A 49,710-nucleotide genomic window follows, 5' to 3' on the forward strand; every position below is an offset into this window, starting at 1 on the left:
CTGCAACCCGGCGTCGGCAGGCGACTGCACTGCCGACTGGACGATCGCCGCGACTTCCGGATCTACGTCAACGAAACCGAGTGCCGGCGAGTACGCGGCGATCAGCCCGCGCACGTCGCGCCGCACCGCCTCGCGGTACGCGCTGATCGGCGGCGCGAGCCCGGTCGGGTCGCGGTGGTCCGGCAGCGCGAGAACGTCCAGCAGCAGCGCCGTGTCGTCCACGCAGCGCGCCATCGGCCCGGCGTGCGCGAGCGGGCCGAACGGGCTCGCCGGGAACAGCGGGATGCGGCCGTGGGTCGGTTTCATGCCGACGATCCCGCAGAACGACGCGGGAATCCGCACCGAACCGCCGCCGTCGGTGCCGACGGACAGCTCGCCCATCGCCGCCGCGACCGCGGCCGCGCTGCCGCCGCTGGATCCGCCCGCCGTCATCCGCGGGTTCACCGGATTGCGCGTGATGCCCGCGAGCGCGCTGTCGGTGACGCCCTTCCAGGCGATCTCCGGCGTGGTCGTCTTGCCGAGCACGACCAGGCCCGCCTCGCGCATCCGCGCCATCACCGGGCTGTCGACCTCCCACGGCTGGTCGGCCGGGATGCTCGTAGAACCGCGCAGCGTCGGCCAGCCCTGGGTGAGGAAGATGTCCTTGATGGACGCCGGAACGCCGTCGAGCGCGCCGATCGGATTCCCGTCGCGCCAGCGGGCCTCGGCCGCTTTCGCCTGGTCGAGCGCGCGATCCGCGTCGACGAGGCAATAGGCGTTGATCTCGCGGTCGCGGTCCTCGATGTTCTGCAGGGCGCTCTTCGTCGCCTCGACCGGCGACAGTTCGCCGGTGGCGTAGGCGGCGACGAGTTCACTGGCAGTCAATTCCCGGTCGCCCATCCGGCGCCTCCCTGCGATTCGGACGGCACGTAGCCGAGCCGTTTGTCCACGACGTTCCAGAGCGGCTCCCCGCCGACCCAGCGCCGGAAGTTCCCCGCGAAGACCTCGACCAGGGTCCGCCGCCAGCCGATGAAGTCGCCCGACATGTGCGGGGACAACAGGACGTCCGGCATGGTCCACAGTGGACTCTCGGCGGGCAGCGGCTCGGTTTCGAAGACGTCGAGCGCGGCCCCGGCGATCTCCCCCGACTGCAGCGCCGCGACCAGATCGGACGTGACCACCAGTTCGCCGCGGCCCACATTCACGAACCGCGCGGACGGTTTCATCGCGGCGAACGCGGAGGCGTCGAACATGCCCTTGGTCTGGTCGGTGAGCGGCGCGACCGCGACGACGTAGTCGAACTCGGGCAAATACCGCGTCAGTTCGGCGGATTCGCGCACGACGCCGAAATCCGGATCCCCGACGCGGGCTCGCCGGCCCGCCCCGGACACGCGCATTCCGGCCGCGCGCAGCATCCGCGCGATGGCCCGTCCGATCGGTCCGGTGCCGACCACCAGCACCTCCCGCCCGGCGATCCGCTCGGTCTCGCGGTGCTTCCACGTGCCGGCGCGCTGCAGGTCGAGCGAGCGCGCGAAGTCCTTGGCGAACGACAGCACGACGCCGAGCACGTACTCCGCGATGGCGTCGTCGAACACCCCGCGCGAGTTCGTGAGCACGACGTCGCTGTCGCGCAGCCCCGGGAACAGCACCGGATCGACACCGGCGCTCGCGATGTGCAGCCACTTCAACCGGTCCGCGGCGGGCCACGCACCGGGGACGGCTCCGGAGAGGAAATCGTAGACAAAAAGCGCATCGGCTCCGGCAAGCGCACCGGCGAGCCCGCGCTCGTCGGTGTAACGAACTACCGCCGCGTCTTCGATAGCGGCCATGTCCGGTGGTTGGTCTGCGCCGCAGAGCACTGCCAGCACGGGGGTTTCCGGGGCGGTCACGATTGACACGGTAAAAGTGGCTCGTATGATTGTCAACAATCCGAGGACCACCCCCGGAGCACCGGACGGGCATCCGCACAGGCGTATTCCGGAGGCTGAACCTTGGATCTGGACTCTCTCGCGTTCGAGGGCCCGCTAGCCCAGCGCGGCATCGGCGTGATCGCGCCGTTCGACCTCGCGCTCGAGCGCGAACTGTGGCGCTGGGTGCCGATGGAGGTGTCGCTGCATCTCGCCCGCACTCCGTACGAACCGGTCCCGGTGAGCATGGAGATGGCGCAGCTGGTGAGCGACAGCCGACACCTCGCCACGGCCACGCGCGACGTGCTGCACGTCGAGCCCGAGGTGGTCGCGTACCTGTGCACCTCCGGCAGCTTCGTGAACGGCATCGACTACGAACGCTCCCTCACCAAGGCGATCTGCGACGCGGGCGCGCCGGACGCGGTCACCACCTCCGGCGCTCTCGTCGAGGTGCTGCACCAGCTCGACCTGCACCGGGTTTCGGTGCTCACGCCGTACGACGCCGACCTCACCGGAAAACTCCACGACTTCCTCGCCGAGGTCGGCGTGGACACTGTGTCCAGCGATCACCTCGGGCTGGGCGGCGGCATCTGGAAGGTCAGCTACCGCACCATCGCCGAGCGCATCCTGGCCGCGGACCACCGCGAGGCCGAGGCGATCTTCGTCAGCTGCACCAACCTCCCCACGTTCGACCTGATCGAACCGCTGGAGAAGGCGCTCGGCAAACCCGTGCTGACCGCCAACCAGCTGACCATGTGGGCCTGCCTGCGCCGGATGCGGCTGCCCATCGTGGGACCCGGCCAGTGGCTGCGGGAGGTGTCTTGACCCCTCCCGCTAATATTGTCGACAATTTGCGCATCCCGGAGGTTTCGTGACCACGATCGGCTTCATCTACCCCGACCACGCGGCCGAGGACGACTACCCGCTCGCGGAACAGCTTCTCGGCGGCTCCGAAGGCGACATCGGCTTGCCGGTCGCGCACATCTACGGCACCGACCTGCACGCCGTGCCGGAACTGCTCGACCTCGGCAGCGAAGCCCGGCTCGCCGAAGGCGCCCGGCTGCTCGCGAAGCACCAGCCGGAAGCCGTCGTGTGGGCTTGCACGTCCGGCAGCTTCGTGTACGGCTGGGACGGCGCGCGCAACCAGGCCGACCAGCTCGCTGCGGTTGCCGGGGTCCCGGCGTCGAGCACGTCGTTCGCCTTCGTGCACGCGGCGAAAGCCCTTGGCGTGCAACGAGTCGCGGTAGCCGCGAGCTACCCCGACGACGTCGCGCGACTGTTCGTGGACTTCCTCGCCGCCGGAGGTGTCGAGGTGCTCTCGATGTCGAGCGCCGACATCGACACCGCCGCCGAAGTCGGCCAGCTCGCCCCCGAGGCTGTGGTCGACCTGGCGGTAAGCCACGACCACCCGGACGCCGACGCGGTCTTGGTGCCCGACACCGCGATGCGCACGCTCGGCGAGATCACCGCGATCGAGGAGAAACTCGGCAAGCCGGTGCTGACCGCCAACCAGGTGACCATCTGGGAAGGTCTGCGCCTGACCGGCTCGACCCGGCTGGTGCGTTCGCTGGGCGCGTTGTTCCGGACGAGGGGCTGACCCGTGGTCGCACTGCCTGACATAGAACCGGTGAGCCGGGAATCGACCGCCGCCGTGATCGCGCGCCAACTGCGCGACGCCATCATGACCGGCGCGCTTCCGCCGGGCACCCAGCTCGGCGAGACCGACCTGGCCGCCCGCTTCCAGGTCTCGCGAGGCCCGCTGCGCGAGGCAATGCAGCACCTCGTGTCCGAGGGCCTGCTGCGCAGCGAACGCCACCGGGGCCTGTTCGTGATCGACCTCGAACCGGCGGACGTGTTCGATATCTATCTCGCCCGCTCGGCGGTGGAAAGAGCCGCCCTTCTCTGTGCGTTCCGCGGCGACCGCGAGGCGGTGGCCACCACGCTGGAACAGAACGTGGCCGACATGGCTGCCGCCGCGAACGAACCGGCCGCGTTGTCCGAGGCGGACCTCCGGTTTCATGAGGCGCTGATCAATGCGTCCGGAAGCAAACGGCTGATGCGGATGGCCCGGACGTTGCTGATCGAGACGCGGATGTGCCTGACGTTGCTGCAGAACACGTATCAGGGCGTGGAGGATCGGCTGGAGGAGCACACGAGAATCATCGAAGCCCTGCGCTCGGACGACGAGGAGACGGCGCTGCATTTGCTGGACGCGCATATGGAGGACGCGATCAGCCGGTTGCTTCCGGGGCGGAGCTTGAAGGACGGTGTTGCGGCGGCTGGGTGACGGGGTGGCTTTTGGCCAGACGGTCGCTGCCGCCAGCTTTCGCGAGGCAATCACGATTGCGGTGTGGGCACCGCAACCAACCGCCCGGCCCGGGTCGCGCTGCCGAGTGAGCCAGGCGACTTCTCAACCGCCAGGCCGCCGAGCGGCGACACCCGCTTCCGCGCGGGCATGGCGATCGCGCTGCGGATCACCGCACTCAGCCACCCCTCCCAGGCAGCCCTCCGCCGTCTGCCGAGCGAGGCAGGCAGCTTGTCGGACTCGGCATCGCCGAGCAGCGACACCCGCTTCCGCGCGGGCATGGCGATCGCGCTGCGGATCACCGCACTCAGCCACCCCTCCCAGGCAGCCCTCCGCCGTCTGCCGAGCGAAGCAGGCAGCTTGTCGGACTCGGCATCGCCGAGCAGCGACACCCGCTTCCGCGCGGGCATGGCGATCGCGCTGCGGATCACCGCACTCAGCCACCCCTCCCAGGCAGCCCTCCGCCGTCTGCCGAGCGAGGCAGGCAGTTTGTCGGACTCGGCATCGCCGAGCAGCGATGCCAGCTTCCGCGCGGGCATCACGGTTGCACTGCGCAGCAACGCACTCAGTCACCCGGCCCGGATCGAGTTCCCGGCGCCTGCCAAGTAAGCCGGGCGGCAGCTTCTCGGCGCCTGGCGGAACGCACCGCCTGAACTCGCCCCGCACTGCCCGATCTCCGTACGGGCACCTGAAACCCGAGCCGCTTCCCGGTCTGGCCTAGGGCGGCTTGCTCTCCCCTCCACCTCGCCTCGCGTATTGCTCCCCCGGCGGCGGGAACCGCGCGGTGGTCCGCTTTTCGCGGGAGAACTGGCGCACCACCGGCAGGCCGAACGCCACCTGACCTGGTTCAGCGGCTTCACCCCCTACCGCATGCTCGGAATAAGAAGCGCCCTCCCAGAAGAGGACCTCTCTTTCTCCGGACTCGTCTCCTTCCGCGCCGATCCGTACGGCACTCACTTTGCTGCAGGCCACAAACCCAGAGCCGAAAGTGCCGCCGGTCAAAGTGAGCAGCAGCAACGGTATGGCTGAGCTGTCGTCGAGGTCGCCGTGGCTCGACACCGGCGCGATAGCAAGACCGCCGGTAAAGCGGGTGTCGAGTTCCAACCTCTCCACCGCGGTGAACAGAACCTCCACTTGCTTCTCATAGCTGCGCAACCACAACAGCTTGTGCCCGATGACATACCGGATCGGCACGAAATCGCCGTCAGCGAAGAAGGGAAGCCCGCCCATGGTCTCCACTATGCCAGGGACGACCGGCTGTGCTGCCGGTTCGAAAGCGACCCGGGCGATGCGACTCAGCTCGGCTGGGGCTCGAGCGTGATCCAGTACCGCCGCACCGGCCCGCGCTCGGTCTGGCGTACTTCCTCCAGCACGCCGCCCGCGCGTTCGATCGTCTTGGCGGACGCCAGGTTCTCCCCCGCGCACGCCAAGAGCACCCGAGACAAGCCCCGAGCCTCGGTCAGCATCTCGCGCAACGCCCAGGAAGCCAGACCGCGGCCACGCGCCGACGGGCGGATGCCGAAGCCGAGGTGTCCGGCCCACGACACGTACTCCGCCGGGCCGGAGCGCAGGGCGATTCCGCCGAGCACCTGCCCGTCCTCGACTAGCCAGCGGTACAGAGTGTGGTCCCGCGTCAAGGAATCCACCCAGGCGGCGAAGCCAGCGGGAGAATCGACGACATCCGACGCCGACAGACCGAAGCCGTCCTCGTGCAGCCCTGGACCCCATTCGGCGTGTGCTTCCAGCCACGAGCGATGCAGCCGGACGGTGGGGGCCAGAAGTTCGGGCATGATCCGATTCTACCGGGCCAAAGCGCGAAAAAGCCTGGCGCGGCAAGAAGAACTCAGGCATGCCGCACCCCCAGCACGGGCTGTCCGCCGAGGCCGGAGTTGTAGTGCGGCGACCACGGGAACCGGCCCGTTGGATCGGCGTATACCAGCTGCATGGCTTGGATTCCGGTGCCATAACAGCAAACCGCGAGATGCAAATGCGCCGCGGGGGTGCTGAGTTCGACGACTTCCAGCTTCGGCAGCCGGGGCAGCAGCCACTGTTCCCCGGGCACCGGCGGCCCGGTGTGCAGCGAATGTTCAGCTCCGGCGTTCAACACGTATGCCGATTCGTGCAACGACAATCCGGTGACTACCAGCTCCGGCAAGCCTTGCACGGTCAGGCCCGCGGTGTACGCCCAGGGCGGCCGGGAACCTGGCCCCAGCACGCCCTGGACGCACCATCCGTACTCCCTGATCCGGTCCAGCACCTCGATCAGGTACTGCTCCTCGGATCTTTCCGGCTCCTCGCACATCTGGCACATCGGCACCCTCCTCCCCTCGGGGACCCGTCGACCGGGTCAGGGAAGAGTGAACCTCGCGGCACCGACGAAAAATCAGCGGAGCGAATCGGCCACCGCGGCGCCGAGCGCGGTTGTGGTAGCGGTTCCGCCGAGGTCGGGGGTGAGCGTTTCGCCGGCGGTCAGCACCTCGTCGACCGAGGCTCGGATCGCTTGTGCGGCAACGGTTTCCCCGAGGTGGTCGAGCAGCATCGCCCCGGCGAGGATCTGGGCGACCGGGTTCGCGATGCCCTGTCCGGCGATGTCCGGAGCACTGCCGTGGACCGCCTCGAACATCGACGGAAAGTCACCTGATGGGTTGATGTTTCCGGACGGCGCCATGCCCAGTCCGCCGGTGATCGCGGCCGCGAGGTCGCTCAGGATGTCGCCGAACAGGTTCGACGCCACCACCACGTCGAGCCGGTCCGGGGCCTGCACCATCCGCGCGGCGAGAGCGTCCACATGGCACTGTTCCGCGCGGACGTCCGGATACTGCGCGGCGACCTCGGCGAAGATCTCGTCCCAGTACGGCATCGAGTGGATCAGCCCGTTGGACTTGGTCGCCGACGTGACGTGCTGCGAACGCGTGCGCGCGAGATCGAAGGCGTACCGGATGATCCGTTCCACTCCGACCCGCGTGAACACCGACTCCTGCAGCACGAACTCGTCCGGTCGCCCGGCGTTGTGCCGTCCGCCGATCTCCGAGTACTCGCCCTCGGAGTTCTCCCGGACGATCACCATTTCCAGCTCGTCGGCCTTCCGCCCGGCCAGCACCGAGGACGTCCCCGGCAGCAGCCGGACCGGCCGCAGGTTGACGTACTGCTGGAACGCCCGCCGCAAGGGAATCAGCAGACCCCACAAGGAAACGTGGTCAGCGACGCCCGGGAAGCCGACCGCGCCGAGCAGGATGCCGTCGAAGCCCGACAGCTGCGCGACCCCGTCCTCCGGCATCATCGCGCCGGTCTTCGCGTACCGCTCGCAGCTCCAGTCGAATTCGGTCCACTCCAACGAGAATCCGTACTTCGCCGCCGCCGCGTCGAGGACCCGGCGCGCTTCGATGGTGACGTCGACTCCGATCCCGTCGCCCGGGATGCTCGCGATCCGGTGTGTCACAGGCTCACCGCGATGTACTTGGTCTCCAGGAACTCGTCGATGCCGACCGTGCCGCCCTCGCGGCCGAGACCGGACTGCTTGACGCCGCCGAACGGAGCCGCCGGGTTGGACACGATCCCCTGGTTGAGACCGATCATCCCGGCCTCCAAGCGTTCCGACACCCGCAGCGCGCGCTTCAGGTCGCTGGTGAACAGGTAGGACACCAGGCCGAATTCGGTGTCGTTGGCCTTCTCGACCGCCTCGTCCTCGGTGTCGAACGGCGTGATCGGCGCGACCGGGCCGAAGATTTCCTCGCTGGCCAGCCGAGCGTCGACGGGCACGTCGGTGAGCACGGTGGCCGGGTAGAAGTGCCCCGGACCGTCGACTCGCGAGCCGCCGGTGAGCACCCGCGCACCCTTGTCCGTGGCGTCCTTGACCAGTTCGGTCACCTTCTTCACCGCGGCCTCGTCGATCAGCGGACCGACCACGACGCCGTCATCGGTGCCGCGCCCCATCGGCAGCGCCTGCATCCGCTCGGTGAGCCGACGCGAGAACTCCTCCGCGACGCCGCGCTGCACGTAAAAGCGGTTGGCCGCGGTGCACGCCTCGCCGATGTTGCGCATCTTTGCCTGCATCGCACCTTCGACCGCGGCGTCCAGGTCCGCGTCGTCGAACACGACGAACGGCGCGTTGCCGCCCAGCTCCATCGACGTGCGCAGCACCTTCTCCGCGCACTGCTCCAGCAGCTTGCGGCCAACTCCGGTCGAGCCGGTGAAGGACAGCTTGCGCGCGCGTCCGTCGCGGATCAGCGGCTCCATCACGCCGCCCGCGTCCTTGGTGGTGACGACGTTCAGCACACCCTCGGGCAGCCCTGCGTCAGCGAGGATCTGGGTAAGCGCGAGCATCGACAGCGGCGTCTGCGCGGCGGGCTTGATCACCATCGTGCAGCCCGCGGCGACGGCCGGGCCGATCTTGCGCGTGCCCATCGCCATCGGGAAGTTCCACGGCGTGATGAGCAGCGTCGGACCCACCGGCTGGCGCGTGATCAGGAACCGGCCCGAACCGTTCGGGGCCACCGCGTAGCCGCCGTCGATCCGCACCGCCTCCTCGGCGAACCAGCGGAAGAACTCGGCGGCGTAAGTGATTTCCCCGGCGGCCTCGGCCACCGGCTTGCCCATTTCGAGAGTCATCAGCAGCGCCAGTTCGTCCCGGCGTTCGATGAGCTTCTCGTACGCGCGGTGCAGGATCTCGCCGCGCTCCCGGGGCGCCACCGCCGCCCAATCGGCTTGGGCCGCAACCGCCGCGTCGAGCGCCGCGAGACCGTCTTCCGGCCCGGCGTCCGCGACCTGGCACAGCACCTCTCCAGTGGAGGGGTCCTGCACGTCGAAGGTCTTCCCGCTGCGCGCGGAGACCCACTTGCCGCCGATGAAGAGTTCCTTGCCGACCGCGCTCACGACGCCGTTCTCGGTGATCCCGCTCATCCAGCTCGCTCCTGTTCCTGTTGTCCCGAACTCATGCTATGGATATTGTCAACAATCGACAACCGTCTCCACCCGCTCCCAGGAGGGCGCCGCATGGCCCAGCTGTCCCCGCTGCTCAAGCAGGCAACGCCCGTCGTCGTCGACCACGGTGAAGGGGTTTACCTCTACGACGTGGACGGGAAACGTCATCTCGACTTCACCGCGGGCATCGGGGTGACCAGCACCGGCCACTGTCACCCGCGCGTGGTCGAAGCCGCGCGCGAGCAGATCGGCAAGCTCGTGCACGGCCAGTACACGACCGTCATGCACAAACCGCTGCTCGAACTGACCCGCAAGCTCGGCGAGGTGCTGCCGTCCGGGCTCGATTCGCTCTTCTACGCGAACTCCGGCAGCGAGGCCGTCGAGGCCGCGCTGCGGCTGGCGCGGCAGGCGACGAAGCGGCCGAACGTCATCGTGTTCCAGGGCGGTTTCCACGGCCGCACGGTCGCCGCGGCGACCATGACCACCTCCGGCACGCGGTTCAGCGCGGGTATCTCGCCGCTGATGTCCGGCGTGCACGTCGCGCCGTTCCCGTACGCCTACCACTACGGCTGGGACGAGGAAACGGCGACGAAGTTCGCCCTGCGCGAGCTGGACTACCTCTTCCGGACCGTCTCCGCGCCGAACGAAACGGCCGCGTTCTTCATCGAGCCGGTACTCGGCGAGGGCGGCTACGTCCCGGCCAACACCGAGTTCATGGCCGGGCTGCGCGAGCGCGCCGACCGGCACGGCATCCTGCTGGTGCTCGACGAGGTCCAGGCGGGCTTCGGCCGCACCGGCAAGTTCTGGGGCCACGACCACTTCGACGTCCACCCGGACGTCGTGCTGATCGCGAAGGGCCTCGCGAGCGGCTTCCCGCTGTCCGGTATCGCCGCTTCGGAAGAGCTGATGGCGAAGGCGTACCCCGGTTCGCAAGGCGGCACATACGGCGGCAACGCGGTGTCGTGCGCGGCAGCCATCGCGACGCTCGACGTCATTCAGGACGAAGGCTTGGTCGAGAACGCCGCGGAGCGTGGCCGTCAGCTTCTCGAAGGCGCGCGCGTCATCGCGGACAAGACACCGGCTATCGGCGACGTACGCGGTCTCGGGCTCCTCGTGGGCACTGAGTTCACTACTGCGGACGGCGAACCGGACACGGCCACCGCGCAGGCCGCGCAGCAGGCAGCCGCCAAGAGCGGACTGCTGTTGCTCACCTGTGGCGCGTACTCGAACGTCGTGCGCATGGTGCCGCCCCTGGTCGTCAACGCGGAACAGGTCGACGACGCGCTGCGCATCTGGGGCGAGGTCGTCACGTCGGTCACGGGGAGCTGAGGCATGGCGCGCTACATCACCATCAGCCTCGACAAGCGCGGCGTCACCTGCCGTGCCCGGCTGCTCGACGACGAAGCACCGCGCACCTGCAAGGCGGTGTGGGACGCGCTGCCGCAGAGCGGTTCTGCTTACCACGCGAAGTACGCGCGCAACGAGGTCTACACGCTCGTGCCGCCCTTCGCTGAGCCTAAGCCGGGCCGCGAGAATCCGACCATCACGCCGATTCCCGGCGACGTTGTCTACTTCGGATTCGAGGCATGGGAAATCGGCAATCCGGCGTACGGCTACGACGACGGCAGCGAGGCCCACAGCGACCAGGGTGCCACGGATCTCGCGATTTTCTACGGCCGCAACAACCTCCTGATCAACGGCGACGCGGGCTGGGTGCCCGGCAACGTGTTCGCGACGATCGAGGAGGGCCTGTCCGAGATGGCCGCGGCCGCGCAGGATCTGTGGCTGCGCGGCGTGGAGGGCGAGACGCTGTCGTTCGCCCGCGCTGACTGACTGTCGCTTCCGGCAAGAACCAGGGCCGGTTCCTCCACTGCGGAGGGACCGGCCCTTTTCGCTGCTCGTTCGGGCCAGATTGTTCCGCCAGAGTGAAGCCGGGTTAACCCTCCGCGATCATGAATGAGGCCTGGATTTCGCTGCCGGACAAGGGATCCGGCCCCGATGATCACCCGGCGGTGTGAACCTCGGCAACTCACCAATCGTGGCTTCGCGTTCACCGGTTCGAGGGGCGACGCCGCCCGGTTGCCGCAGTGCGCTTCTGCTACCCAGGGTGATCGGAGCGGGCTTCCGCTACGAACCGTGGCGAAGAGTCCACAGTGCACCCCCAGTGTCAAACCCGAAAGCCTTACATGTTTAACATGGGAAGATTCTCCGGCCGCCGATCCCTTGCCAGCACAGGGAAAACCGCGTTTTGACACCGCGAGCGGGCCGGTGGAAATCTGCGTTGGCTCCTCGCGAGAGCACCAAGGAAGAACAATCCGAACAAGGAGCCCCTCAATGCAGATGTTCACCCAGCACGTGCACCACGGCCACGACCTGATCTCGGGTCTGCTCGCGCACCTGGCGCACGTGCTCGGCTGGCTCGTCTGACCGGCACCGAGGATTAACCCAGGGGCCGGCCTGTTGGCGCGGGCCGGTCCCTGCTTGGGTTCTCCCTGGCCACGCTGCGGCGTGGCCTTTTTCGCGTCCGCTGCTCGTCGGCTAACGTGAAAACTATTCATGGCCAGCCCCGCGACAGAACGGCTAGGCTTCGGCCACGACGTACCGCGCGCGCACGAGGGAGTGGCATGAGCGAGATCGCAACACAGCTGGCAGGCGCCGTCGGAGCTGGGAACCTGCTGACCGGTGACGCGATTTCCGACGATTACGCGCACGACGAGGCGCTCAGCACGCCCGGCCAGAAACCGGCGTACGTCGCGAAGCCGGCGACTGCCGAAGAGGTCTCCGCGCTGCTGAAGATCGCCGCCGCCGAGGGCGTCCCGGTGACCGCGCGCGGGTCCGGCAGCGGGCTGTCCGCCGCGGCACGTCCGGTCGAAGGCGGGCTGGTCGTCTCGTTCGAGCGGATGAACTCGGTGCTCGAAATCGATACCGGCAACCACGTCGCCGTGGTCCAGCCGGGCGTCACGCTGGCCGAACTCGACGCGAAGACCGCCGAACACGGCCTCACCTACCCCGTCTATCCCGGCGAACTGAGCGCGAGCGTCGGCGGCACCGTCGGCACCAACGCCGGCGGGATGCGCGCGATCCGCTACGGCATCACCCGCGGCAACGTCTCGGGCCTGCAGGCGGTGCTCGCGACCGGCGAGATCGTCCGCACCGGCGGCCGGATGTCGAAGATTTCCAGCGGTTACGACCTCACTCAGCTGATCATCGGCTCGGAGGGCACCCTCGCGCTGGTGACCGAGGTGATCGTGAAGCTGCAGCCGCGACTGCCGCACGGCGCGACGGTGCTCGCCCCGTTCGACGACTTCGAGCAGGTGATGGCGGCGGTGCCGAAGATCGCCGCGAGCGGTCTCGCCCCGCAGATCCTCGAGTACATCGACAACATGACGATGGCCGCGATGGTCTACAACGACAAGCTCGAACTGGGCGTCCCGGCGGAAATCCGCGACCGGACCCAGGCATATCTGGCCGTGGCGCTGGAAAACCGGGTGGCCGACCGGCTCGGCGAGGACGTCGAGGCGCTCGGCGAACTGCTCACCGAACTCGGCGCGATCGACGCGTACGTGCTCGAAGGCGGAGCCGCCCGCAAGCTCATCGAAGCGCGGGAAAAAGCCTTCTGGAACGCCAAAGCCGCGGGCGCGGACGACGTGATCGACGTGGTGGTGCCGCGGACTGCGATGCCGCAGTTCCTGGCCAAAGCCCGCGAGCTGGCGATGGCGACCGGCGGCGGCGCGATCGGCTGCGGGCACGCCGGCGACGGCAACGTCCACCTGGCGATCTTCTGCAAGGACCCGGACACGCGCTCGCAACTGCTGACCGACATCTTCGGCTGCGCGTACGAACTCGGCGGCGCGATCTCCGGCGAGCACGGCCTCGGCCGCACCAAGACGAAGTACTACGCCAAGCTGGAAGACCCGGTGAAGCTCGATCTGCTGCGCCGGGTCAAGGACAGCTTCGACCCGGCCGGGATCCTGAACCCCGGCGTTCTGTTCGCTCGAACCGGAAAGTGAGCACAGTGAGCACGCTCAACGGCGCCCAGTCCCTGATCCGCACGCTCGTCGACAGCGGCGTCGACGTGTGCTTCTCCAACCCCGGCACGTCGGAGATGCATTTCGTCGCCGCGCTCGATTCGGTGCCGGAGATGCGCGGCGTGCTCGCGCTGTTCGAGGGCGTCGTGACCGGTGCCGCGGACGGGTACGCGCGGGTCGCCGGCAAGCCCGCCGCGACGCTGCTGCACCTCGGCCCGGGGCTGGGGAACGGCCTGGCGAACCTGCACAACGCGCGCCGCGCGCACACGCCGGTGGTCAACGTGATCGGCGACCACGCCACCTATCACAAGCAGTACGACGCTCCCCTGGAGTCGGACATCGACGCCATCGCGGGTTCGCTCGAAGGCTGGGTGCGCCGGTCCGGGCACACGAAGGACGTCGGCGCGGACGCCGCGGCGGCGGTCGCGGCGGCGCAGGACGCACCTGGCCGGGTCGCGACGCTGATCCTTCCCGCCGACGCGTCGTGGGGCGAGGGCGGCGAAACGTGCGAGCCGATTCCGCCGCGTGTGCCGCAGACGGTCGACGCGACGACCGTGCAGAAAATCGCGGACGTGCTTCGCAGCGGTGAGCCGGTGGCACTGCTGGTCGGCGGATCCGCTTGCCACGAAGCCGGTTTGCGCGCGACCAGCCGGATCGCCGCCGCGACCGGGGCGAAGGCACTCGCCGAAACCTTCCCGGCGCGGCTGGAGCGCGGTGCCGGGCTGCCGAACATCGAACGGCTGGGATATCTCGCCGAACAGGCCAAGTACCAGCTGGACGGGATCAAGCACCTGATCGTCGCGGGCACGCGGGCCCCGGTGTCGTTCTTCGCCTACCCCGGCATGCCGAGCGAGCTGACCCCGGAAGGCGCGGACGTCCACGTCCTCGCGACCGTCGGCCAAGACGTCGCGGCCGCGTTGGAAGCCGTCGCCGCTTTGGTCGCCGCGGACACCGAGCCGGTCCTGCAGGAGGCCGGACGGCCGGAGCTGCCGAGCGGTCCGCTCACCGTGCAGAACTGGGTCGACGTGATCGGCGCGCTGCTGCCGGAGAACGCGATCATCGTGGACGAGGCGAACACGTCCGGACTCATGCTCCCCGCCGCGACGGCGGGCGCGCCGCGGCACGACGTGCTGACCCTGACCGGCGGCGCGATCGGCTACGGCATGCCGGTGGCCGTCGGCGCGGCGATCGCGGCCCCGAAGCGGCCGGTGATCAACCTCGAATCCGACGGCAGCGCGATGTACACGATCTCCGCGCTGTGGACGCAAGCGCGCGAGAATCTCGACGTGACCACCGTGGTGCTCAACAACAACGCGTACGCGATCCTGCGGATGGAGCTGCAGCGCGTCGGCGCGTCCGGCGACGGACCGCGCGCGAAGGACCTGCTGGACATCGGCCGTCCGGACCTGGATTTCGTGAAAATCGCCGAGGGCATGGGCGTTCCGGCGACGCGGGCGACGACCGCGGAGGAGCTGGCCGACCAGTTCCGGCGTGCGGTGGCCGAGCCGGGGCCGCACCTGATCGACGCCGCTGTTCCGCCGCTGCTGTGATGCTCGTGAGTGGCAATCCCGGTTAGAACCGGGATTGCCACTCACGAGGCTCTAGACCCGCGCGAGTTCCGGGCTGGCGGCACGGAATCGCGGCACGACCGCGGTCAACGCCAGCCCGGCCACCGCCGCGACGGCGGCCACCGCGAACGTGGCGCGGAAACCCGCGAGCGACGGCACGGTGAACGAGCCGACGGTGATGGTCAGGTGGGCCAGCATCGTGGCCATCACGGCGCTGGACGTCGAGGTGCCGACGGAACGCATGAGCGAGTTGAGCCCGTTCGCCGACGCCGTTTCGGTGACCGGCACCGCGCTCATGATCAGCGCGGGCATTGCGGCGTAAGCGATTCCGACGCCCGCCCCGATGATCACCGACGCGATGATCAGCTCGACCGCGTTGGCCATCAGGAAAATCGCGAAGAGGTAGCCGACCGCGATCACGGTCGCGCCGGTCATGAGCGTGACGCGAGCGCCGTAGCGGTTGGTCAGCCGCGCGGACACCGGGGACAGCGCCATCATCACCAGGCCGTTCGGTGCGAGGCACAGACCGGCTTCCACCATGCTGAGGCCGAGGCCGTAGCCAGTCGCCGACGGCGCCTGCAGCAATTGCGGGAACGACAACGACATCGCGTACATCGCGAAACCGACGAGGACCGACGCGAGGTTCGTGAACAGCACCGGCCGCCGCGCCGAAACGCGCAGATCGACCAGCGGGGCACGACGGCGCAGCTGGTACCAGCCCCAGGCAGCGAGAACGACCACGGCCGTCGCCGCGAACCCGAGCGTCGCCGGGCTGCCCCAACCCCATTCGCCGCCCTTCACGATCGGCAGCAACAGACTGGTGAGGCCGACGATGAGCCCCAGCGCGCCAAGGAAATCGAACGGCGCGGGCGTGCGGAGCGGCGATTCCGGGACGAACCGCAGGATCAGCAACGCACAGCCGAGCCCGAGCCCGGCCGCGCCCCAGAACAGGACGTGCCAGTCCGCGTGCTCGGCCACTATCGCCGCGACCGGCAAGCCGATCGCGCCGCCGACGCCGAGCGTCGCGCTCATCAGCGAAATCGCGCCGCCGACGCGTTCCGGCGGCAGTTCGTCGCGCATGATGCTGATGCCGAGCGGGATGACGCCCATCGCGCAGCCCTGCAGCCCGCGGCCGACGATCATCAGCGCGAGCGAACTGGTGAGCGCCGAGACCACGGATCCGGCGATCAGCACGGCGAGACTCACGAGCAGCACGCGGCGCTTGCCGTAAAGATCGCCGAGCCGCCCGGCGACCGGGGTGCACACCGCCGCCGCGAGCAACGTGACGGTGACGACCCACGACGCGTCCGTCGGCGTGGTGTCGAGCAGCCTCGGGAACGCCGGGATCAACGGGATGACCAGCGTCTGCATGAACGAAGCGACCAGCCCGCACGAGGCGAGCACCACGATGATCGGCCGCGCGCCTGCCCGTGCCACCACGTCCCCCGTTCCGTATGCCGTACCGGATTCGCACGCTACCGGGCGGGATGGCAGGAACGGTCGATTCGTGATCGATCCGACTTAGCGGACTGGTCCGTTTGGCCCAGCGCTTGCTCGGCTCGGCGGGTTCAGAGCCATTGTTTGACGCCGCCGTGGCCGGAGCAGGTGCCGGAACGGTGCTGGCTGTAGCTGTAACTGCCGTCCTTGCACTGCGCGGTCGCGCCGGAGGGGTTCGAGTCCGGGCGGTGGACGCAGTTTCCGGAGGAGTTGCGGTAGTAGTCGGCACCGCAGTCGGCGGGCGCGGGATTCGGTGCTGGCTGCTCCTTGGGCGCGGTGACTCGCGGTGCGGCCTGGGTCTTCGGCGCCGTTTTCGGCTTGGCCACCGTGGTCGGCGGCGCCACCGGCGGGGTGGTCACCGGGACCGCGATCGACGGTGTCGTTGGCGTCGCCGACGTTTCCGGCGCGCTGTAGGTCGTCGGCGGCGGCGAATACTCGCTTGTGACCGCCGACGGTGCGTTCCCGACCGGTGCCGCTCCGCATCCGGCGACCAAAACGCCCGCGGCCAACGCCATCCCCAGTTTCCGCAGCATGCGGTTCCTCCTCGCAATCCAGACAAACGAGGAGGTCGCGAATCCGCGGGAAACTGTTACAGCGGCTCAGCCGTCCGCCGGGCACCAGGAATCCGGCGTTCGGCCGACCGCCTTGCCGCAGAAGCCCTGCAGTTCCGGATCGACCTCGCCGCCCTGGACGTGCAGGACCGCGAGCGGCTTGTCCTGGGGGACGTGCCTGCCGATGTCTCCGCCGTAGTCGATGGTTCCGCTGACGCCCTCGATGTACTTGTTGGTCTGGTCGGCGTCCGGCCGCGAGGTGTGGATCGCGGCGATCTCGCGCCATACCGCGCCGGGCGTCACCGGGATTTTCGACGACGTCTCCCGCAGGTACGCGGTCGCGGTGATCATCACCAGAGCGGCGTCGTAGGACAGCGCGGCGTGGCCGTCGAACGACCGGCCTTTTTCGGTGTGCTCGAAGGAGAACTTGGCGTTGAGCGTGGCGTAGAAGTCGCGGGCGAGACCTTTCGCGGGCGTGGCCGGTGCGTTCGCGAGCGCGAAATAGTAGTACGGCAGCGCGCGATGGTCTTCTCGCGCAACGGAATCAGCGACGAAACGCGCGACATCGTCGTCGCCGATGAGCGTCGCGGTGCTGCCGCACTGCGCGGCCCCGGCCAGGAACGCCCCGAAATCGGGGACGCCTCGGCCGGCGAAGAACGCGTACCCGTCGTAGGAGCAGCTGTCCCGCCCGGCAGCGCCCGCGTTGCCCACGAGCCGGTCGCCGTACCGAAGATGCGCGGACTTCGCCGTTTGCCCTTCGTCCGGGACGAACGCGCGTGCTTCGACCGCGAAACCCTTCTCCTTGAACGCTTTCACCAGATTGTCGCGAAGGTTGGGGCTGTAGAAATCGGTGTCGTCGTCGGAGTAGTAGACGCGGAGCGATCGAGGGCCGGGGCGCTGGGCGGCGAAGGACGCGGCCACCTCCGCTTCCCTTCGGTTTTGCGGTGCGACCTGGAAGTAGATCGGATTCTGGTCCGCGAGCTGGTCCGCGGTCAGGGTCGCGGCGACCACCGGGATGCCCGCGTCGCCGAGCGCGCGGATCGTGTCGGCCGTCGGCTCGCTGCTCATGTCGAGCCCGACCACGCCGACGATGCTGGGGTCCTGTTTCGCCATCTCCAGCAGGGTGCGCGCGACCTGCGCGCCTTGGAGCATTCCCTTGCCTCCGTTGGCGATCAGCATGCGCACGATCGGCTCGGCCGCGGCGGTCGCGTCGAGCTGCCGCGACTGCGCGACCGCGAAACCTTCCAGCGATTCCCGTTCCGCGGTGAGCCCTTCCGCGGTGCCGTTCGACGACGTCAGCGCCTCCAGGTCGACCAGCGTGATGTACGGCCGCTCCGGATGCTGCTGGTGCAGTTCTCCGGCCCGCCGGTTCTGGTCCGCGATCACGGCTTCGACCTGCTGGATCGTCCCCTCCTTGTCGGCCGGGGCGAAGAGCGTGAACGTGCCGTCGGACACGCCGACGCACTGGTCGTCCACCCGGGTCAGCCATTCGCTCGAGGTGCCGCAGTGACTGTCCAGAAAGGACTGGTAGCGCACGACGGCGAACGCGGCGACCAGCGCGAGCACCACCGCGGGCACCCCGGCCCGGACCCAGCGCGTCGTCCACCACGCCGCCCGTCCGCGTCCGCCGGACAGGTCGTAATGCTCGCCGAGGGCCAGCATCACCTTGCGCGCCTCGGTTTTCTCGTCATCGGTCTGCGGCGCGTCAAGCCCGATCGGCAGGTACCACGCGGTGGGGCGGCGGGCGCGGCGGTCGGCGCTGAGCCGGTTCTGCCACACCTGATACGCGTGGGCGGAACCGGCGGCGTGATACTTCGGCCGGTCTTCGCTCGGCGCGGCGTCCGGCGGCGGCGCCTGGCTCGCGCTCACCACGAGCAGCGGATCGAAGAGGCCGACCTGGTTGCGGACCTCGTTGATCAGCTCCAGCAGCCGATAGCCGCCATTGGCCGGGCCGACCTCGTCGAGCAGCAGCACCGGATACGTCATCCGGCGCCTCCGCCAGAACTGCCACGGCCGCAGCCGGTACTCGCGCCGCAGGTCTTCCAGGAACGCGTTGACCAGCAGCCGCGCGACGAATTCCGGCGACTCCTTCTGCCATTCGCCCTGCGTGAGGCGCAGTGCGAAACGGACGAAGCTGCCCGACATCTCCGGCGCGAGATGCGGCTGGCGCAGGAACCACCGGTACCGCCCGGACAGCCCCGGGACGCGCCCGGTGACGGCGATCCGGAAGGTCACGAACGTCAGCAACCGGAGCAGCAGCAAGGGAAACCGCCAGGTCGGATGCTGCGGCACCAGTTCGCGGCTGACGTTTTCGATGGCCGAGCGGAACCGGGTCAGCAGACCGTTCTCCTGCAGTTCGCGCAGCAAGGTGCGTTCAGGCTCGACGTCGTCGTCCGGGAACTGCTTCGTCATGAGCTGGTCGACCAGCGTGAACAGCCGGAACCGCAACCGGCTTTCCCGCGTGTGGGAACTGCGGCCGAGAATGTTGCGGGCGAGCCACAGAATGTCGCGCACCGCGTTGACGCTTTTCTCGGTCGCCTCGCCCGGTTTGTCGATCTCCGGCTGACCGGCGAGCGAGAGGCAGGCGGAACGCACAGTGCCCGCCGGTTTCGCGTTCTGCAACCGGGAGCCCAGCTCCTCGAGCACTCCCTCGCGCGCGTCGCCCACGAGGCACACCATGGGCAGCCCCCGCCGACCGGCGCGCTCCCGGTGATAACCGGGGCGCCATTCTCCGTCGTCCTGCAATTCCCGCGGCCGGTCGCCGATGCGGGGCCGCTGATAAAGCGCCCCGATGAGCTTGACAAGCCGATCTGCCCCAGCGAACGCGAGCTGCTCCCCCGCGACGGCCACCGTCTGGTCCATGCCGAAGTAAACCATGCGGCCGACGGGAGGGGTCCCGGAATTGTGCCGTCATGGCAAGGGTTTCCCGGTTCGCCGCGGGCGGCTCGCGGCCGTTCGGGTGGCGGCGGGTTCAGCCGTTCGCAGGACGCGTGGTTGCGCTCGGCTACGGGTTCCCGGGCGAGCGTTGATCAATTTTCTCATCCACTACGAAAAACGTAGATCAGCACTTCGGTAATAGAGAATTAATTGCTCGCCAGTCGCGCGATCGTTCCCAGCAACCTCCGCATGCCGACGGCGTGGCCGCCGCTCCCGATGACGAGCAAGCGGTAGCCAACCCCGAATATTCCAGGAAACCGGGCCCGGCTCTCGGCGCGGACCAAGGTCTGTCCCTCCGCGGCGGCTTCGAGCCGGAAAGCAAGGCGGTACTCGGAAAACCGATGCCGTCCGGCGAGCGCGAGCAGTTCGTGCGGTTCGGCCGCGACGACCCGGAAGCCGGGAACAGTCGAACCTTCGGCGAGCGGCCGGGGGCCAGTCGCTTTCCAGTCGGCGGCACCGACCGCCCAGGCGTAGCCGGTCGCCAATCGGCCCGACAAACGCTCGACGACCTCATTGACCGCACGCCAGGTTGTCTCGGCGTCGGCAGGCACGACGATCCGATGTTCGTCCAAGAACGGCAGCTGTTCCGTCATCGTCACCTCCGCGAAAAACGGGGCCGCCCCGGGGAAATCCCCGGAACGGCCCCGTCGTGACACCGTCAGGCCTTATTCGTAGATCTCGCCCTTGGCTGCCTTCTCCACCAGCGACTGCGGCGGCTCGAAGTGGCTGCCGTACCGCGCCGCCAGTTCACGAGCCCGGTCCACGAAGCCCTGCAGGCCGCCCTCGTACTGGTTGATGTACTGGATCACGCCGCCGGTCCAGGCCGGGAAGCCGATGCCGAAGATGGACCCGATGTTGGCGTCCGCGACCGTGGTCAGGACGCCCTCGTCGAAGCACTTCACCGTTTCCAGCGCCTCGGCGAAGAGCATGCGCTCCTTGAGGTCCTCGAACGGCACGTCCGCCGAACCCGAGCCGAACGCCTCGCGCAGGCCCGGCCACAGACCGGTGCGCTTGCCGTTCTCGTCGTACTCGTAGAAGCCCGCCCCGGTGGAGCGGCCCTTGCGGTCGTACTTGTCGAGCATCGTGTCGATGACGGCCTCGGACGCGTGCGGCGTCCAGGTGCCGCCCTCGGCCTCGATCGCGGCACGGGTTTCCGCGCGGATCTTGCGCGGCAGCGTCAGGGTCAGCTCGTCCATCAGCTGCAGCGGCGGCGCCGGGTACCCGGCCTGCGAACCCGCCTGCTCGATCGACGCCGGCTCGACGCCCTCGCCCAGCGCGGCGACGGCCTCGTTGATGAAGGTGCCGATGACCCGCGAGGTGAAGAAGCCGCGGCTGTCGTTGACGACGATCGGGGTCTTGCGGATCTGCAGGGTGTAGTCGAAGACCTTCGCCAGCGTGGCGGGCGACGTCTTCTCGCCGCAGATGATCTCGACCAGCGGCATCTTGTCCACCGGCGAGAAGAAGTGGATCCCGATGAAGTCCTCGGTCCGCTGCACGCCCTCGGCGAGCGCGGTGATCGGCAGGGTCGAGGTGTTGGAGCCCAGCACCGCGTCCGCGTTGACGATGCTCTCGATCTCGCCGAACACCTTGTGCTTCAGCTCGACGCTCTCGAACACGGCCTCGATCACGAAGTCGACGCCCGCGAAGTCGGCCGGGTCGGCGGTCGGCTTGATCCGCGCCAGCAGCGCGTCCGACTTCTCCTGCGTGGTCTTGCCGCGCGAGAGAGCCTTCTCCTCGAGCTTGACCGCGTAACCCTTGCCCTTGTCGGCCGCCTCCTGCGAGACGTCCTTGAGGACCACGTCGATGCCCGCCTTCGCGGACACGTAGGCGATCGCGGCGCCCATCATCCCGGCGCCGAGCACGCCGACCTTCTTGGCGGTGTACTTCTCGAACCCGTCCGGACGCGAACCGCCGGAGTTGATCGACTGCAGGTCGAAGAAGAACGCCTTGGTCATGTTCTTCGAAACCTGCCCGATGGCCAGGCTCACGAAGTAGCGCGTCTCGACCTGGATCGCGGTGTCGAAGTCGACCTGCGAACCCTCGATCGCGGCGGCGAGGATCGCGCGCGGCGCGGGCATCGGCGCGCCCTTGAGCTGCTTGCGCAGGTTCGCCGGGAACGCGGGCAGGTTCGCCGCGAAGCTCGGGTTCGACGGGGTGCCGCCCGGGATCTTGTAGCCCTTGACGTCCCACGGCTGCACGCCGCCCTCGGGGTTGGCCTTGATCCAGGCCTTCGCGGCGGGCACCAGCTCGTCGACGGTGTCCACGACCTCGTGCACCAGGCCCAGCTCCAGCGCCTTGCGCGGCTTGAGCCGCTGGCCCTGCAGCAGCACGTTCAGCAGCGCGCTCTGGATGCCGAGCAGCCGCACGGTGCGGACCACGCCGCCGCCGCCGGGCAGCAGGCCGAGGGTGACCTCGGGCAGGCCGATCTGGCTGCCCTTGACGTCGGCCGCGATGCGATGGTGCGTCGCCAGCGCGATTTCGAGGCCGCCGCCGAGCGCCGCGCCGTTGATGGCCGCGACGACCGGCTTGCCGAGCTGCTCGAGCCGGCGCATCTGGCCCTTCATCGCGGTGCTGGACGCGGTGATCTCGGCCGCGTGCTCCGGCTGCGCCTGGATCAGGTCGCGCAGGTCGCCGCCGGCGAAGAAGGTCTTCTTCGCCGAGGTGAGCACGACGCCGGCGATGTCGTCCTTCTCCGCTTCGAGCCGGTCCACGGTCGCGGCGAGCGACTCGCGGAAGGCCTGGTTCATCGTGTTGGCCGACTGGTCCGGGTCGTCCAGCGTCAGCGTGACGATGCCCTCGGAATCCTTGTCCCAGCGGATGGTCTTGCTCTCGGTCATCTCGGTCCTCACACCCGCTCGATGATGGTCGCGACACCCATGCCGCCGCCGATGCACAGGGTCACCAGCGCCCGGCGCGCCTCGCGGCGTTCCAGCTCGTCGACCACCGTGCCGACCAGCATCGCGCCGGTGGCGCCGAGCGGGTGGCCCATGGCGATCGCGCCGCCGTTGACGTTGATCTTCTCGTCCGGAAGGTCGAAGTCCTTCTGCCACTTGAGCACGACGGACGCGAACGCCTCGTTGAGCTCCCACAGGTCGATGTCGTCCGGGGTCAGGCCCGCGGTCTTCAGGACCTTCTCGGTGGCCGGCGTCGGACCGGTCAGCATGATCGTCGGCTCGGAGCCGATCGAGGCGGTGGCGACGATGCGCGCCCGCGGCGTGAGGCCGAAGGTCTTGCCCGCCTGCTCGGACCCGACCAGGACGATCGCCGAACCGTCGACGATGCCGGACGAGTTGCCGCCGGTGTGCACGTGGTCGATCTTCTCGACCTGGTGGTACTTCTGGAGCGCGACGGCGTCGAAGCCGCCCATCTCGCCGATCGTGGTGAAGGCGGGCTTGAGCTTCGCCAGACCCTCCACAGTGGACCCCGGGCGGCGGTGCTCGTCGTGGTCGAGGATCGTGACGCCGTTCATGTCCTTCACCGGCACCACGGACTTCGCGAAGTAGCCGCCGGACCAGGCCGCCTCGGCCTTCTCCTGAGAGCGGACCGCGAACGCGTCGACGTCCTCGCGGGAGAAGCCCTCCATCGTCGCGATCAGGTCCGCGCCGATGCCCTGCGGGGCGATGTACTGGTCGTACGCGGTGGCCGGGTCCATGAACAGCGCGCCGCCGTCCGAACCCATCGGCACCCGCGACATCGACTCGACGCCGCCCGCGATGATCAGCTGGTCCCAGCCGGAGCGGACCTTCTGCGCCGCGACGTTCGTGGCCTCGAGCCCGGACGCGCAGAACCGGTTGAGCTGCACGCCCGCGACCGTCTGCGGCAGGCCCGCGACGAGCGCGGCGGTGCGCGCGATGTCCGCGCCCTGCTCGCCCACCGGGGACACGACGCCGAGCACGATGTCGTCGATCGCCTGCGGATCGAGGTTCGGGTGGCGGACCTTCAGCTCCTGGATGAGGCCGACCACCAGGTCGACCGGCTTGGTGCCGTGCAGGGCACCGCCCTTGTTCTTGCCCCGGGGCGTGCGCAACGCCTCGTAGATGTAGGCCTCGCTACTCACTGAACAACTCCTCCGCGAAGCGGCATGGATGGACACTGCGGTGTATCTCGCGGCCGACTATACCGGCCAGTAAGTGCTAATGGCCATTAACATAAGCCCGATGAACCCCATGGTGTCAATGGGTTGCCGTAGTTTCGATACGCGCTATGGTCAGTTCACCATGAGTACGTCTCCCTCCCGCGGCACGCGGCCTCGCGACCGCAAGGCCCAGCTCGCCGCCGTCGCGGCCGAGCTGTTCCGCGCGCGGGGGTTCCACGGCGTCGGGATCAACGACATCGCCGCTTCGGCGGGCGTGACCGGTCCCGCGCTGTACCGGCATTTCGCCGACAAGCAGGCGATCCTCGCCTACGTCGTGCTCGCCGGGATCGACGACATGGAGTCGGCCACCGCGGCCGCGCTCGCCGATTCCGCGCCGCCGCTGGAACAGTTGGACGCCCTGCTCACCGGCCTCGCGACGCAGGCGGTCGAGCGCCGGGAGATCGCCGCGCTGTGGCGCTGGGAAGGTCCGCATCTGCCGCGCGAGCAGCGCCGGGAGATCCGCCGTCGGTCCGGCGCGGTGCTCGACGCGTGGACAAAAGCCCTGCTCACGCTGCGTCCGGAGTTGTCCGCAGACGAGGCTGAGCTGCTGTGCTGGGCCGCGCTCTCGGTGTTCGGGAGCGTCGCAGTGCACCACACCTCGGTGGCGCGCAAACGCTTCGTGCCGCTGCTGGTCGAACTGGCCCAGACTGTGCTCGACGTCTCACTGCCGGTCCCGGCCGAGCCCGCGCCGCCGGTCGCGAGCAGCCTCGGCACGCCGTCCCGCCGCGAACAGGTGCTGACCGCCGCGACCGGGCTCTTCGCCGAACGCGGCTTCCACACGGTGAGCATGGAAGACATCGGCGCGGCGGCGGGCATCGCCGGGCCGAGCGTGTACCGGCACTTCCCGAGCAAGGCCGCGCTGATGGTCGCGATTGGACACCGCGCCGCCGACCGGCTCGCACTTGCTGCCGAGCAGGCTCTGCAGGCCTCCGACGAACGATCCGCGCTCGGCCGGCTTGCCGCGTCGTACGTGCACATCCTGCTGCGCACGCCGGAGCTTCTGGTGTCGTTCACGGCGGATCGCGTGACCATGCCGGAACGCGACAAAGCCGATCTGCGCCGCGTCCAGCGCGACTACGTCGACCAGTGGGTTTCCTTGCTGTGCGCGGTGTTTCCGGAGCTTCCGGCGCGCGAGGCGAAGATCCGGGTGCACGCCGCGCTGACCATCGCGAACGACCTGAGCCGGACCGGTCGGATCAAGAGCAGGCCGCACCTGCAGACGGAGCTGACGGCGGTGCTGCACGCCGTTCTCGGACTCGACTGAGCTGCGGGACGTCCGTGAAGGACTCCTTGAGGGAATCTGATTCCCTCAAGGAGTCCTTCACGGACCTCTGCGAAACCGTCCCGGCCATTCCCCGGACGTGTAAGCATCTGCCGTGCCCACGAGACGGTTCCATCTGGTCCGCGCGGACGAAGGCCACCGCGTCACGACCATCGAGCTTTTCTTCGACCTGGTCTTCGTCTACGCCATCACGCAGACGACCGAGCTGATGTCCGGGCACCTGAGCCTGCTCGGCGTCGGCGAGGGACTGCTGGTGCTGATGGTGCTGTGGTGGTGCTGGTGCAGCTACGCGTGGCTCGGCACGACCATCCACGTCGACCACGGCATCGCGCGGCTGGCGATGTTCGGCGCGATGGCGGTGATGTTCCTCGTCGCGCTCGCGGTGCCGCAGGCACTCACCAACGTGCCGGGCGGGCTCGACGGGCCGCTGCTGTTCGTCGCCTGTTACGGCGTCGTGCGACTGCTGCACATCGTCGCCTACCTCGGGGCCGCGCAGCACGACGCCGAACTGCGCGGCGTGCTGCTGCGGATGTTGCGCGGATTGCTCCCGAGCCTGGCGCTGCTCGCCGTCGCCGACCTAGTGGGCGGGCCGTGGCAACTGGCGATGTGGGTCGTCGCGCTGGCGGTGGACTACCTCAACGTCTATCTGTCCGGACCCGCGGGCTGGCGGCTGCACTCGCCCGCGCACTTCGCCGAACGGTTCGGGCTGATCGTGATCATCGCGCTGGGCGAATCGGTCGTGGCGATCGGCATCGGGATCGGGCACGTGCCGGTCACGTGGCTCGTCGCCGGGTCGGCGATCTGCGGGATCGCGCTCGCCGCCGGGATGTGGTGGACGTACTTCGACCTGGTCGCGAACGTCGCCGAGCACCGGCTCGCCCGCGCCGAGGGCATCGCGCGGACCAAGATCGCCACCGACTCCTACACCTATCTCCACCTGCCGCTGATCGCCGGCGTCGTCCTCGTCGCGCTCGGGTTGAAGAAGACGTTCCTCACGCTGTCCGGCGGTCTGCACCACAGTCCGGCGGACGCGCTGCACGGCGTCGCGTTGTGGGCGCTGACCGGCGGGCTCGCGCTGTACCTGGTCGCGCTCAGCTCGCTGCGGCGGCGCAACCTCGGCACCTGGAACCGGCAGCGGCTCGTGCTCGCGGCGGCGCTGGTCGCGCTCACCCCGCTGCTCGGGCACCTGCCCGCGGCCTTGCTGCTGCTGATCGTCACAGCGTCAGTCCTGCTGCTCATCGTGTTCGAACGCACGCCGCTGGCCCGGCGGCCGATCGCCGAGTGAGCCGGGCCGCACTGGCGGATTCCGCGTCGCCACGTTAACCTACTCGTGAGTAGGTAACGCGAGGGAGATGCTGCATGGCTGCGCCAAGGAAACGAGACGCGATGGGCCTCGGCCTGGCCGCGCTCACCCGGTTGGCCGGGAGCAAGGCGATCGACCGGGTCGGGCTGCGCGGGCCGGTGCAGAACCTGGTCAAGACGGGGACCCGGAGCGGTTTCCGCGCGGCGGGGGCGGCGACCAGGTCGTTCACCTCGGTCCAGCGGCTGGGCAAGCCGGCGCGGCTGCCGAAGCCGGACGAGCGCGGGCTGTTCGACCTGACGCCGGACGAGGACCAGAAGCTCATCGTCGAGACGGTCAGCGAGTTCGCCGCCGAGCAGCTGCGCCCGGCCGCCGCGGACGCCGACGAGAAGCTCGCCGCGCCGGAGGGCCTGCTGAGCCGCGCGGCCGAACTGGGCATCAGCCTGGTCGGCATCCCGGAGGAGCTGGGCGGCGCGGGCACTGAGCGTTCGGTCGTCACGAACGCGCTGGTCGCGGAGGCGCTCGCGCACGGCGACCTCGGGCTGGCGGTGGCCGTGCTGGCCCCGTCCGCGGTGAGCACCGCGCTGGTCGCGTGGGGCGACGAGCAGCAGCAGGCCGATTACGTGCCCGCGTTCACCGGCGAGCAGGTGCCCGCCGCGGCGCTCGCGCTGCTGGAGCGGACGCCGTTGTTCGACCCGTTCAAGCCCGCCACCAAGGCGAAGCGCACCCCGAAGGGCTACCAGCTCGACGGCGTGAAGTCGCTCGTCCCGCGTGCGGCGGAGGCCGAGCTGTTCCTCGTCTCGGCTGATCTGGAAGGCCGCGGACCGGCGCTGTTCCTGGTCGAATCGTCCAACGCGGGCGTGACGATCGAGTCCGAACCCGCGATGGGCCTGCGCGGCGCGGCCACCGGAAAGCTGCACCTGGAGAAGGTTTCGCTGCCCGCGGGCGCACTGCTCGGCGGCGGCAAGGCGGACGTTTTCACTGAGGTAGTCCGGCTTTCCCGGCTCGGCTGGGCGGCTCTCGCCGCTGGCGTCGGCAAGGCAGTGCTGGACTACGTCGTGCCTTACGTGAACGAGCGCACCGCGTTCGGCGAGCCGATCAGCCACCGGCAGGCGGTCGCGTTCTCGGTGGCCGACATCGCGATCGAACTGGAAGGCCTGCGCCTGGTCACGCTGCGCGCGGCCTCGCGAGCCGAGCAGGGCAAGGAATACGCGCGGGAAGCCGCGCTCGCCCGGAAGCTCGCGACGGACAAGGGCATGCAGATCGGCAACGCCGGCGTGCAGTTGCTGGGCGGGCACGGGTTCGTGAAGGAGCACCCGGTGGAGCGCTGGTACCGCGACCTGCGGGCGATCGGCGTGATGGAAGGCGCCGTTCTCCTCTGATCCAGCCCTCGTGAGTGGCAATCCCGGTTCTAACCGGCATCGCCACTCACGACCCCCCTCGGAAAGGCACCCCTCATGATCAACCTGGAAGCCCCGAAGAAGGCCGGCGCGCTGATCAACCAGGCGTACCAGGCCGCGGCCGAGGTGTTCCGGCCGATCTCGCGCAAGTACGACCGCGCCGAGCACACCTATCCGTCCGAATTGGACATGTTCGCCGCGCTGCTGGACGGCCTGAACTCCTCCGGCGAAGGCGGTGCCGGCGCGGCTGGCGTGCGCCGGTCCGAAAAGGACAACGGCCCCAAGGGAAACCGCAACGGCGCCAACCTGAACGTGGTGCTCGGCACGATCGAAATGTGCTGGGGCGACGTCGGCCTGCTGCTGTCCATGCCGCGACAGGGCCTCGGCAACGCCGCGATCGGCTCCGTGGCGACCGACGAGCAGCTTGAGCGCTTCAAGGGCCTGTGGGCCGCGATGGCGATCACCGAACCCGACTGCGGTTCGGACTCGGCCGCCATCACCACCACGGCCACCCAGGACGGCGACGACTACATCCTGAACGGCGAAAAGATCTTCGTGACGTCCGGCCAGCGCGCCGACGCCGTGGTGGTCTGGGCGACACTGGACCGCACGAAGGGCCGCGCCGCGATCAAGTCGTTCGTGGTGGAGAAGGGCACGCCCGGCTTCGAGGTCGTGCGCGTGGAGCACAAACTGGGCATCCGCGCGTCCGACACCGCCGTGCTGCGCTTCGAGAACTGCCGTGTTCCTCGCGAGAACCTCTTGGGCACGCCGGAAATCGATACGGCCAAGGGTTTCGCCGGGGTCATGCAGACCTTCGACAACACCCGCCCGCTGGTAGCCGCGATGGCGATCGGCGTCGCGCGGGCGGCACTGGACGAAACCCGCCGCGTCCTCACCGAAGCCGGTGTCGTGATCGACTACGACCGCCCGGCTTTGACGCAGCACGCCGCGGCCGCGACTTTCCTTCATCTGGAAGCAGATTACGAGGCGGCTTACCTGCTGACGCTGGAGTCGGCGTGGATGGCGGACAACCGTGAGCCGAACTCGCTGCAGGCTTCCATGGCGAAGGCGAAGGCTGGCCGCACGGTGGTCGATGTGACGTTGAAGTGCGTCGAGCTTGCTGGGGCGTATGGGTATACGGAGGAATCGCTGCTGGAGAAGTGGTCCCGGGATGCCAAAATCTTGGACATCTTCGAGGGGACGCAGCAGATCCAGCAGCTGATCGTGGCTCGGCGGGTGCTGGGGAAGACCAGCGCGCAGCTCAAGTAGTCCGACCGCTCGGCCCGTCTCGCGGAGGCGGGCCGAGCTATTCCACCTGCTTCTTCCCCGTGGACTGACCGAAGAAATATCCCAGTACCAGCAGGAACGCACTGGACAGCACCTGGTTGATCTCCACCCCGGCGAACGTCGCGGCCCCCACGAAGAGGCAGATGACCAGCAGAATCGCCGCTCCGACATAGGTTGCGACAGATTCCTTGGCCAGGAAGTTCTGCCACACCTTGGCTTTTCGCTCGTACTTGTCGATTTCTGCGGCCTCGACTTCGGCGATCTTCCTTCAGCTCCCCGTCGATCTCTCCGGTCTTGCTCTCGAACTCGCCGAGCAGCTGGTGGAATTTCTCCTTGGTTCCGGCGTCGTCGACCCCGGACACCGCGTTTCTCAGCTTGCCGATCTTCCGCTGTCTCGTCCGGCCGTGCCGGTGGTCAGGTGATTACGAAAAGTGCGGCATCAGCAGTAATGCACCAGTGAATGCGCAGCCGCGAGACCTTGTTCAGCCGCTTTGGGCAGCCGAATCCAGCGCCTCCAGAACCGCGTCCCCATTCGCACGCGCCCACTCCGTCAAGGTGTGAATCGGCTCGATCAACGTCGCTCCCAACGGCGTCAGCTCGTACTCGACGCGCGGCGGCGCCTCCGCATAAGCCTGACGACGAACCAGCCCGTGCGCTTCAAGCCGACGCAGCGTCTGGGTGAGCACCTTCCGGGAGATCCCGCCGATCAGGTCAACCAGGTCCCCGTGCCGGACCGGCCCCTTGCTGAGGCCCGCGAGCACGACCACCGTCCACTTGTCGGCGATCAGCTCGACTGCCAGGCGCGCGGGGCAGTCGGCGAGGAAGACGCCGCCGGGACCGTATTCGCTCATGGCATCAAAGGTACCTGCTGGTACCTATCGGAATCCTAGCCTGGTTTTCGTACCCCTCCAGAAACCAGGAGAGTCATGCGAGTCATCACCCAGCAGAAGCTCGGCGGTCCCGAAGTGCTCACGATCGTGGACGCACCCGAGCCCCGGATGTTGCCGACCGAGGTCCTTGTTCGCGTCAAGGCGATCGGGCTGAATCCGTTGGAGGCGCGGCTGCGCGCTGGCGAATTCCCGTTGCTCGGCCAGCCGCCGTTCGTCCTCGGGTGGGATGTCAGCGGCGTGGTCGAGGAAGCGTTGACCTGGCGGTTCCGGCCCGGCGACGAGGTGTTCGGGATGCCGCTGTTTCCCCGCGCGGCCAACGCGTACGCCGAGGTCGTGGCGGCACCGTCGTTGCATGTGGTGCGCAAGCCGAAGGAGCTTTCGCACGTCGAGGCGGCGGCGTTGCCGATCGTCGGACTGACGGCGTGGCAGGGGCTGGTCGACCTCGGCGGAGTGAAAGCGGGCGACCGCGTGCTGGTTCACGGCGGTGGCGGCGGGGTCGGGCACGTCGCGATCCAGATCGCGAAAGCCCTTGGTGCGCACGTGATTACGACCGCCGGCGAGAGCAAGCGGGAGTTCGTCGAAGGGCTCGGCGCTGATGAAGTCGTCGACTACCAGAAGGTCGATTTCGCTGAGGTGGCCAGCGATATCGACGTTGTGCTCGACACTCTCGGCGGCGACACTGTCGAGCGGTCGCTTGGGGTGCTCCGGCCAGGCGGGCACCTGGTAACGGCGGTCGCGGAGGAGGACACCGAACTCATCGCGAAGTTCGAGGCGGCCGGGATGCGGTTCAGCGGCATCGCGGTCGAGCCGGATCCAGTCGCGTTGCGGCAGCTCGTCGCGCTTGTCGAGAAGGGCAAGCTTCGGGTCCACGTGCAGGAGACATTCCCGTTCGAGCGCATCGCCGACGCGCATCGGCTGCTTGACGGTGGTCACCTCCAGGGCAAGGTCGTCCTCACGGTCAAGTGACGCCGCGCGGCTTTAAACCTCCAGCACAATCCGGCCTCGCGCCTCGCCTGATTCCTGCAATCGGTGCGCTTCGGCGGCTGAGGACAGGGGCAGGCGAGTGCCGATCCGGGGACGAAGGATTCCGGTGGACAAAGCCCGGTTTATGACCCGGGCAGCGGAACCCAATGCGGAGACACCGGCGTTGCTGATGGCGAACCCGCGGATGCTGGCGTCGCGCGTGTACAGCTGGCCGATCGGCAGCGTCGGCGTCGACTCCATTCCGGCCATCGCGATGATGCGCCCGCCGCGGGACAAGAGCGGTACCGCCGAGATCAGGTCATGGCTGCCTGCGTTGTCCCACAACAGATCCACCGCGGGGAGTTTGCGGTACAGATCAGGATCGGTGTAGTCGAAAACCTCGTCGGCACCGCATTCCCGGCACCATTCCGCATCCTCGGCGCGGGCGGTCGCGATGACGCGCAGGCCGGCGGTCGAAGCAAGTTGGACGACCGCGCTGCCGACACCGCCGCCCGCGCCGAGCACTGCGATTGTCTCGCCGTATCCGGCGTCGGCGTGTTCGAAGAGGCCCAGATACGCGGTCGCGGCGGTGTGCAGGACGGCGACGGCGTCGTCGGAAACCCCGTCTGGCAAGAGATAAAGCCGGTCCTCGGGCACCGCGCAGTACTCGGCGAAGGAGCCCTGCCGACCGTCGTGGCCGAGGCTGTTGCACCACACACGGTCGCCGGGAGCGAAGCGATCTACTGGCGAGGAGACAACAGTGCCGACCAGATCCCGGCCGATAACGAACGGGAAGGAAACCTCAGCGGGATACGCGCCGGAACGGATGAAAGTGTCGACGTGGTTCACCGCCACCGCGGAGACTTTCACCAGCACCTCGCGCGGGCCCGGCGCGGGATCCGGCAGCTGGCCGACCTTGATCTCGGAACTGTCGCCGAGGGACGTCACATACGCAGCGATCACCGGCTTACGGTACCGCCGGTTTTTCACCGACTTCGCGCGGATATCGGATTGATCTCCGCCGCGGCGAAAACCCGCTAAAACGCGCGGAAATGCCCTAATCTGCCCGGCATGACCGCTCCGGTGGCGCCGGCCGACCTCAAACAGGCCCGCATCTTCATGTGGATCCAGGTCGCGCTCAGCGCGATCGGGCCGCTGCTGCTGGCCGGGATGGCCGGTATTTCCCTGCTCGACCTGATCAGCCTCACGCAGGTGTACATCGTGATCACCTACGCGACCGCCATCGCGCTCGCGGTGTGCGCGGTCGTCTTGCCGAAGCGCCAGCAATGGGCCTTCGTGACCGCCGCGGTCATCGAAGGGCTGCTGGTGCTCAACAGCCTGGTCACGCTGCTCAGCAAGGGCCTGCCCGGTCTGCTGCCGCTGATCTTCGCCGGGCTCGCCCTGCGCGCGCTGCTCACCCGCGACGTGCGGACCTGGTTCTTCCCGCAGCAGCCTTCGGTCAGCTGACCCGGTCGTCCAAGAACTCGTCGAGGTAACGCCAGGTCGTGCCCCGGGCGCGGCGTCCGGTCAGCACGCCGAGGTGCCCGCCGGGCGCGGTGCGGAACCGGGCCTCCGGCGCGTTTTCCAGCAGCTGCACCACGCGTTCCACCGACGCGCGCGGCGCGATGGTGTCGTTTTCGCCCGCCACCACGAGCATCGGCACCTTCACGTCGGACAGGCTGATCTTGCGCCCGTTCAGGTCGACGGTGCCCTCGGCGAGGTCGTTGGTACGGAACAAGCGGTGGTACAGCTGGCCGAACGTCCGCCCGGGGTAGGCGTACATGTTGCCCATGAAGTGGTCCACCGCCTCAATCTGCGCGAGGTAGTCGCGGTCGTCGAGGTTTTTCAGGATCGCCAGCGGTTTCGTGATTTCCTTGGAGATCCCGGTGGCCCGGAACACCCGGGTGACCAAATAGGACGGTGCGCCGCCGAACACCCGGTACACCGGGGTCAGCAGATGCCCGCCGGTCAGGTCCACGAGCGGGCGGAACGGCGCGACGATCGGGATCGCGGTGAAATCGACCGGCGAGCCGACCGCGGTGATCGATTCGATCGGCAGGCCCGGCTGGTCCGCGCTGACCAGCATGGAGAAAATCCCGCCGAGCGACCAGGACACCAGGTGCACGCCCTGTCCGCCGGCGTCCTCGCTGACCTTCCGGATCGCCCTCGGCAGCACCTCGTCGATCCAGTGCTCGATGCCGAGCCGGCGGTCGGAGAAGGCGACCATGCCGTAGTCCACCAGGTAGGTCGGCCGTCCGCCCTCCACCAGGTGCTCGATGAGGCTGCAGCCGCGGCGCAGGTCGAAGCACAGCGCGGGCGCGGCCAGCGGCGGCACCAGCAGCACCGGCGGGCCGGAGACCTCGGACGCGCCGTGCGTCATCCGGTACACCGACCGGTTGGGCCCCTGGTCGATCAGCACCCTCGGCATCGGCCGCAGATCGGCGACCCCACCCTGGAAAACCTTGCCCACGACGTTGGCCGCCGCGGCAGCCAACCGGGCCGGTGGGGAAACCATTCAGCGCCTCCTGGAACTCGTCGTCTGCCGGGCATCTTGCCGTGCGCGCGGGCGCGGCATCAACACGCCACTCCCGCAAGCACCCGGCAAGCGCACCTCCGCCTCAGACGCTCCCACCAGGCGGGACAGCCGACGGCGCGCTCCGGGCGGCCCGGCCCTCGTACTCGGCGCGCTCGGGCGAATGCGCGGCGGACGCGAGCAGTTGATCGCCGCCGAGCGCGCGTACCAGCCATTCGCCGACCGCGCGCGGGAACAGCCGCGTGATCCGGCCGGTCAGATCGAGCGATTTCGGCACGAACACGTCAAACTTCGGCCGTTCCAGCGCGTCGACGATCGCCGCCGCGACGTCGTCGGGCCCGACCGACTTGATGAATCGCGCTTCTCCCAGCCCCGACGCGAGTTCCGTGCGCACCACGGCGGGCATCACGCACGACACCTCGACGCCGGTGCCACGCAACTCCAGGTGCACCGCCTCGGACAGCCCGACCACAGCGTGTTTCGTAGCGCAGTACGTGGCCGCTCCGGCGAATCCGGACTTTCCGGCCATCGACGCCACATTCACGATGTGCCCACGCCCGCGCGGTTTCATCCGTTTGACGGCCTCTCGGGTGCCGTGCACGACCGCGTGCACGTTGATCTCCAGCAACCGCCGCGTAGCCGCGTCGTCCTCCTCGTCCAGCGGCGAGAGCGGCATGATTCCGGCGTTGTTGATCAGCACGTCGATCGGCCCGATGGTGCTCTCGACGTCGTCCAGGAACGCGGTGAAGGCGGCCGTGTCGGTGACGTCCAGCGGCGACGCGACCACGTCCGGCCCCAGCTCGCCAGCGGTTTTCTCGGCCCGGACCCGGTCGAGGTCGCCGAGCACGAGCCGGGCGCCGCGCCGGTGCAGCGCGGCGGCGGTGGCCGCTCCGATGCCCTGCGCGCCGCCCGTGACGACGACGACCTTTCCGGAGAGCGACTGCCTGGCCATGGCGGACTCCTCGGTCTATTGACACTTAGCCAATATCGTCCTCCGGATCAGACCGCGCCGCTATCCCCCAACCCGTTGCTCAAGGACCTGGCCGAGCCAGCCGTCGACGGTGAACTGCTCGGTCGGCTTGAAGCCCTGGCTCTCGTAGTAGCGCGGCAGATCGCCGTCGCCGCCCGCCCAGCAGTCGACGCGCACGAGGTCGACCCCGCGTCGTTTCGCCTCGTCCATCGAGTGCTGCAACAGCCGCGAGCCGACCCGATGCCCGGTGAACCGGCGGGAAGTGATCAGCAGCCGCACGTACAGCTCGGGCTCGTCGGCCTTCGGCGCGTACGGCATGGCTTGGCCGAGGATCAGCGCGCCGGCGGGCTTTCCGTCGATCTCCGCCATCCGGAACTCGGGATCGGCCGCGTACTCGCGCACCCGCTCGACCCGCTTCGGGATCTTGCTCCACGGCTCGGTGCCCCATTGGCCCGCGCTGCCCCGCGCGACCAGCCATTCGACGGCGTCGTCGAAAAACCCCAGCAACACGTCTGCGTCTCCGGCAACCCCAGGCCGGATGGTGAACTCCATAGCTCCACAATAAGGACAGGTGAAGCAGCGCCGCCGGAACTCCGCCCGGACGCCCCGGCGGCGCTGGGTCTCAAGCGCCGACCCCGAGGTGGCGCGCGATCAGCATCTTCTGCACCTCGCTGGTGCCCTCGCCGATCTCCAGGATCTTCGCGTCGCGGTAGAACCGGCTGACCGGGAATTCGTTCATGAAGCCGTATCCGCCGAAGATCTGCGTGGCATCGCGGGCGTTGTCCATCGCCGCGTTCGACGCCACCAGTTTCGCGATCGACGCTTCCTTCTTGAACGGCTCGCCGCGCAGCATCTTCGACGCCGCCTGGTAATACGCCAGCCGGGCGGTGTGCGCGCGGACTTCCATGTCCGCGATCTTGAACTGGATCGCCTGGTACTCGCCGATCCGGTGGCCGAACGCGACGCGGTCCTTCGCGTACTTCAGGCATTCGTCCACGCAGCCCTGCGCGAGACCGACGCTCAGCGCTGCGATCGCCACCCGGCCCTCGTCCAAAATGGACAGGAACTGCGCGTAGCCGCGGCCCCGCTTGCCGACCAGGTTCTCCGCCGGAACCCGAACGTCCGAAAAGGACAGTTCGTGGGTGTCCGAGCAGTTCCAGCCGACCTTCGAGTACTTCGGGGCCACCGTGAAGCCCGGCGTGCCGGACGGGACGATGATCGCCGAGATCTCCTTGCGGCCGTTCTCCATCACGTCGGTGACCGCGGTGACGGTGACCAGCTTCGTGATGTCGGTGCCGGAGTTGGTGATGAACGCCTTGCTGCCGTTGATGATCCACTCGTCGCCGTCGAGCCGGGCGCGCGTGCGGGTGGCCCCGGCGTCGGAGCCGCCGCCAGGTTCGGTGAGCCCGAATCCGCCGAGCGCCTCGGCGGTGGTCAGCTTGGGCAGCCAGGTTTCCTTCTGCTCCTGGGTGCCGAAGCGGTAGATCGGCATCGCGCCGAGCGAAACCCCCGCCTCCAGCGTGATCGCGACCGAGGAGTCGACCCGCGCCAGCTCCTCCAACGCGAGGCACAGCGCGAAGTAGTCCCCGCCCATGCCGCCGAATTCCTCCGGGAACGGCAGGCCGAACAGGCCCATCTCGCCCATCTTGGCGACCAGCTCGTACGGGAATTCTTCCTTCTCGTACAGCGGGCCGATCACCGGCGCGACCTCCGCCTGCGCGAAGTCCTCGACCGTCTTGCGGAGCGCTTCGTATTCCTCGTCCAGCCGGAAGTCGATCACTGCTTCTCCTCTGCTGCGCTCACGACGGCCAGCGTCTCGTCGAGCGCGACCTGCTGGCCGACCCGCACGGAAAGCTCAGTCACCACACCGTCGATCGGCGCGGTCACCGTGTGCTCCATCTTCATCGCCTCGACGACCAGCAGCGGCGTTCCCGCACTCACCACGTCACCTTCGGCGGCCTTCACCACCAGCACCGTTCCCGGCATCGGGCTCTTCACCGGACCGGCACCCGCCGCCTCGCCGCGCGAGGACAACGTGAATTCCTGGTCGGCGAACGCGAACGACCGGCCTTCGCGGGCCAGCCACACTGTCCGTTGTGGACCGTCTGCGCAGCGGTACCGCTCCACGCCGTTGGCCCGGCGCACCTCGAGCAGATCGCCTTCGCGGCGGGCGGAAACGCGCACCGGCTCGGCGTCGTCCACCCGCACCGAAGCGTCCGCCGGCGTGCCCTCGATCCGCACGACAGCCTGGTTTTCCCCGGTACGCAAGCGGAAAGTGATCCCGCCGGGGCCACTGAGCCGCCATCCGCTCGGAATGTCCCACGGGTCGACGACCGCGCCGGTCGGCTGCAGCGAGAGCAGCCGATCCATGGCCGCGGCGACGAAAAACCCGGCCGGGACTTCCGAGGAGATCAATTCGGACAGCCGCCGGTCCACCAGTTCGGTGTCTAGCTTTCCAGCGCGGACGTCCTCGTCGGCGAGCAGACCGCGCAGGAACGCGATGTTCGTGCCGAGGCCCAGCAACGCGGTGTCGGCCAGCGCGCGGTCCAGTTTCTGCAGCGCCGACGCCCGGTCCGGGCCGTGCGCGATGATCTTCGCCAGCATCGGGTCGTAGTTCGAACCGACCACCGCGCCGACCGACATCCACGAGTCCACTCGCACGCCGTCGCCGGAGGGCTCGTGCACGGCCAGCACCGTGCCGCCGGTCGGGATGAATCCGCGCGCCGGATCCTCGGCGTAGACCCGGGCTTCGACCGCGTGCCCGTCGAGGCGCACGTCGTCCTGAGTCAGGCCGAGGGGCTCCCCTGCCGCCACCCGCACCTGCCAGGACACCAGGTCGAGGCCGGTCACCATTTCCGTGACCGGGTGCTCGACCTGCAGCCGGGTGTTCATCTCCATGAAGAAGAACTCGTCCGGGTTGTGCGCGGACATGATGAACTCGACCGTGCCCGCGCCGACGTATCCGACCGACCGCGCGGCTTCCGCGGCCGCCGCGCCCATTTTCGCCCGCGTGGCCTCGTCCAGCAGCACCGACGGCGCTTCCTCGATGATCTTCTGGTGCCGCCGCTGCAGGCTGCACTCGCGTTCGCCGAGGTGCAGCACAGTGCCGTGCTCGTCGGCCAGCACCTGGATCTCGATGTGCCGCGGCGTGGTGAGGAACCGCTCCATGAGCAGCGTGTCGTCGCCGAAGGAACTCTTCGCTTCCCGGCGGGCAGACTCGATCGCCGCGGCCAATTCGGACTCTTCGTGCACCAGGCGCATGCCCTTGCCGCCACCGCCCGCGGACGGCTTCAGCAGCAGCGGATAACCGACTTTCGCCGCCGCTTCGGCGAACCCGCCCTCTGGAATGTCCACATCGGACGCTCCGGGCACCACCGGGACACCGGCCGCGGACACCGTGGCCTTCGCCCGGATCTTGTCGCCCATCTTGTCGATAGCTTCCGGCGGCGGGCCGATGAACACCAGCCCTGCCTCCGCACAAGCCCGCGCGAACGCGGTGTTCTCGGCGAGGAAGCCGTATCCGGGATGCACCGCCTGCGCGCCGGTTTCCTTTGCCGCCGCGACAATCGCCGGAATCGACAGGTAGCTCTTCGCCGCTTCGGCCGGGCCGAGGCGCACCGCGGTGTCGGCCTCGCGCACGTGCCGGGCGTCGGCGTCCGCGTCGCTGTACACCGCGACCGAACGGATCCCGAGCGCACGCAGCGACCGGATTACGCGAACCGCGATCTCCCCGCGGTTGGCAACCAGAACAGTCTCGAACACGCTCATCACATCCGAAAGACGCCGTAGTTGACCTCGGGCAAGGGCGCGTTGGCCGCGGCCGACAGCGCGAGACCGAGCACCGTGCGGGTGTCCGCCGGGTCGATCACGCCGTCGTCCCACAGCCGCGCGGTGGAGTAGTACGGGCTGCCCTGTTCCTCGTACTGCTCGCGGATCGGGTCCTTGAAGGTCTCTTCGTCCTCTGTGGACCATTCGCCGCCGCGGCCCTCGATCGCGTCGCGGCGCACCGTCGACAGCACCGACGCCGCCTGCTCGCCGCCCATCACGGAAATCCGCGCGTTCGGCCACATCCACAGGAACCTCGGCGAATACGCCCGGCCGCACATGGAGTAGTTGCCCGCGCCGAAGGAGCCGCCGATGATCACGGTGAACTTCGGCACCCGCGCACACGCCACCGCGGTGACCATTTTCGCGCCGTGCTTGGCGATGCCGCCCGCCTCATACGCGCGCCCGACCATGAAGCCGGTGATGTTCTGCAGGAACACCAACGGGATCGAGCGCCGGTCGCACAGTTCGATGAAGTGCGCGCCCTTCATCGCGGACTCGGCGAACAGCACGCCGTTGTTCGCGATGATGCCGACCGGGTGGCCGTGGATGTGCGCGAAGCCGGTGACGAGCGTCGAGCCGTATTCCTTTTTGAACTCCGCGAACCGGCTGCCGTCGACGACGCGGGCGATGACCTCGCGCACGTCGTACGGGGTGCGCGGATCCGTCGGCACCACGCCGTACAGCTCGCGTTCGTCGGCCGCGGGCGGCTCGATCGCCTTGACGTCCCACGGGCGCGGCGTGCGCGGGCCGAGCGTCGAAACGATGTCGCGGACGATGCGCAACGCGTGCGCGTCGTCGTCCGCGAGATGGTCGGTGACGCCGGACTGGCGCGCGTGCACATCGCCGCCGCCCAGTTCTTCAGCGGTGACGACCTCACCGGTCGCGGCCTTCACCAGCGGAGGTCCGCCAAGGAAAATGGTGCCCTGATTGCGCACGATGACCGCTTCGTCGCTCATCGCCGGGACATACGCGCCGCCCGCGGTGCACGAGCCGAGCACGGCGGCGATCTGCGGGATGCCGCGCGCGGACATGGTGGCCTGGTTGTAGAAGATCCGGCCGAAGTGCTCGCGGTCCGGGAAGACCTCGTCCTGCCGCGGCAGGAACGCGCCGCCCGAGTCGACCAGGTAAATGCACGGCAAGTTGTTGTGCAGCGCGACTTCCTGCGCCCGCAGGTGCTTCTTCACCGTCATCGGGTAGTACGTGCCGCCCTTGACGGTGGCGTCGTTCGCCACGATCACGCATTCGCGGCCGGACACGCGCCCGATCCCGGTGATGATGCTCGCGGACGGGGCCTCGTCGTCGTACAGCCCGGTCGCGGCGAGCGGCGAAAGCTCGAGGAACGGCGATCCCGGGTCCAGCAGCGCGTCCACCCGGTCGCGGGGCAGCAGCTTGCCGCGTTCCACATGGCGGGCGCGCGACTTCTCCGGCCCGCCGAGCCGGGCGGCGGCGAGCCGCTTGTGCAGATCCTCGACCAATTCGCCGTGCGAGGTGACGCTACGGGTGAAGGTGTCGCTGTTCGGATCCGCGGAACTGCGCAGTACCGGCGTGTCCATGGCTCTCCGTCGAGACGTTAGCGGTCGTTAACTCCACCGGAGATGTTAGTGCTCGTTAACCGCCGTGTCCAGCCCAGCCCGAAGCGCCCGGCCACGCGACCGGGTGAAACAGGAAACACTTCAGCCCGCGACGGCGTCGGAGATCCAGCCGGCCACCGGCAGATCCCGTTCGAGGCATTCGACCGACAGCCGGATCGTCCAGCGCAGCGCCTGCAGCAAGAGGCTGTCCACCTCGTTCGGGGCGGCACTGGCCAACGCGATCTCGACCTGTTCGCGGGCCGCGGCGGTATTGCCGTGCACCTCGGCGAGCAGCGTGCGGACGGCGGTGCGGACCGGCGGATCGGCCTGGTCGATCGAAACCTCTTCGCCCGCTTCGTCGAACACCTGCACCTTGACCGGCGCGGTGCCGCCGTCACCAAGTGTGGACACCATCGCGCTGCACTCTCCGAAGAGCAGCAGCATCAGCTCTTTGGTCTCCTCGTCGCGTTCGCCCTGCTCCCGCGACGAGGGCGTGACCTCTTCCAGCGCCTCCGTGTCCTCGCCAAGACTGATGGCGACGAGCGCGCGCTGTGCCTTCTCGACGAGCCGCTGCTCGCCCTCGCTCCGGTCCGCGGTCACGTGCCTATCAAACACCAGACCGGCGGTCGGCGGGATACCCCGGATCGCGGCCCTCAGCCCGCCGCGGAAAGCGCACCCAGCGCGAGCCGGCACAGCAGATCGGCGAGTGCGCCGTCACCGAGATGGCGGTTGTAGGGGGTCGAGTTGATCAAGCCGAACACGGCGTGTGCCGCCGACCGCGCCTGGCGTTCGCCGAGGCCGGGCACGGCTTCGCGAATCGCCCGCACCCACACCTCGACGTACTGCCGCTGGAGCGCGCGAACCTGCTTGCGATCACCGTCGGTAAGATTCGCGAGATTGCGCTCCTGCACGGTGATGAGCGCGGGATGGTCGAGCGCGAAGTCGACGTGGAACCGCACGAGCGCGGCCAGCAGTGCGTCCGGGGTGCCGCCCGCCGCGGCGCGCTTCGTGCCGCCCTCGAGCAGGTAGTGGCTGATCGAGTTCAGCATTTCCCCGAGAATCGCGTCCTTGCTGCGGAAATGCCGGTACAGCGCGGGACCGGAGATGCCGACGGCCGCGCCGATGTCGTCGATGCCGACGCCGTGGAAACCGTGGTGGGCGAACAGCTCGGCGGCGGCGGTGAGGATCTGTTCCCGTCTGTTCGGCTTCGCGCCGTTCACCAGTGGGAGGGAATTCGCCGACATCCGCACATAGTAGGTCCCGCGGTTAGCGAGCGCTAACTTCCCGTCCTACTTCCTGCTTGAGCCAAGTGGAGGCACCCGGATTTCAGGGGTGTCTCGTGGGGATTGCACCTGGTAAAGCTTTACCGCGTCAAGCTGTCACGACAGGAGTGACCCATGGCTGCAAACGCCCGTCAACCATCACGACGCATCCTTCGGATGTGCGCGGCCCTGGGGGTCGCTCTCGCTGCCTCGCTCGGCTTCGCCACCGGTGCGAGCGCCGCGTCGCAAAACTATGTCGCGCTCGGCGACTCCTACTCCTCCGGAGTGGGCGCCGGGAGCTACGGAGATTCCGGCAGCTGCAAACGCAGTGCCAACGCCTACGCCCAGTTGTGGGCCAACGCCCACTCCGGCACCAATTTCACCTTCCTCGCCTGCTCGGGCGCGAAGACGAGCGACGTGCTGAGCCAGATCAGCTCGATGCCGTCCAACGCCACCTTGATCACGCTCACCGTGGGCGGCAACGACGCCGGGTTCACCGACGTGATCAAGACCTGCACGCTGGGAAGCGACCAGACCTGCGTGGACCGGGTCAACACCGCCAAGACCTACGTCCAGAACACCCTGCCCGGCTTGCTGGACAAGGTGTACTCGGCGGCCAAGAGCAAGGCTCCTGGCGCGTCGCTGGTCGTGCTCTCGTATCCGCGGTTCTACACCGTGCCCGGATCGTGCAGCGTCGGGCTGAGCGACACGAAGCGGTCGGCGATCAACTCCGGCGCGGACACGCTCGCGTCGGTGCTGTCGTCGCGGGTTTCCGCCGCCGGCGGGAAGTTCGTGGACGTCCGGTCGGCGTTCGTCGGGCACAACATCTGCTCGGCGGCCAGCGACTACCTGCACAGCTTGACCTGGCCGGTGGACGAGTCGTACCACCCGACTGCCGCCGGGCAGCGGGGCGGCTACTACTCGCCGCTGACCTCGGCGATCGGCTGACGCTGGCGGGCACCCCGAAGCCCCATTGTGCTGACGGTCTGAGGGTGGTTGTCAAGGCGGGAAAGATGCCTTGACAACCACCCTCAGACCGCATTTCGGCTTCGTATCGGGGTGCAGGGCCGGGTCTGGGTGCCTGAGCAAGCTGCGTACGCGGGCGGCGGTTGGTCCGTGAAGGGCCCCTTGAGGGAATCTAAGTCCGTGAAGGGGCCCCTCACGACCCATGTACCGGCTGCTGGTCGTGAGGGGAACCCTGAGGGACTCAGAGTCCGTGAGGGTTCCCCTCACGGACCTTCACCGCGTCAGCCCAGCAAGGTCTTGACCAGTGCGGCGATCTGCTCGGTCTCGATGAGGAACGAGTCGTGCCCGTACGGCGAAGTCAGCACCGTAGCCTCGCCGCCGACTCCCGCTGCGATCTCGTGCGACTGGTACGGCGGGTAAAGCCGATCGCTGTCCACCGCGGCGACCACAGTTCGCGCGGTGACCCGACCTAAAGCGGCGGCGACCCCGCCTCGATCCCGGCCGACGTCGTGGGTGTTCATGGACTCGGTGAGCACCACGTAGGAACCCGCGTCGAACCGGCGGACGAGCTTGTCCGCGTGATGGTCCAGATAGGACTCGACGGCGAATCGGCCGCCAGCCAGCGGATCTTCGTCCGGCTGCGGACGGTTCCCGAAACGCGTCTCCAGCTCGGGTTCGCAGCGATAGGTGACGTGCGCGATCCGCCGCGCCACACCCAGTCCGCGATAAGGGCCTTCGGCGGCTGCGTAGTAATCGCCGCCTCGCCAAGCGACGTCGCCTCGGATCGCGTGCAGTTGAGGGGCGGCCCAAGCGATTTGCTCGGCGGACGCGCGCGCGGTCGAGGCGAGAACGAGCGCGGCGGCAACACGATCGGGTTGAGTTACGGCCCATTCGAGAGCCCGCATCCCGCCCATCGAACCGCCCGCGACGGCGGCCCAGCGTTCGATCCCGAGGGCGTCCGCGAGCGCGGCTTCAGCGTTGACCTGATCTCGGACGGTCAAAGTCGGGAATCGGCTGCCCCACGCTTCGCCGTCCGGGGCAAGCGAAGACGGGCCTGTCGACCCCTGACAGCCGCCGAGGACGTTAGGGGCTACGACGAAGAGTTCGTCGGTGTCGAAAGCCTTGCCGGGACCGATCAGTCCGTCCCACCATCCGGGACTGGGATGCCCGGGTTCAGCGGGACCGGCGGCGTGGCTGTCGCCGGTGAGAGCGTGCTCGACGAGGACCGCGTTGGATCCGTCGGAGTTGAGCGTTCCCCACGTTTCAAACGCGAGGGTGTAGCCGGGCAGGGTGGCACCGGCCTCCAGCGCGAGTGCGCCGGGGCCGGTGAACCACTGCCGCCTGCCGGGTGGGTCCCCCGCCCGCCACGCGCCGGTGACGGGCGGAGGACTCGCGCCGGGATCAGTCACAGCGCCGCCTTGGCGGCTCGGAAGCCCGCCTCGAGGTCGGCCTTCAGGTCCTCGATTCCTTCCAGTCCGACCGCGAGCCGCACGAGACCCGGCGTGACGCCGGCGGCGACCTGCTCCTCGGGGCCGAGCTGGCTGTGCGTGGTCGACGCCGGGTGCACGATCAGGCTGCGCACGTCGCCGAGGTTCACCAGCTGGCTGTGCAATTCGGTGCCGTCGACGAACTTCCGCCCCGCCTCGACGCCGCCGCGCAGCTCGAACGACAGCACCGCGCCGGTACCGCGCGGCAGGTACTTCTGCGCCGCCGCGTGGTACGGGCTCGACGGAAGTCCGGCGTAGTACACCTTCTCGACCTCGTCGCGCTCTTCGAGCCATTCCGCGAGCGCCTGCGCGTTGTTGGAGTGCCGCTCCACGCGCAGCGACAGCGTCTCGATGCCCTGCAGGATCAGGAAGCTGTTCAGCGGGGCGATCGCCGCGCCGGTGTCGCGCAGGATCTGCACGCGCGCCTTGGCCGCGAACGCACCCGGGCCGAGCGCCTCCCAGTACTTGAGACCGTGGTAGCTCGGGTCGGGCTCATTGAAGCCCGGGAACCGGCCCGGGTCCTTGCCGAAGTCGAACGTGCCGCCGTCGACCAGCACGCCGGCGACCGTCGTGCCGTGGCCGCCGAGGTACTTCGTCGCCGAGTGCACGACGATGTCGGCGCCGTGCTCGATCGGGCGGACCAGGTACGGCGTCGGCACCGTGTTGTCCACGACCAGCGGGACACCGACCTCGTGGGCGACGTCGGCGACCTTGCGGATGTCGAGGACAGCGCTGCTCGGGTTGGCCAGCGTCTCGGCGAAGAACAGCTTGGTGTTCGGCCGGACCGCGGCCCGCCACTGCTCCGCGTCATCCTGGTCGTCGATGAAGGTGACCTCGATGCCGAGCTTCGGCAGCGTGTAGTGGAAGAGGTTGTAGGTGCCGCCGTACAGCGACGGACTGGTGACGAAATGGTCGCCCGCGCTGGCCAGGGTCAGGATCGCCGCGGTGACCGCCGCCGACCCGGACGCGAACGCGAGACCGGCGACGCCGCCTTCGAGGGTGGCGACGCGCTGCTCCAGCACGTCCTGGGTCGGGTTGTTGATCCGCGTGTAGATGTGGCCCGGCTCGGCGAGGCTGAACAGGTCGGCCCCGTGCTGAGTGTCGCGGAAGACGTACGAGGTGGTCTGGTAGATCGGCGTGGCGCGAGCGCCGGTGGCCGGGTCGGGCGCCGCCCCCGCGTGGATCTGCTTGGTCTCGAAGGACCAGCTCGTGGTGTCTTCCGGCATCTGCTCGCTCCTAGCGGTCGTGAACGGGTCGGCTGGCCGCAGACGGTAACCAGGCCGGACGAAACGCCCAACCGCTCTCACGGGATGAGAGTCCTACGCACCCGTACGTATGAAGAAGTGCCGAGCGCTGACGGACGACGAGACGGTGTTGTGAAGCGCACGCTCAGCCGCATGGACTGGAGAATGCGCCCGGCGACCCGGAAGTGGTTCCTGTTCGGCCACGTCGTCACGTCGGTCGGCTGGATCGGGGCCGAACTCGCGGTGCTGGTGTGCAGCATTCTCGCGATCGCCGGTTCCGACCCGGTGACCACGCGCAGCGCGAACGTCATCGCCGGGATTCTCGCCGGCGCGCTCTACTTCCCGGCCAGCCTGCTCGCCCTGGCGACGGGTGTCGTCCTCGGGCTCGGCACGAAGTGGAAGCTGGTCCGCTACCACTGGGTGCTGTGGAAACTGCTGGCGACGCTCGCCCTGTTCGGCGGCGGGAATCTCCTGGTGGTCCCGTCCTTCGTCGCGCACGGCGAGCAGGCGTCGCGGGGCGAGATCGTCGGAGCGAGCGCGGTGGCGGGCACGGGGGCGATGAGTGTCGGGCTGACGCTGCTTTTGGGGGCGACGCTGGTGTCGTACTTCAAACCGTGGCCGAAGGTCGGTCGCGCTAACTAGTGCCGCGGGTGGCGAAACCGGTGCAGTCTTCTACCGTTCCAGCAAGAACGTCAGAAGCGCTGGAGGTGGCTGTGGTTTCGGTGCGCAGCGTCGTGGACCGGGTCGGTCCCACGCTGCTCCACGCGCTTCTCGTGCCGGAAGACTGTCCGGCGGTCGGCGACGTGGAGATCGCCGAGCCGGGCGCGGAGTCCGCTATTGCCGCAGGTGACCTGGTGCTCGGCGTCGCCACGATCGAGTCGGCCGACGCCGCGGCGCTCGTCCGGGTGAGTGCTGGCCGGGGTGCGGCGGCGGTGCTGTTGAAGCCGCCGTTGGCCGCGAAACAGTCGGTGCGGCGCGCGGCGAAGTCGGCTGGGATCGCGTTGATCCAGGTGCACGCGGCGACATCGTGGGCCCAACTGGTCTGGCTGTTGCGCACGGTTCTGGACGCGCTCGCCGACGAATCCGAAGCACTCGAAGAGGGCGGCGACCCCGGTTCCGGCGACCTCTTCCGGCTCGCCGACGCTGTAGCCGCGGTAGTCGACGCCTCAGTGACGATCGAGGACACCAACTCCCGCGTCCTCGCCTACTCCGCCCGCCAGGACCTCACCGACCCGGCCCGCGTCGCGACGATCATGGGCCGCCGCATCCCCGACGACGTGCTGGCCCGGTTCCGCTCGCGCGGTGTTTTCCGCGAACTTTCCCGTGGCCGCCAGACGATCTTCGTCCCAGCCCAGCGCGACGGCACCCTGCCGCGGCTGATCGTGCCGATCCGGATGGGCGGCGAGCTGCTGGGGTCGATGTGGGCCGTCGTCCCCGGCCCGGTTTCCGAGGAACGCGCGGCGGCCTTCGCAGACGCCGCCCCCGTCGTCGCACTGCACTTGCTGCGACGACGCGCGCACACGGACGCGCAGCGCCGGGCTTCCGCCGAACTGCTGCGCGCGGTCCTGGAAGGACAGGTCCCGCCGCGCCGGGTGGTCGCCGAACTGGACCTATCCGACGAGCCGCACCGAGTCGTCGTCGTGGACGTCAGCGGGGGTGACAGCCGGGACGCCGAAGGACTGTTGCTGGCTTTGCTGGAACGAATTTCGCAAGGTTTCGGACGCCGTCCAGTCGCGGCCGAGCTTGGCGGATTGCTGTACGTCGTGGTGCCGGACCGCACCGGCGAGGGCGGCTGGCCCGAACTGCGAGACGCGCTGCTCGCCCAACCCGCTTCCCGCCGAGGCGGACTTCCTCGCGCGGCTGCCGGTGCACCAGGCGATCCGACCGCGCTGGCCGCGTCGCGAGCCCAAGCGGACGAAGCACTGGGTCTGCTGCGGGCCGGGCTGGTTGAAGGTCGCGTTGTGGCTTACGACGAAGCATGGACCGCATTGGTCCTGCACCGCGCCGCCGCCGGAGCAGCGGCGGCGCAGGTATCAGAACTCGGCCCGCTCGGCGTGCTGCGCGCGCACGACGAGACGAGCAACGCCGGGTACGTCGACACTCTCTACGAATGGCTCCGCCACCCCGGCGACCCCCGCGCCGCCGCGGAACGGCTGCGGATTCACCCGAACACGTTGCGATACCGGATGAAACGGCTGCTGGAACTGGTCCCGCTGAACCTGGACGACCCCGACGTCCGGCTCGCCCTGCTCACCCAGCTGATCGCACTCCGCTGGAGCTGACCGCGTAGCTGAGATCGTTGGCGCGCAACGATTCCGGCTTCAATAGCCAGGACCAGCCCGAACGATTCCGCTCCCACAGAAGTCCGTGAGGGGAACCCTGAGGGACTCTGATTCCCTCAGGGTTCCCCTCACGGCCCTAAAACCGCACCGAAGCACCCAACTCACCAGTGCACCCACACCACCCCCGCACCCCGATACGAAGCCAAAAACGCGGACGACGGGTGCTTGTCAAGGCATCTTTCCCGCCTTGACAAGCACCCGTCGTCCGTAGTCACAATCAGCTTCGGGGTGCCCAACCGCACAAGCCGACCCGAACGAAACCGCAGCGATACCGCCTCACGCGATCAGCAACGTCTTCCCAATCGTGCCCCGCGACTCCATCGCCGCATGCGCGTCAGCCGCACGCTCCAACGGAAACCGCTGCCCGATCACCGGAGTGAGCTGCCCAGCCGCAGCCGCCTCAAGCGCAGACTCGGTATAGCCGCGCATCGCAGCCGCGTCACCGATCGACCGAACCAGCTTCACCCCACGCGCAGCAGCGTCCTCTTCGGACACATCCGTCCACGAACCACTCGCCAGCCCGTAAATCGCCATCCGCCCGCCAGGCCGCACCAACGAAAACGCCGCAGTACCGACCGCGCCTCCCACACCGTCGAACACCACATCCACCTCCCCAGCCGCCGAAGTCCACTGTGGATCGGTGTAGTCGACCGCCAAGTCCGCACCCAATTCCCGAGCACGGGCCAGCTTTTCCGCCCCGCCCGCAGCAGCCACCACCTCCGCACCAGCAGCCTTCGCCAACTGCACCAAGAGGCTGCCAACCCCTCCGGCAGCAGCCTCAACGAGCACCCGCTCCCCGGGAGCCACCGCTGTCGCGTGCACCAACCCGGTCGCCGTACGGCCGTCGGCCAGCAGCGCGACGGCCGCGTCGAGGCTCAGCGCGTGCGGCACCGGAAACACCAACGCCGCGTCCACGACCACGCGCTGGGCGTAACCACCGCTGCCGCCGGTCGACGTCACCACGCGTTTCCCGATCAGCGCCGGGTCCACGCCCTCCCCGGCGCGGCTGATCACACCTCCGACGCCATTGCCGGGCACCATCGGCAGCGCGCCCGCGAACGGCCCGGTCCCGGTCGCCCGGAACTGCGTCTCCACGAACGTGACGTTGGCGAACGCCACCTCGATCAGCACCTGCCCCGGTCCGGGAGCCGGATCGGGGGCGTCCCCCGCTTCCAGCACCGCCGGACCGCCGAACTCCCGCAGCCACACCGCTCGCATTTACGCCCTTCCTCGAGTCTCCGCCATGCGCGAGCCAACTACCTCAAGTGCAGTCGAGGTCAAGTGCGTTGTCCTCGCAGCACTACCGACCCCGCTCAAGACTGTGGCGGCGGAATGATGACACCGCCGTCCGGGTAGATCACCGTGAGTGGCAACACCTTCGAGAGAACCGCCGCCAGGAGGCAAGCAGTGCGCATCGCCGTTCCCCGTGAGATCAAGAAGCACGAGTACCGGGTCGCGTTGACCCCGGCCGGCGTGCACGAACTGGTCGGTCGCGGGCACGACGTCTTCGTCGAGACGGGTGCCGGGACCGGGTCGTCCATCACGGACGAGGAGTACGTCGCCGCGGGCGCGAAGGTGCTCGCCACGGCGGACGAGACGTGGTCCGAGGGCGAACTCGTGCTGAAGGTGAAGGAGCCGATCGCCGAGGAGTACCCGCGCCTGCGCAAGGATCTGGTGCTGTTCACCTATCTGCACATCGCCGCGGACCGTCCGCTGACCGACGCGCTGCTGGCCGCGGGCACCACCGCGATCGCCTACGAGACGGTGCAGAAGCAGAACGGCGCGCTGCCGCTGCTGGCCCCGATGTCCGAGGTCGCGGGCCGGCTGGCCCCGCAGGTCGGCGCTTACTCCCTGATGAAGCCGAGCGGCGGCCGCGGCGTCCTGCCCGGCGGCATCCCCGGCGTGCACCCGGCCCGCGTGGTCGTCATCGGCGGCGGCGTCGCCGGGCTGAACGCCGCCCGCGTCGCCCTTGGCCTGGGTTCCGACGTCGAGATCCTGGACACGAACGTCGACCGCCTCCGTCAGATCGACAACGACTTCGGCGGCCGCATCCGCACCGTCACCTCGAACCGCCTGTCGGTGGAAGAGTCGGTTCTGGAAGCAGATCTGGTCATCGGCGCGGTCCTGGTCCCCGGCGCGAAGGCTCCGAAGCTGGTCTCCAACGACCTGGTCTCCCGCATGAAGCCGGGCAGCGTACTGGTGGACATCGCCATCGACCAGGGCGGCTGCTTCGCGGACTCCCGCCCGACCACGCACGACGACCCGACCTACACGGTCCACAACTCGGTCTTCTACTGCGTGGCGAACATGCCCGGCGCAGTCCCGCGCACGAGCACCTACGGCCTCACCAACGTCACCCTGCCCTACGCGGTACAGCTGGCGGACAAGGGCTGGAAAGCCGCCCTGTCGGCAGACCCCTCCCTGGCTTTGGGCCTGAACACCCACTCCGGCGCCCTGACGAACGCCCCTGTCGCCACCGCCCACAACCTCCCCCACACCCCAGTAGAAACCGCCCTGGCGTAACCCACCACTCACAAAAAGCGGCGAGGCCTCAAGCC

45 protein-coding genes are annotated in these 49,710 nt (G+C 68.7%); 18 read left to right on the forward strand and 27 right to left on the reverse strand.

Going from position 1 to position 49,710, the window contains the following annotated elements; genetic code table 11:
• Together D0D37_RS26505 and D0D37_RS26510 are read right to left on the reverse strand one after the other, a co-directional pair.
• A partial coding sequence (locus D0D37_RS26505) for an amidase family protein (RefSeq protein WP_244223683.1) occupies positions 1–879 on the reverse strand: 879 nt, incomplete at its 3' end.
• A complete protein-coding gene (locus D0D37_RS26510; RefSeq protein WP_425266971.1) occupies positions 861–1,808 on the reverse strand; it encodes a D-2-hydroxyacid dehydrogenase in 948 nt (315 codons plus the stop codon). The genes D0D37_RS26510 and D0D37_RS26505, both read right to left, overlap by 19 nt.
• A gap of 162 nt (positions 1,809–1,970) precedes the next feature.
• On the opposite strand from D0D37_RS26510, the gene D0D37_RS26515 reads away from it, so the two are divergent.
• From D0D37_RS26515 to D0D37_RS26530, 4 genes are all read left to right on the forward strand, one after another.
• Positions 1,971–2,711 (forward strand): maleate cis-trans isomerase family protein, encoded by a 741-nt coding sequence (locus tag D0D37_RS26515; protein ID WP_116203317.1) that lies wholly within the window; start codon positions 1,971–1,973, stop codon positions 2,709–2,711.
• 46 nt (positions 2,712–2,757) lie between these two features.
• Positions 2,758–3,483, forward strand: coding sequence for a maleate cis-trans isomerase family protein (locus D0D37_RS26520; protein ID WP_116203318.1), 726 nt, complete (start codon positions 2,758–2,760; stop codon positions 3,481–3,483).
• Between the two features lie 3 nt (positions 3,484–3,486).
• Positions 3,487–4,173: a GntR family transcriptional regulator gene (locus D0D37_RS26525; RefSeq protein WP_116203319.1), complete on the forward strand. Its 687-nt coding sequence runs from the start codon at positions 3,487–3,489 to the stop codon at positions 4,171–4,173.
• A gap of 168 nt (positions 4,174–4,341) precedes the next feature.
• Positions 4,342–4,800 (forward strand): hypothetical protein, encoded by a 459-nt coding sequence (locus D0D37_RS26530; RefSeq protein ID WP_162834485.1) that lies wholly within the window; start codon positions 4,342–4,344, stop codon positions 4,798–4,800.
• Positions 4,801–4,908: 108 nt separating this feature from the next.
• Here D0D37_RS26530 and D0D37_RS26535 read toward each other — a convergent pair whose 3' ends face one another.
• The 5 genes from D0D37_RS26535 to D0D37_RS26555 all read right to left on the reverse strand — a co-directional run bounded on the left by D0D37_RS26535 (position 4,909) and on the right by D0D37_RS26555 (position 9,090).
• Complete coding sequence (locus D0D37_RS26535) at positions 4,909–5,421, reverse strand: hypothetical protein (RefSeq protein WP_116203321.1); 513 nt, start codon at positions 5,419–5,421, stop codon at positions 4,909–4,911.
• Positions 5,422–5,486: 65 nt separating this feature from the next.
• Complete coding sequence (locus tag D0D37_RS26540) at positions 5,487–5,981, reverse strand: GNAT family N-acetyltransferase (protein WP_116203322.1); 495 nt, start codon at positions 5,979–5,981, stop codon at positions 5,487–5,489.
• Between the two features lie 53 nt (positions 5,982–6,034).
• The gene (locus tag D0D37_RS26545; protein ID WP_116203323.1) at positions 6,035–6,502 is read right to left on the reverse strand and encodes a DUF4262 domain-containing protein; all 468 of its coding nucleotides are present in this window, start codon (positions 6,500–6,502) and stop codon (positions 6,035–6,037) included.
• A 72-nt stretch (positions 6,503–6,574) separates the two neighbouring features.
• A complete protein-coding gene (locus tag D0D37_RS26550; protein WP_116203324.1) occupies positions 6,575–7,630 on the reverse strand; it encodes a tartrate dehydrogenase in 1,056 nt (351 codons plus the stop codon).
• Positions 7,627–9,090, reverse strand: coding sequence for an NAD-dependent succinate-semialdehyde dehydrogenase (locus D0D37_RS26555; protein ID WP_116203325.1), 1,464 nt, complete (start codon positions 9,088–9,090; stop codon positions 7,627–7,629). Before D0D37_RS26555 ends, D0D37_RS26550 begins: the two co-directional genes overlap by 4 nt.
• Positions 9,091–9,183: 93 nt before the next feature.
• Here D0D37_RS26555 and D0D37_RS26560 point away from each other — a divergent pair, with 93 nt between their 5' ends.
• The 4 genes from D0D37_RS26560 to D0D37_RS26575 all read left to right on the forward strand — a co-directional run bounded on the left by D0D37_RS26560 (position 9,184) and on the right by D0D37_RS26575 (position 14,689).
• Positions 9,184–10,440, forward strand: a complete 1,257-nt coding sequence (locus D0D37_RS26560) for an aspartate aminotransferase family protein (protein WP_116203326.1) — start codon at positions 9,184–9,186, stop codon at positions 10,438–10,440.
• Between the two features lie 3 nt (positions 10,441–10,443).
• Positions 10,444–10,944, forward strand: a complete 501-nt coding sequence (locus D0D37_RS26565) for a DUF3830 family protein (protein ID WP_067576183.1) — start codon at positions 10,444–10,446, stop codon at positions 10,942–10,944.
• Between the two features lie 791 nt (positions 10,945–11,735).
• Positions 11,736–13,121 (forward strand): FAD-binding oxidoreductase, encoded by a 1,386-nt coding sequence (locus tag D0D37_RS26570; protein WP_116203327.1) that lies wholly within the window; start codon positions 11,736–11,738, stop codon positions 13,119–13,121.
• A gap of 5 nt (positions 13,122–13,126) precedes the next feature.
• On the forward strand, positions 13,127–14,689 hold the full coding sequence (locus D0D37_RS26575; protein ID WP_116203328.1) for an acetolactate synthase large subunit: 1,563 nt from the start codon (positions 13,127–13,129) through the stop codon (positions 14,687–14,689).
• Between the two features lie 51 nt (positions 14,690–14,740).
• Here D0D37_RS26575 and D0D37_RS26580 read toward each other — a convergent pair whose 3' ends face one another.
• From D0D37_RS26580 to D0D37_RS26605, 6 genes are all read right to left on the reverse strand, one after another.
• Positions 14,741–16,201: an MFS transporter gene (locus D0D37_RS26580; protein ID WP_341867996.1), complete on the reverse strand. Its 1,461-nt coding sequence runs from the start codon at positions 16,199–16,201 to the stop codon at positions 14,741–14,743.
• A 74-nt stretch (positions 16,202–16,275) separates the two neighbouring features.
• A complete protein-coding gene (locus tag D0D37_RS26585; RefSeq protein WP_116203330.1) occupies positions 16,276–16,737 on the reverse strand; it encodes a DUF3761 domain-containing protein in 462 nt (153 codons plus the stop codon).
• Positions 16,738–16,803: 66 nt separating this feature from the next.
• On the reverse strand, positions 16,804–19,632 hold the full coding sequence (locus D0D37_RS26590) for a type 1 periplasmic-binding domain-containing protein (RefSeq protein WP_244223684.1): 2,829 nt from the start codon (positions 19,630–19,632) through the stop codon (positions 16,804–16,806).
• A gap of 206 nt (positions 19,633–19,838) precedes the next feature.
• Entirely contained in the window at positions 19,839–20,285 is a 447-nt protein-coding gene (locus D0D37_RS26595) for a hypothetical protein (RefSeq protein WP_116203331.1), read from the reverse strand.
• A gap of 72 nt (positions 20,286–20,357) precedes the next feature.
• Entirely contained in the window at positions 20,358–22,529 is a 2,172-nt protein-coding gene (locus tag D0D37_RS26600; protein ID WP_116203332.1) for a 3-hydroxyacyl-CoA dehydrogenase NAD-binding domain-containing protein, read from the reverse strand.
• A gap of 8 nt (positions 22,530–22,537) precedes the next feature.
• A complete protein-coding gene (locus D0D37_RS26605) occupies positions 22,538–23,749 on the reverse strand; it encodes an acetyl-CoA C-acetyltransferase (protein ID WP_116203333.1) in 1,212 nt (403 codons plus the stop codon).
• A gap of 160 nt (positions 23,750–23,909) precedes the next feature.
• On the opposite strand from D0D37_RS26605, the gene D0D37_RS26610 reads away from it, so the two are divergent.
• From D0D37_RS26610 to D0D37_RS26625, 4 genes are all read left to right on the forward strand, one after another.
• Entirely contained in the window at positions 23,910–25,091 is a 1,182-nt protein-coding gene (locus tag D0D37_RS26610) for a TetR/AcrR family transcriptional regulator (protein ID WP_116203334.1), read from the forward strand.
• Between the two features lie 112 nt (positions 25,092–25,203).
• Positions 25,204–26,394 (forward strand): low temperature requirement protein A, encoded by a 1,191-nt coding sequence (locus D0D37_RS26615; RefSeq protein ID WP_116203335.1) that lies wholly within the window; start codon positions 25,204–25,206, stop codon positions 26,392–26,394.
• Positions 26,395–26,495: 101 nt separating this feature from the next.
• On the forward strand, positions 26,496–27,791 hold the full coding sequence (locus D0D37_RS26620; protein ID WP_116203336.1) for an acyl-CoA dehydrogenase family protein: 1,296 nt from the start codon (positions 26,496–26,498) through the stop codon (positions 27,789–27,791).
• A gap of 75 nt (positions 27,792–27,866) precedes the next feature.
• A complete protein-coding gene (locus tag D0D37_RS26625) occupies positions 27,867–29,078 on the forward strand; it encodes an acyl-CoA dehydrogenase family protein (RefSeq protein ID WP_116203337.1) in 1,212 nt (403 codons plus the stop codon).
• A 37-nt stretch (positions 29,079–29,115) separates the two neighbouring features.
• On the opposite strand, the gene D0D37_RS26630 is transcribed toward D0D37_RS26625, so the two are convergent.
• The gene (locus tag D0D37_RS26630) at positions 29,116–29,307 is read right to left on the reverse strand and encodes a hypothetical protein (RefSeq protein ID WP_116203338.1); all 192 of its coding nucleotides are present in this window, start codon (positions 29,305–29,307) and stop codon (positions 29,116–29,118) included.
• A 271-nt stretch (positions 29,308–29,578) separates the two neighbouring features.
• A complete protein-coding gene (locus D0D37_RS26640) occupies positions 29,579–29,947 on the reverse strand; it encodes a winged helix-turn-helix transcriptional regulator (protein WP_116203340.1) in 369 nt (122 codons plus the stop codon).
• Between the two features lie 75 nt (positions 29,948–30,022).
• Here D0D37_RS26640 and D0D37_RS26645 point away from each other — a divergent pair, with 75 nt between their 5' ends.
• Positions 30,023–30,952: an NADP-dependent oxidoreductase gene (locus tag D0D37_RS26645; protein WP_116203341.1), complete on the forward strand. Its 930-nt coding sequence runs from the start codon at positions 30,023–30,025 to the stop codon at positions 30,950–30,952.
• Positions 30,953–30,964: 12 nt separating this feature from the next.
• Here the strand turns inward: D0D37_RS26645 and D0D37_RS26650 are convergent, their stop codons facing one another.
• Positions 30,965–31,912, reverse strand: a complete 948-nt coding sequence (locus tag D0D37_RS26650) for an NADPH:quinone reductase (RefSeq protein ID WP_116203356.1) — start codon at positions 31,910–31,912, stop codon at positions 30,965–30,967.
• 108 nt (positions 31,913–32,020) lie between these two features.
• On the opposite strand from D0D37_RS26650, the gene D0D37_RS26655 reads away from it, so the two are divergent.
• On the forward strand, positions 32,021–32,416 hold the full coding sequence (locus tag D0D37_RS26655) for a hypothetical protein (RefSeq protein WP_116203342.1): 396 nt from the start codon (positions 32,021–32,023) through the stop codon (positions 32,414–32,416).
• Here D0D37_RS26655 and D0D37_RS26660 read toward each other — a convergent pair.
• The 8 genes from D0D37_RS26660 to D0D37_RS26695 form a co-directional block, all read right to left on the reverse strand.
• Positions 32,409–33,464 carry an alpha/beta hydrolase gene (locus tag D0D37_RS26660; protein ID WP_116203343.1) on the reverse strand — a complete coding sequence of 352 codons (1,056 nt, stop codon included), beginning with the start codon at positions 33,462–33,464 and terminating at the stop codon, positions 32,409–32,411. The genes D0D37_RS26655 and D0D37_RS26660 overlap by 8 nt on opposite strands.
• Before the next feature lie 103 nt (positions 33,465–33,567).
• Positions 33,568–34,434, reverse strand: a complete 867-nt coding sequence (locus D0D37_RS26665) for an SDR family oxidoreductase (protein WP_116203344.1) — start codon at positions 34,432–34,434, stop codon at positions 33,568–33,570.
• Between the two features lie 60 nt (positions 34,435–34,494).
• A complete protein-coding gene (locus tag D0D37_RS26670; RefSeq protein WP_116203345.1) occupies positions 34,495–35,004 on the reverse strand; it encodes a GNAT family N-acetyltransferase in 510 nt (169 codons plus the stop codon).
• A 70-nt stretch (positions 35,005–35,074) separates the two neighbouring features.
• Complete coding sequence (locus D0D37_RS26675) at positions 35,075–36,232, reverse strand: acyl-CoA dehydrogenase family protein (RefSeq protein ID WP_116203346.1); 1,158 nt, start codon at positions 36,230–36,232, stop codon at positions 35,075–35,077.
• Positions 36,229–38,214, reverse strand: a complete 1,986-nt coding sequence (locus D0D37_RS26680; protein ID WP_116203357.1) for an acetyl/propionyl/methylcrotonyl-CoA carboxylase subunit alpha — start codon at positions 38,212–38,214, stop codon at positions 36,229–36,231. The genes D0D37_RS26675 and D0D37_RS26680 overlap by 4 nt, the downstream gene beginning before the upstream one ends.
• Positions 38,215–38,219: 5 nt before the next feature.
• Positions 38,220–39,833, reverse strand: coding sequence for a carboxyl transferase domain-containing protein (locus D0D37_RS26685; protein ID WP_116203347.1), 1,614 nt, complete (start codon positions 39,831–39,833; stop codon positions 38,220–38,222).
• 120 nt (positions 39,834–39,953) lie between these two features.
• Positions 39,954–40,451 (reverse strand): hypothetical protein, encoded by a 498-nt coding sequence (locus D0D37_RS26690; protein WP_116203348.1) that lies wholly within the window; start codon positions 40,449–40,451, stop codon positions 39,954–39,956.
• 53 nt (positions 40,452–40,504) lie between these two features.
• A complete protein-coding gene (locus tag D0D37_RS26695) occupies positions 40,505–41,095 on the reverse strand; it encodes an SACE_7040 family transcriptional regulator (protein WP_162834486.1) in 591 nt (196 codons plus the stop codon).
• Between the two features lie 195 nt (positions 41,096–41,290).
• On the opposite strand from D0D37_RS26695, the gene D0D37_RS26700 reads away from it, so the two are divergent.
• Positions 41,291–42,061, forward strand: a complete 771-nt coding sequence (locus D0D37_RS26700) for an SGNH/GDSL hydrolase family protein (protein WP_116203349.1) — start codon at positions 41,291–41,293, stop codon at positions 42,059–42,061.
• A gap of 299 nt (positions 42,062–42,360) precedes the next feature.
• Here D0D37_RS26700 and metX read toward each other — a convergent pair whose 3' ends face one another.
• Together metX and D0D37_RS26710 are read right to left on the reverse strand one after the other, a co-directional pair.
• Positions 42,361–43,488, reverse strand: coding sequence for a homoserine O-acetyltransferase MetX (metX, locus tag D0D37_RS26705; protein ID WP_116203350.1), 1,128 nt, complete (start codon positions 43,486–43,488; stop codon positions 42,361–42,363).
• Positions 43,485–44,792 carry a bifunctional o-acetylhomoserine/o-acetylserine sulfhydrylase gene (locus tag D0D37_RS26710; RefSeq protein WP_116203351.1) on the reverse strand — a complete coding sequence of 436 codons (1,308 nt, stop codon included), beginning with the start codon at positions 44,790–44,792 and terminating at the stop codon, positions 43,485–43,487. The genes metX and D0D37_RS26710 overlap by 4 nt, the downstream gene beginning before the upstream one ends.
• 171 nt (positions 44,793–44,963) lie before the next feature.
• On the opposite strand from D0D37_RS26710, the gene D0D37_RS26715 reads away from it, so the two are divergent.
• Both D0D37_RS26715 and D0D37_RS26720 read left to right on the forward strand, forming a co-directional pair.
• Positions 44,964–45,452 (forward strand): hypothetical protein, encoded by a 489-nt coding sequence (locus tag D0D37_RS26715; protein ID WP_116203359.1) that lies wholly within the window; start codon positions 44,964–44,966, stop codon positions 45,450–45,452.
• Positions 45,453–45,523: 71 nt separating this feature from the next.
• Positions 45,524–47,092: a PucR family transcriptional regulator gene (locus D0D37_RS26720; RefSeq protein WP_116203352.1), complete on the forward strand. Its 1,569-nt coding sequence runs from the start codon at positions 45,524–45,526 to the stop codon at positions 47,090–47,092.
• Positions 47,093–47,428: 336 nt separating this feature from the next.
• Here D0D37_RS26720 and D0D37_RS26730 read toward each other — a convergent pair whose 3' ends face one another.
• Positions 47,429–48,370, reverse strand: coding sequence for a zinc-binding dehydrogenase (locus D0D37_RS26730; protein WP_116203353.1), 942 nt, complete (start codon positions 48,368–48,370; stop codon positions 47,429–47,431).
• A gap of 189 nt (positions 48,371–48,559) precedes the next feature.
• On the opposite strand from D0D37_RS26730, the gene ald reads away from it, so the two are divergent.
• On the forward strand, positions 48,560–49,675 hold the full coding sequence (gene ald / locus D0D37_RS26735; protein WP_116203354.1) for an alanine dehydrogenase: 1,116 nt from the start codon (positions 48,560–48,562) through the stop codon (positions 49,673–49,675).
• The last annotated feature ends 35 nt before the right edge of the window (positions 49,676–49,710 follow it).

It is taken from the genome of Amycolatopsis circi (genome assembly GCF_003385235.1).
GTDB lineage: Bacteria > Actinomycetota > Actinomycetes > Mycobacteriales > Pseudonocardiaceae > Amycolatopsis > Amycolatopsis circi.

Coding starts and splice junctions, on each gene's coding strand:
- D0D37_RS26570 (WP_116203327.1), top strand. CDS start 11,736: ATGAGCGAGATCGCAACACAGCTGGCAGGCGCCGTCGGAGCTGGGAAC.
- D0D37_RS26645 (WP_116203341.1), top strand. CDS start 30,023: ATGCGAGTCATCACCCAGCAGAAGCTCGGCGGTCCCGAAGTGCTCACG.
- D0D37_RS26585 (WP_116203330.1), bottom strand. CDS start 16,737: ATGCTGCGGAAACTGGGGATGGCGTTGGCCGCGGGCGTTTTGGTCGCC.
- D0D37_RS26565 (WP_067576183.1), top strand. CDS start 10,444: ATGGCGCGCTACATCACCATCAGCCTCGACAAGCGCGGCGTCACCTGC.
- D0D37_RS26730 (WP_116203353.1), bottom strand. CDS start 48,370: ATGCGAGCGGTGTGGCTGCGGGAGTTCGGCGGTCCGGCGGTGCTGGAA.
- D0D37_RS26600 (WP_116203332.1), bottom strand. CDS start 22,529: ATGACCGAGAGCAAGACCATCCGCTGGGACAAGGATTCCGAGGGCATC.
- D0D37_RS26510 (WP_425266971.1), bottom strand. CDS start 1,808: ATGGCCGCTATCGAAGACGCGGCGGTAGTTCGTTACACCGACGAGCGC.
- D0D37_RS26710 (WP_116203351.1), bottom strand. CDS start 44,792: ATGCCGGAAGACACCACGAGCTGGTCCTTCGAGACCAAGCAGATCCAC.
- D0D37_RS26560 (WP_116203326.1), top strand. CDS start 9,184: ATGGCCCAGCTGTCCCCGCTGCTCAAGCAGGCAACGCCCGTCGTCGTC.
- D0D37_RS26545 (WP_116203323.1), bottom strand. CDS start 6,502: ATGTGCCAGATGTGCGAGGAGCCGGAAAGATCCGAGGAGCAGTACCTG.
- D0D37_RS26660 (WP_116203343.1), bottom strand. CDS start 33,464: ATGGTTTCCCCACCGGCCCGGTTGGCTGCCGCGGCGGCCAACGTCGTG.
- D0D37_RS26655 (WP_116203342.1), top strand. CDS start 32,021: ATGACCGCTCCGGTGGCGCCGGCCGACCTCAAACAGGCCCGCATCTTC.
- D0D37_RS26535 (WP_116203321.1), bottom strand. CDS start 5,421: ATGGGCGGGCTTCCCTTCTTCGCTGACGGCGATTTCGTGCCGATCCGG.
- D0D37_RS26670 (WP_116203345.1), bottom strand. CDS start 35,004: ATGGAGTTCACCATCCGGCCTGGGGTTGCCGGAGACGCAGACGTGTTG.
- D0D37_RS26590 (WP_244223684.1), bottom strand. CDS start 19,632: ATGGTTTACTTCGGCATGGACCAGACGGTGGCCGTCGCGGGGGAGCAG.
- D0D37_RS26700 (WP_116203349.1), top strand. CDS start 41,291: ATGTGCGCGGCCCTGGGGGTCGCTCTCGCTGCCTCGCTCGGCTTCGCC.
- D0D37_RS26530 (WP_162834485.1), top strand. CDS start 4,342: ATGGCGATCGCGCTGCGGATCACCGCACTCAGCCACCCCTCCCAGGCA.
- D0D37_RS26665 (WP_116203344.1), bottom strand. CDS start 34,434: ATGGCCAGGCAGTCGCTCTCCGGAAAGGTCGTCGTCGTCACGGGCGGC.
- D0D37_RS26595 (WP_116203331.1), bottom strand. CDS start 20,285: ATGACGGAACAGCTGCCGTTCTTGGACGAACATCGGATCGTCGTGCCT.
- D0D37_RS26625 (WP_116203337.1), top strand. CDS start 27,867: ATGATCAACCTGGAAGCCCCGAAGAAGGCCGGCGCGCTGATCAACCAG.
- D0D37_RS26610 (WP_116203334.1), top strand. CDS start 23,910: ATGAGTACGTCTCCCTCCCGCGGCACGCGGCCTCGCGACCGCAAGGCC.
- D0D37_RS26685 (WP_116203347.1), bottom strand. CDS start 39,833: ATGGACACGCCGGTACTGCGCAGTTCCGCGGATCCGAACAGCGACACC.
- D0D37_RS26555 (WP_116203325.1), bottom strand. CDS start 9,090: ATGAGCGGGATCACCGAGAACGGCGTCGTGAGCGCGGTCGGCAAGGAA.
- D0D37_RS26640 (WP_116203340.1), bottom strand. CDS start 29,947: ATGAGCGAATACGGTCCCGGCGGCGTCTTCCTCGCCGACTGCCCCGCG.
- D0D37_RS26540 (WP_116203322.1), bottom strand. CDS start 5,981: ATGCCCGAACTTCTGGCCCCCACCGTCCGGCTGCATCGCTCGTGGCTG.
- D0D37_RS26620 (WP_116203336.1), top strand. CDS start 26,496: ATGGGCCTCGGCCTGGCCGCGCTCACCCGGTTGGCCGGGAGCAAGGCG.
- D0D37_RS26695 (WP_162834486.1), bottom strand. CDS start 41,095: ATGTCGGCGAATTCCCTCCCACTGGTGAACGGCGCGAAGCCGAACAGA.
- D0D37_RS26715 (WP_116203359.1), top strand. CDS start 44,964: ATGGACTGGAGAATGCGCCCGGCGACCCGGAAGTGGTTCCTGTTCGGC.